This window comes from Shewanella sp. 433 (assembly GCF_059338565.1).
On the sequence record NZ_CM181703.1, the window covers coordinates 922741 to 980411 of the forward strand.

The 57671-nt window shown below is 48.4% G+C and carries 55 protein-coding genes (2 of these 55 only partly in view); 30 read left to right on the plus strand and 25 right to left on the minus strand.

Features of this window, described 5'->3' with window-relative positions:
* The 5 genes from AC5YB1_RS04225 to AC5YB1_RS04245 all read left to right on the plus strand — a co-directional run.
* Positions 1 to 1179, plus strand: partial view of a BCCT family transporter gene (locus tag AC5YB1_RS04225; RefSeq protein WP_494520836.1) — the 3' portion only. The gene continues 441 nt to the left of window position 1, outside the view; only the last 1179 of its 1620 coding nucleotides appear in the window; the start codon falls outside the window, past its left edge; the stop codon is at positions 1177 to 1179.
* Positions 1180 to 1359: 180 nt separating this feature from the next.
* A complete protein-coding gene (locus tag AC5YB1_RS04230) occupies positions 1360 to 1764 on the plus strand; it encodes a hypothetical protein (protein ID WP_494520837.1) in 405 nt (134 codons plus the stop codon).
* A gap of 241 nt (positions 1765 to 2005) precedes the next feature.
* Positions 2006 to 3349 carry an NADP-specific glutamate dehydrogenase gene (gdhA, locus tag AC5YB1_RS04235; RefSeq protein ID WP_494520838.1) on the plus strand — a complete coding sequence of 448 codons (1344 nt, stop codon included), beginning with the start codon at positions 2006 to 2008 and terminating at the stop codon, positions 3347 to 3349.
* Between the two features lie 181 nt (positions 3350 to 3530).
* Positions 3531 to 4619: a linear amide C-N hydrolase gene (locus AC5YB1_RS04240; protein WP_494520839.1), complete on the plus strand. Its 1089-nt coding sequence runs from the start codon at positions 3531 to 3533 to the stop codon at positions 4617 to 4619.
* 294 nt (positions 4620 to 4913) lie between these two features.
* A complete protein-coding gene (locus tag AC5YB1_RS04245) occupies positions 4914 to 6941 on the plus strand; it encodes a S9 family peptidase (RefSeq protein WP_494520840.1) in 2028 nt (675 codons plus the stop codon).
* A 135-nt stretch (positions 6942 to 7076) separates the two neighbouring features.
* Here the strand turns inward: AC5YB1_RS04245 and AC5YB1_RS04250 are convergent, their stop codons facing one another.
* Complete coding sequence (locus AC5YB1_RS04250; protein WP_494520841.1) at positions 7077 to 7328, minus strand: DUF2999 family protein; 252 nt, start codon at positions 7326 to 7328, stop codon at positions 7077 to 7079.
* 171 nt (positions 7329 to 7499) lie between these two features.
* Here AC5YB1_RS04250 and AC5YB1_RS04255 point away from each other — a divergent pair, with 171 nt between their 5' ends.
* Positions 7500 to 7940, plus strand: coding sequence for a hypothetical protein (locus tag AC5YB1_RS04255; protein ID WP_494520842.1), 441 nt, complete (start codon positions 7500 to 7502; stop codon positions 7938 to 7940).
* Between the two features lie 65 nt (positions 7941 to 8005).
* Here AC5YB1_RS04255 and AC5YB1_RS04260 read toward each other — a convergent pair whose 3' ends face one another.
* The 4 genes from AC5YB1_RS04260 to serA form a co-directional block, all read right to left on the minus strand.
* Complete coding sequence (locus tag AC5YB1_RS04260; protein ID WP_494520843.1) at positions 8006 to 8743, minus strand: sulfite exporter TauE/SafE family protein; 738 nt, start codon at positions 8741 to 8743, stop codon at positions 8006 to 8008.
* A gap of 149 nt (positions 8744 to 8892) precedes the next feature.
* Positions 8893 to 9726, minus strand: coding sequence for a substrate-binding periplasmic protein (locus AC5YB1_RS04265; RefSeq protein ID WP_494520844.1), 834 nt, complete (start codon positions 9724 to 9726; stop codon positions 8893 to 8895).
* 254 nt (positions 9727 to 9980) lie between these two features.
* Positions 9981 to 10949 carry a tRNA-modifying protein YgfZ gene (ygfZ, locus tag AC5YB1_RS04270; RefSeq protein WP_494520845.1) on the minus strand — a complete coding sequence of 323 codons (969 nt, stop codon included), beginning with the start codon at positions 10947 to 10949 and terminating at the stop codon, positions 9981 to 9983.
* A gap of 152 nt (positions 10950 to 11101) precedes the next feature.
* On the minus strand, positions 11102 to 12331 hold the full coding sequence (serA, locus tag AC5YB1_RS04275) for a phosphoglycerate dehydrogenase (RefSeq protein WP_475514929.1): 1230 nt from the start codon (positions 12329 to 12331) through the stop codon (positions 11102 to 11104).
* 166 nt (positions 12332 to 12497) lie between these two features.
* Between serA and AC5YB1_RS04280 the strand changes: the two genes are divergently transcribed.
* From AC5YB1_RS04280 to katB, 7 genes are all read left to right on the plus strand, one after another.
* A complete protein-coding gene (locus tag AC5YB1_RS04280; protein ID WP_494520846.1) occupies positions 12498 to 13106 on the plus strand; it encodes a DUF2238 domain-containing protein in 609 nt (202 codons plus the stop codon).
* A 162-nt stretch (positions 13107 to 13268) separates the two neighbouring features.
* Entirely contained in the window at positions 13269 to 13931 is a 663-nt protein-coding gene (locus AC5YB1_RS04285) for a helix-turn-helix transcriptional regulator (protein ID WP_494520847.1), read from the plus strand.
* 395 nt (positions 13932 to 14326) lie between these two features.
* The gene (locus tag AC5YB1_RS04290) at positions 14327 to 15553 is read left to right on the plus strand and encodes a NupC/NupG family nucleoside CNT transporter (protein WP_494520848.1); all 1227 of its coding nucleotides are present in this window, start codon (positions 14327 to 14329) and stop codon (positions 15551 to 15553) included.
* 54 nt (positions 15554 to 15607) lie between these two features.
* Complete coding sequence (deoD, locus tag AC5YB1_RS04295; RefSeq protein ID WP_494520849.1) at positions 15608 to 16318, plus strand: purine-nucleoside phosphorylase; 711 nt, start codon at positions 15608 to 15610, stop codon at positions 16316 to 16318.
* Positions 16319 to 16550: 232 nt separating this feature from the next.
* Positions 16551 to 16988: a PaaI family thioesterase gene (locus AC5YB1_RS04300; RefSeq protein ID WP_494520850.1), complete on the plus strand. Its 438-nt coding sequence runs from the start codon at positions 16551 to 16553 to the stop codon at positions 16986 to 16988.
* A 148-nt stretch (positions 16989 to 17136) separates the two neighbouring features.
* Positions 17137 to 17385 carry a YgjV family protein gene (locus tag AC5YB1_RS04305; protein WP_494520851.1) on the plus strand — a complete coding sequence of 83 codons (249 nt, stop codon included), beginning with the start codon at positions 17137 to 17139 and terminating at the stop codon, positions 17383 to 17385.
* Between the two features lie 510 nt (positions 17386 to 17895).
* Complete coding sequence (katB, locus tag AC5YB1_RS04310) at positions 17896 to 19344, plus strand: catalase KatB (protein ID WP_494521577.1); 1449 nt, start codon at positions 17896 to 17898, stop codon at positions 19342 to 19344.
* A 72-nt stretch (positions 19345 to 19416) separates the two neighbouring features.
* Here katB and AC5YB1_RS04315 read toward each other — a convergent pair whose 3' ends face one another.
* Complete coding sequence (locus AC5YB1_RS04315; RefSeq protein ID WP_494520852.1) at positions 19417 to 19971, minus strand: TMEM165/GDT1 family protein; 555 nt, start codon at positions 19969 to 19971, stop codon at positions 19417 to 19419.
* A gap of 662 nt (positions 19972 to 20633) precedes the next feature.
* Here AC5YB1_RS04315 and AC5YB1_RS04320 point away from each other — a divergent pair.
* Both AC5YB1_RS04320 and AC5YB1_RS04325 read left to right on the plus strand, forming a co-directional pair.
* Positions 20634 to 21836 (plus strand): aromatic amino acid transport family protein, encoded by a 1203-nt coding sequence (locus AC5YB1_RS04320; protein ID WP_475514922.1) that lies wholly within the window; start codon positions 20634 to 20636, stop codon positions 21834 to 21836.
* Positions 21837 to 22085: 249 nt separating this feature from the next.
* The gene (locus tag AC5YB1_RS04325; protein ID WP_494520853.1) at positions 22086 to 24242 is read left to right on the plus strand and encodes a S46 family peptidase; all 2157 of its coding nucleotides are present in this window, start codon (positions 22086 to 22088) and stop codon (positions 24240 to 24242) included.
* A 121-nt stretch (positions 24243 to 24363) separates the two neighbouring features.
* On the opposite strand, the gene AC5YB1_RS04330 is transcribed toward AC5YB1_RS04325, so the two are convergent.
* From AC5YB1_RS04330 to AC5YB1_RS04355, 6 genes are all read right to left on the minus strand, one after another.
* Entirely contained in the window at positions 24364 to 25035 is a 672-nt protein-coding gene (locus AC5YB1_RS04330; RefSeq protein ID WP_494520854.1) for a hypothetical protein, read from the minus strand.
* 9 nt (positions 25036 to 25044) lie between these two features.
* Entirely contained in the window at positions 25045 to 26058 is a 1014-nt protein-coding gene (parM, locus tag AC5YB1_RS04335; RefSeq protein WP_494520855.1) for a plasmid segregation protein ParM domain-containing protein, read from the minus strand.
* Positions 26059 to 26420: 362 nt separating this feature from the next.
* The gene (locus AC5YB1_RS04340) at positions 26421 to 26978 is read right to left on the minus strand and encodes a cyclase family protein (RefSeq protein ID WP_494520856.1); all 558 of its coding nucleotides are present in this window, start codon (positions 26976 to 26978) and stop codon (positions 26421 to 26423) included.
* A gap of 225 nt (positions 26979 to 27203) precedes the next feature.
* On the minus strand, positions 27204 to 27920 hold the full coding sequence (locus tag AC5YB1_RS04345; RefSeq protein ID WP_494520857.1) for a pseudouridine synthase: 717 nt from the start codon (positions 27918 to 27920) through the stop codon (positions 27204 to 27206).
* A 110-nt stretch (positions 27921 to 28030) separates the two neighbouring features.
* Positions 28031 to 28732 (minus strand): DUF998 domain-containing protein, encoded by a 702-nt coding sequence (locus AC5YB1_RS04350; protein WP_494520858.1) that lies wholly within the window; start codon positions 28730 to 28732, stop codon positions 28031 to 28033.
* A gap of 236 nt (positions 28733 to 28968) precedes the next feature.
* Complete coding sequence (locus AC5YB1_RS04355; RefSeq protein WP_494521578.1) at positions 28969 to 30378, minus strand: Na+/H+ antiporter NhaC family protein; 1410 nt, start codon at positions 30376 to 30378, stop codon at positions 28969 to 28971.
* A gap of 299 nt (positions 30379 to 30677) precedes the next feature.
* On the opposite strand from AC5YB1_RS04355, the gene AC5YB1_RS04360 reads away from it, so the two are divergent.
* Positions 30678 to 31202 (plus strand): DUF3087 domain-containing protein, encoded by a 525-nt coding sequence (locus tag AC5YB1_RS04360; RefSeq protein WP_494520859.1) that lies wholly within the window; start codon positions 30678 to 30680, stop codon positions 31200 to 31202.
* Positions 31203 to 31290: 88 nt separating this feature from the next.
* Here the strand turns inward: AC5YB1_RS04360 and AC5YB1_RS04365 are convergent, their stop codons facing one another.
* Positions 31291 to 32004, minus strand: coding sequence for a FadR/GntR family transcriptional regulator (locus AC5YB1_RS04365; RefSeq protein WP_494520860.1), 714 nt, complete (start codon positions 32002 to 32004; stop codon positions 31291 to 31293).
* 637 nt (positions 32005 to 32641) lie between these two features.
* Here AC5YB1_RS04365 and AC5YB1_RS04370 point away from each other — a divergent pair.
* Positions 32642 to 33877 (plus strand): OprD family outer membrane porin, encoded by a 1236-nt coding sequence (locus AC5YB1_RS04370; RefSeq protein WP_494520861.1) that lies wholly within the window; start codon positions 32642 to 32644, stop codon positions 33875 to 33877.
* Positions 33878 to 34015: 138 nt separating this feature from the next.
* Here the strand turns inward: AC5YB1_RS04370 and AC5YB1_RS04375 are convergent, their stop codons facing one another.
* A complete protein-coding gene (locus AC5YB1_RS04375; protein WP_494520862.1) occupies positions 34016 to 34951 on the minus strand; it encodes a LysR family transcriptional regulator in 936 nt (311 codons plus the stop codon).
* A gap of 116 nt (positions 34952 to 35067) precedes the next feature.
* On the opposite strand from AC5YB1_RS04375, the gene AC5YB1_RS04380 reads away from it, so the two are divergent.
* The 4 genes from AC5YB1_RS04380 to AC5YB1_RS04395 all read left to right on the plus strand — a co-directional run bounded on the left by AC5YB1_RS04380 (position 35068) and on the right by AC5YB1_RS04395 (position 40261).
* On the plus strand, positions 35068 to 36525 hold the full coding sequence (locus tag AC5YB1_RS04380; protein ID WP_494520863.1) for an NAD-dependent succinate-semialdehyde dehydrogenase: 1458 nt from the start codon (positions 35068 to 35070) through the stop codon (positions 36523 to 36525).
* Positions 36526 to 36550: 25 nt separating this feature from the next.
* Positions 36551 to 37831, plus strand: a complete 1281-nt coding sequence (gabT, locus tag AC5YB1_RS04385) for a 4-aminobutyrate--2-oxoglutarate transaminase (RefSeq protein WP_494520864.1) — start codon at positions 36551 to 36553, stop codon at positions 37829 to 37831.
* A 320-nt stretch (positions 37832 to 38151) separates the two neighbouring features.
* Positions 38152 to 38937 (plus strand): prolipoprotein diacylglyceryl transferase, encoded by a 786-nt coding sequence (gene lgt, locus AC5YB1_RS04390; RefSeq protein ID WP_494520865.1) that lies wholly within the window; start codon positions 38152 to 38154, stop codon positions 38935 to 38937.
* A gap of 133 nt (positions 38938 to 39070) precedes the next feature.
* The gene (locus AC5YB1_RS04395; protein ID WP_494520866.1) at positions 39071 to 40261 is read left to right on the plus strand and encodes a potassium/proton antiporter; all 1191 of its coding nucleotides are present in this window, start codon (positions 39071 to 39073) and stop codon (positions 40259 to 40261) included.
* A gap of 114 nt (positions 40262 to 40375) precedes the next feature.
* Here AC5YB1_RS04395 and AC5YB1_RS04400 read toward each other — a convergent pair whose 3' ends face one another.
* Positions 40376 to 41095, minus strand: coding sequence for an oxidative stress defense protein (locus AC5YB1_RS04400; RefSeq protein ID WP_494520867.1), 720 nt, complete (start codon positions 41093 to 41095; stop codon positions 40376 to 40378).
* A gap of 231 nt (positions 41096 to 41326) precedes the next feature.
* Positions 41327 to 42220 carry a 23S rRNA pseudouridine(2604) synthase RluF gene (gene rluF, locus AC5YB1_RS04405; protein WP_494520868.1) on the minus strand — a complete coding sequence of 298 codons (894 nt, stop codon included), beginning with the start codon at positions 42218 to 42220 and terminating at the stop codon, positions 41327 to 41329.
* 279 nt (positions 42221 to 42499) lie between these two features.
* Here rluF and AC5YB1_RS04410 point away from each other — a divergent pair, with 279 nt between their 5' ends.
* From AC5YB1_RS04410 to AC5YB1_RS04420, 3 genes are read left to right on the plus strand one after another with little or no spacing between them, the layout of a single operon-like run.
* Positions 42500 to 43234, plus strand: coding sequence for a basic amino acid ABC transporter substrate-binding protein (locus AC5YB1_RS04410; protein ID WP_494520869.1), 735 nt, complete (start codon positions 42500 to 42502; stop codon positions 43232 to 43234).
* A gap of 7 nt (positions 43235 to 43241) precedes the next feature.
* Positions 43242 to 43922, plus strand: a complete 681-nt coding sequence (locus AC5YB1_RS04415) for an amino acid ABC transporter permease (protein WP_494520870.1) — start codon at positions 43242 to 43244, stop codon at positions 43920 to 43922.
* Positions 43915 to 44640, plus strand: coding sequence for an amino acid ABC transporter ATP-binding protein (locus tag AC5YB1_RS04420; protein WP_494520871.1), 726 nt, complete (start codon positions 43915 to 43917; stop codon positions 44638 to 44640). Before AC5YB1_RS04415 ends, AC5YB1_RS04420 begins: the two co-directional genes overlap by 8 nt.
* A gap of 150 nt (positions 44641 to 44790) precedes the next feature.
* Here the strand turns inward: AC5YB1_RS04420 and AC5YB1_RS04425 are convergent, their stop codons facing one another.
* The 6 genes from AC5YB1_RS04425 to AC5YB1_RS04450 form a co-directional block, all read right to left on the minus strand.
* The gene (locus tag AC5YB1_RS04425; protein ID WP_494520872.1) at positions 44791 to 45873 is read right to left on the minus strand and encodes a LysR substrate-binding domain-containing protein; all 1083 of its coding nucleotides are present in this window, start codon (positions 45871 to 45873) and stop codon (positions 44791 to 44793) included.
* A gap of 186 nt (positions 45874 to 46059) precedes the next feature.
* The gene (locus tag AC5YB1_RS04430) at positions 46060 to 47076 is read right to left on the minus strand and encodes a murein transglycosylase domain-containing protein (RefSeq protein ID WP_494520873.1); all 1017 of its coding nucleotides are present in this window, start codon (positions 47074 to 47076) and stop codon (positions 46060 to 46062) included.
* 156 nt (positions 47077 to 47232) lie between these two features.
* Positions 47233 to 48174, minus strand: a complete 942-nt coding sequence (gene nrfD, locus AC5YB1_RS04435) for a cytochrome c nitrite reductase subunit NrfD (protein ID WP_494520874.1) — start codon at positions 48172 to 48174, stop codon at positions 47233 to 47235.
* On the minus strand, positions 48171 to 48860 hold the full coding sequence (locus tag AC5YB1_RS04440) for a 4Fe-4S dicluster domain-containing protein (protein ID WP_494520875.1): 690 nt from the start codon (positions 48858 to 48860) through the stop codon (positions 48171 to 48173). The genes nrfD and AC5YB1_RS04440 overlap by 4 nt, the downstream gene beginning before the upstream one ends.
* 10 nt (positions 48861 to 48870) lie before the next feature.
* Positions 48871 to 49359, minus strand: coding sequence for a cytochrome c3 family protein (locus AC5YB1_RS04445; protein WP_494520876.1), 489 nt, complete (start codon positions 49357 to 49359; stop codon positions 48871 to 48873).
* A 108-nt stretch (positions 49360 to 49467) separates the two neighbouring features.
* On the minus strand, positions 49468 to 49977 hold the full coding sequence (locus tag AC5YB1_RS04450) for a DUF2726 domain-containing protein (RefSeq protein ID WP_494520877.1): 510 nt from the start codon (positions 49975 to 49977) through the stop codon (positions 49468 to 49470).
* Between the two features lie 382 nt (positions 49978 to 50359).
* Here AC5YB1_RS04450 and AC5YB1_RS04455 point away from each other — a divergent pair, with 382 nt between their 5' ends.
* The 6 genes from AC5YB1_RS04455 (at position 50360) to AC5YB1_RS04480 (ending at position 56298) form a co-directional block, all read left to right on the plus strand.
* A complete protein-coding gene (locus AC5YB1_RS04455; protein WP_494520878.1) occupies positions 50360 to 51337 on the plus strand; it encodes a LysR family transcriptional regulator in 978 nt (325 codons plus the stop codon).
* 488 nt (positions 51338 to 51825) lie between these two features.
* Positions 51826 to 53196 carry a UDP-N-acetylmuramate:L-alanyl-gamma-D-glutamyl-meso-diaminopimelate ligase gene (gene mpl / locus AC5YB1_RS04460; protein ID WP_494520879.1) on the plus strand — a complete coding sequence of 457 codons (1371 nt, stop codon included), beginning with the start codon at positions 51826 to 51828 and terminating at the stop codon, positions 53194 to 53196.
* An 85-nt stretch (positions 53197 to 53281) separates the two neighbouring features.
* The gene (locus AC5YB1_RS04465; protein ID WP_110455876.1) at positions 53282 to 53941 is read left to right on the plus strand and encodes a flavin prenyltransferase UbiX; all 660 of its coding nucleotides are present in this window, start codon (positions 53282 to 53284) and stop codon (positions 53939 to 53941) included.
* An 18-nt stretch (positions 53942 to 53959) separates the two neighbouring features.
* Positions 53960 to 54490 carry a hypoxanthine phosphoribosyltransferase gene (hpt, locus tag AC5YB1_RS04470; protein ID WP_475514892.1) on the plus strand — a complete coding sequence of 177 codons (531 nt, stop codon included), beginning with the start codon at positions 53960 to 53962 and terminating at the stop codon, positions 54488 to 54490.
* Between the two features lie 84 nt (positions 54491 to 54574).
* Complete coding sequence (locus AC5YB1_RS04475) at positions 54575 to 55513, plus strand: ABC transporter ATP-binding protein (RefSeq protein ID WP_475514891.1); 939 nt, start codon at positions 54575 to 54577, stop codon at positions 55511 to 55513.
* A 14-nt stretch (positions 55514 to 55527) separates the two neighbouring features.
* The gene (locus AC5YB1_RS04480) at positions 55528 to 56298 is read left to right on the plus strand and encodes an ABC transporter permease (protein WP_475517048.1); all 771 of its coding nucleotides are present in this window, start codon (positions 55528 to 55530) and stop codon (positions 56296 to 56298) included.
* Positions 56299 to 56336: 38 nt separating this feature from the next.
* On the opposite strand, the gene AC5YB1_RS04485 is transcribed toward AC5YB1_RS04480, so the two are convergent.
* The 3 genes from AC5YB1_RS04485 to AC5YB1_RS04495 form a co-directional block, all read right to left on the minus strand.
* The gene (locus AC5YB1_RS04485) at positions 56337 to 56663 is read right to left on the minus strand and encodes a DUF4144 family protein (RefSeq protein WP_494520880.1); all 327 of its coding nucleotides are present in this window, start codon (positions 56661 to 56663) and stop codon (positions 56337 to 56339) included.
* Positions 56664 to 56746: 83 nt separating this feature from the next.
* Positions 56747 to 57292, minus strand: a complete 546-nt coding sequence (locus tag AC5YB1_RS04490; protein ID WP_494520881.1) for a DUF4124 domain-containing protein — start codon at positions 57290 to 57292, stop codon at positions 56747 to 56749.
* A gap of 322 nt (positions 57293 to 57614) precedes the next feature.
* Positions 57615 to 57671, minus strand: the end of a protein-coding gene (locus tag AC5YB1_RS04495; RefSeq protein WP_494520882.1) for an FAD-binding and (Fe-S)-binding domain-containing protein. Its footprint extends 2748 nt past the window's final position; the window shows 57 of its 2805 coding nt (coding positions 2749-2805); the start codon falls outside the window, past its right edge; it ends in the stop codon at positions 57615 to 57617.

Consider the following 57671-nt stretch of genomic DNA (forward strand, 5'->3'; position numbering starts at 1 on the left):
TTTTACGGTGAAGCGCAAGGGCGCAGACTGGCGATCAATGCCTTGTCGCAATCCTTCCTTCATTGGGGGTTCCTGGCTTGGGCGATCCTCGGTAGCTTAGGGGCTATCGTTTTGATGCACCTGCATTATGACAAGGGCTTGCCACTGCAACCGCGTACTTTGCTGTATCCCATTTTTGGCGATAAAGCCCTTAATGGTTGGATTGGCACCTTAACCGACACCTTTTGTATTATTGCGGTAGCGGCAGGCACCATTGGCCCTATTGGTTTTCTTGGCTTGCAAATTAGTTACGCCCTTAATGCGCTGTTTGGTGTGCAAGATACGCTCATCACTCAAAGTTTGGTGGTGCTGTTTGCCATTGCTATGTATACCTTGTCGGCGTTAAGTGGTCTTAGCCGCGGTATTCAACTGGTGAGCCGTTACAATATTTTGCTGGCCGCCGCGCTTATTATTTTTATTCTATTATTTGGCCCTACCAGCTTTATTATTGATGGCTATATGCAGGGCGTGGCCAGAATGGTCAATAACTTTGTTCCTATGTCGCTTTATCGAGGTGATAGCAACTGGCTTAGTTGGTGGACGGTGTTTTTCTGGGGCTGGTTTATTGGTTATGGCCCTATGATGGCGATATTCATTGCGCGTATTTCTCGTGGGCGTACCATTCGCCAAATGATCTTATCCATCTCGATTATTGCCCCGTTGATCACCTGCTTTTGGTTTAGCATTGTCGGGGGCTCGGGGCTGGCGTTTGAACTGGCTGAGCCCGGTATTATCTCTGCGGCATTTGAGGGCGGCAATTTACCCGGGGCCTTGCTGGCGATAACCTCACAACTGCCGATGCCATCAGTCACTGCGATACTGTTTTTGATCCTTACCACCACTTTTATCGTCACTACGGGTGATTCGATGACTTATACCATTAGTGTGGTAGTGACGGGCTCTACCGAGCCGAGTGGGGCCATGCGTGCGTTTTGGGGAATGTTAATGGGGCTGGTTGCTATCGCATTGATCTCAATGGGCTCAGGTGGGATCTCCGCCTTACAATCCTTTATCGTGATCACCGCTGTGCCAGTGTCATTCGTGTTGTTACCTTCACTATGGCAAGCGCCCAAGATGGCTAAAGCGATGGCGGAACAGCAATTTGGTAAAGCAGCTCTTGTTCCTGCAAAGGTAAGTTAAGCGAGTTAATTGAGTTTCTAACCTTTTGTATAAAGCCCCGCAACCACGGTAGCGGGGCTTTATTGTTTTTAAGGGGGCGAGGTTGCCAGGCCTGCACACTTTTAATCTCCACCTCAGGTTGTGTGATTACACTTAATGGCTCAATTATCTATTTGACCGTTTACAGAGGACATGACCAGCATGGATACACAGAATTTACCATCGACCAGCCGTAAGCCTTGGGTTGTCATTGGGGTTATCGCCTCTATCGTGGCACTGCTTTGGCTGTTGTTAACCATTATGCCTAAAGGGTTTAAGACGACCCATGAGCAGATAGGCACAGGCAAGCCAGCATTGGTGTTTGTCTATGATCCCAATCTTGCATCGAGCAATAGCCAGACTGAGCAGATGAATGAAGCGCGTGCTCATCTTGGTGATAACGTATTGTTTCTTTTGGCTAGAACGGGAACCCCAGAGGGCGAGCAACTGATCGCCAAACATCGCGCAGGCCAGGCTGAGTTGTTGCTGTTTGATGCTTCGGGCAACTTGGTCAAAAGACAATTTGGGGTGGTTAGCGCGAACGAATTAATGCAGTGGATGCGATAATAAAGTGCTAATTAAGTAGAGGTGATTAGCGATTTATCATTTTTATCAGGAGTTAATTGAAGAATTATTAGTAAAGCGACAGAGCGTGCGACTTTTTTGAGGAAAGTCGCAGGATAAGTAGTGTGTTGTATTTATTAACCATCAATTCCTGTTATAAATATTAGCCACTACAATCTGTAGGTTTGGGTTGGTATTCCAAGCCGTTGCAATCTTAATTTTTTGTGTACCTTGGAGCACCAAAATGAGCGCTGACATCACTCTTGAACATTTTCTGTCAACCGTTGCCGAGCGTAACCCTAATCAACCTGAGTTTTTGCAGGCGGTAACAGAGGTGTTAACCTCCATCTGGCCTTTTTTGGCGGCGCACCCAGAATATTTAGATGCCGGAATTGTAGAGCGTTTGGTTGAGCCCGAGCGGGTGATCCAGTTTCGGGTTGCGTGGGTCGATGATCAAGGCAAGGTACAGATTAACCGTGCCTATAGGGTGCAGCACAGCTCGGCTATTGGCCCTTTTAAAGGCGGCATGCGTTTTCATCCCTCTGTCACTCCGTCAGTGCTTAAGTTTTTGGCTTTTGAGCAAACCTTCAAAAACGCCCTCACTACATTGCCCATGGGGGGGGGGAAGGGCGGTAGCGACTTTGACCCCAAAGGCAAGAGTGAAGCCGAAGTCATGCGTTTTTGTCAGGCATTAATGCTTGAGTTACATCGTTACTTGGGGGCAGACACAGATGTCCCCGCTGGTGATATTGGCGTCGGTGCACGTGAAGTGGGCTATATGAACGGCATGATGAAAAAGCTGACCAATAGTGCAGAGTGTGTGTTTACTGGCAAAGGGTTGTCTTTTGGTGGCAGCCTTATCCGTCCCGAGGCCACGGGTTACGGCTTACTTTACTTTGTCGAAGCCATGCTTAGAGTCAAAGGGACCACACTCGAAGGCAAAACCGTGTTGGTATCGGGCTCGGGTAACGTGGCGCAGTACGCCATTGAAAAGGCAATGGAGATGGGGGCTAAGGTGATCACTGCGTCTGACTCCGGTGGCGTAGTTGTCGATCCCGATGGTTTTACCCCAGAGAAACTCGCCAAGTTGATGGACGTTAAAAACCAGCGCCGTGGTCGGCTGGCAGATTACGCCCATGAGATGGAGCTAGAATATGTCACTGGCGGCAGCCCATGGAAGTTTGCTGCGGAGATCGCACTGCCTTGTGCAACGCAAAACGAACTCAACGCAGAGCATGCCCAACTGTTAATCGATAACGGTGTGCAACTGGTGGCCGAAGGAGCCAATATGCCGAGCACCGCTGAAGCCATCGCCTTGCTGCACGACGCCAAAGTGTTATTTGCTCCCGGCAAGGCGGCCAATGCGGGAGGGGTTGCCACCTCGGGCTTAGAGATGAGCCAAAACGCGCTGCGATTGAGTTGGACCCGTGAAGAGGTCGAAATGCGTCTGTGTGACATTATGTACGCTATTCACGATACCTGTGAGCGCTACGGTCGTGAAGATGACCATATTAACTATGAACTGGGCGCCAATGTTGCTGGTTTTGTTAAAGTGGCTGATGCCATGAAGGCACAAGGGGTTTATTGACCGAGTTCATTAGTCACCACGTGTAAATTAAAGAGCCTAGTGGCTCTTTTTTTGTCTTGGGCTATGCTAAGGCTGCATGAGCAGCGGCTTTGGCGCTTATTGGCATCGTCATAGGTGGGCTCGCGATGGGGCTTGATTGAGGGAATTTATCTTTGGCTTAACAAATTGACGGGATCACATTATGAACAAATCATTAGTTGCTTTAGTGCTAAGCGCCCTATGGAGTTATCAGGCGGGGGCGTGTACGGGCATCACCTTATCCACCGCAAACAATGAGCACATACAGGCTCGCACCATCGAATGGGGCGAAAGCGATCTCAATAGTAAGCTTATTGTATCGCCGCGCAATCACCTTTATACCTCGACGATGCCTAATCAAACAACGGGCTTAAGTTGGCAGAGCCAATATGGCTTTGCGGGCATATCGGTCAGTGATGACCGCTTTATCGCTGAAGGAGTTAATGAAAAAGGCTTAGCGGCCGGATTATTCTATTTTCCAAATTATGGCTCACTAGCCAAGTTCGATCCCAAGCAGACAGCAAACAACATCACCGACATGGATTTTGTGCGCTGGATGTTGAGTCAATTTGAGACCGTGGCCGAGGTCGAGGCGGCATTGGCTAATATAAAAATAGTGACCGTCTATTTTGATGAGCAAGGCAACCCATCTCCCACCGCGCATTGGCGAGTATCCGATAAGCAGGGCAATAGCATAGTGATTGAAATCATGGATCACGGCAAAATCAATATTCATAAAAACATCGCTAAGGTGCTGACGAACTCGCCCGATTATCCTTGGCAGGTGACTAATCTTAATAATTATATCAACCTTCATCCTGGTAGCAGCCCGGCGCAAAAAATTAATGATGTCACGGCGCAATCTTTTGGGGTGGGCTCCAATTTTGTGGGGTTACCTGGGGATGTCTCTCCACCATCGCGGTTTGTGCGTGCGGCGTTTTACGTTAATAGCGTGCCCAGATTAAACAGCGCCGAGCACGCGGTGTCGCAGGCTTTTCATATTTTGAATAACTTCGATATTCCAATTGGTAGCGAGTTTAACGATCCTGCACATATCCCAGACTTACCCAGTGCCACCCAGTGGACTTCGGTAATCGATCAAAGTAATGGCTTACTGTTTTATAAAACCATGCATGACAGCACGATTAAGCAGGTGGACTTAAACCAGCTGAATTTCTCTGCCAAGCAGGAGTTACAACTGCCACTAGATAACGGTCGTTTTAATTATCAACAGATGAGCGTCGGCCCATAGGGGGAAGGCCGCTTAGGTTATATCAGGGGCGGCGCGTTGTTGATCGCCTAATCGCATAACGCCTTAGCATGTTTGCTAGGGCGTTATTGTTTTTGGCGATTTCCTTGCCCTCGTTCTCGTGGCTGCCATGTTGCCGTTATCCCCTCTCAATGGCGACGTTGGTCGTTTAAGCTTGGCTTAAGCGTTAAGCCCGATCATGCAAGGTGATAAGCATAATGATAAAAGCTTGTGATTTTTGCTATCTTGTTATCGATCGCAAGCAATAAAATTAAAACAAATTGAAGGAGATAATGCGTGAAAAAAATCACCATGTTACTACTGTGCATCTTGATGCCGGTGGTAAGTGCGTTTGCTGAGCCCAGCAAACCCCTGTCGGTCGATGTGTTGTGGCAACTGAGCCGCATCGGTAACCCGACGATTTCACCAAATGGCCAATACATTATTGCGCCAGTGACCCAGTACGATGTGCCCGAAGATAAGGGCTCAACTCAGCTGTGGTTGTTTAATCAAGACGGTAAAAGTCAGCGTGCCATTACGGCTAAAGGGCTGCGCGTGAGTGAGCCGGTATTTTCGCCTGACAGCAGCACGCTCGCCTTCATCAGTCAGCGTGATAAAGATGAAGCAGGCCAAGTCTACTTGCTGCCACTCGATGGCCCAGGTGAAGCCCAGCGCTTGACCGAGGTGCCGACGGGAGTGTATGGCCTTAAATGGGTCGGCGAACACCTTTACTTTATTAGCTCAGTGTTTCCCGGTAAAAACTGGCAAGAGATGGCTGAGCAATTAACCGCAGATAAAGAGAATAAAGTCTCTGCACAGCAATGGAATGCGCTGCCCTATTCCAGCTTCGATCATTGGATTGATGAAGACCGCGAGGCACATGTTTTTCGGATAGCCGTCAAGGGCGGTAGCGTCGAGGCGGTGACTCAACCGTTAAATAAGCAACTACCACGCTCCTCACAAAGCGCGGCGAGTTACGATATTGACGTGAGTGAAGCTTGGATAGCCTTTAACGCCAATGGCTGGGACAACCAAGTTGATCCTAAAACCGATATTTTCCTCGCGAAAATTGGCAGTGGTAAAGCTGACAATATTACCGCTACTAATCAAGCGCCCGACACCAATCCAACCTTCAGCCCAGATGGCAAAACGCTCGCGTTTACTCGCCAGTCTATTAATGGGTTTTATGCCGATACTGCCAAGCTGATCTTGCTGGATCTTAAGCAGCGCAAGGAAAAAGTGTTAGCCGAGAACTGGGATCGCTCGGTGGCGCGCTTTGTCTGGACGCCAAACAGTAAAGGGTTTTATGCTGCCATCGATGATGCGGCGACGCGGCGCATTTTTTACATCAATGCCAGCAATGGCAAGGTTAACGCCATTACCGATGCCACCAATTTTAGCCAGCCTGCGATTGCCAATGACGGCACCTTAGTTGCGGCCAACGACAGCTTCCTGTTTCCGGCGCAGTTGGTCAGCATCAACCCTAAAAATGGTCACCGCACCCGACTGGATCATTTCAATGATGACATCTTAGCCGATGTCGATATGGGCACCTATGAGTCAGTGACTTATAAAGGCTATGATAATCCAGATATTCAGATGTGGGTGCATTACCCACCTGGGTTTGATCGCAGTAAAAAATATCCACTGATGATGTTAATTCATGGTGGGCCTCATAATGCGATTTCTGATGGCTTTCATTACCGCTGGAATGCGCAAACCTTCGCCTCTTGGGGCTATGTTACCGCGTGGCCTAACTTCCACGGCTCTAGCAGCTTTGGGCAAGACTTTGCCGACAGTATTAATCCCGATTGGAAAAACAAATCACTCGAAGATGTGCTCAAGGCAACCGAGTGGTTTAAGCAGCAGCCGTGGATAGATGATGAGCGGTTAGTGGCGGGTGGCGCCAGTTATGGCGGTTATTTAACGTCGATTATTTTGGGGCAAGAGCATCCATTTAAGGCCTTGTTAATCCACGCCGCGGTGTACAACATGTATTCGCAATTGGCGGCAGATTTTGCGGTACATAGTCCTCGTTTTGGCAATTACTGGGATAACCCAGAACTATACAAGGCGATTTCACCTCATTATGGCGCAGCCAACTTTAACACTCCCACCTTGGTTATCCATGGTCAGCTCGATTACCGCGTACCCGTGGGGCAAGGTTTCGAGTTGTTTAGAACGCTGCAGACCCGCGGCGTTGAGTCGCGGATGATCTATTTTCCCGATGAGAATCACTGGATCATGAAACCCAATAACTCCATCTATTGGTACAACCAAGTACAAGACTGGATGACTCGTTTTGCCGAGCCCGGGGCTAAGTAATAGGATAAATAGGCTTGCTTCGCTAGCGCGCTGCAAGTGATGTTACTTTGATTTATACAACAAAGGCTGCCTAACTAGGCAGCCTTTTGGCATCATTGGCGCTTAAGCTGAGTGTTAAGCGCAACCGATAATGACTTATTGTTGTAGCTGGGCTTTGGCCGCTTCAACTTTAGTGAAGTCGAGCCCTAGCTCGTCTACGGCTTCTTTGATCAAGGCGGGATTTTGCATCACCAGCGCCATCAACTGCTGTAGCTTTTCGGGGGCGATACCTAGCTGACCTATGGTGCCCATCGCCATGAGTGGGTTTTCGGTCAAGGTCTGAAACAGCTCATTGATCTTTTCGTCACTAACATTGTGTTCTTTTAAAATGGCAATAATTGGGTTCATGCTGCTGCCTTTGTGTAAGTGTAAAAATAAACAGGCGCTAATTTTATCACATATCGGCAGGCATAGTGGAATAGGGCAAGGAGCCTAAGGCTTAGGTTGCAATGCTGCGGCGTCGATTCTATGCTGGCAGTGGGTGATGTTTTCAATCTGTAGCATGAGTAAGGTGTAACCATGTCTGAGCAATTTATCTGTTGGCGATGCAAGCAGCCGTTAACGGCGGTGATTCTACCTATGTCGCGGCGTGAAGAGTGTTTGGCGTGTCATGCCGATCAGCACGTGTGTAAGATGTGCGTGTTCTTTCGCGATGCCGGCCGAGGCGAGTGCAGTGAGGAGCGCGCCGAGTGGTTGTCGGATCGTGAGCGGGCCAATTTTTGCGATTATTTTAAGCCGATAACGGCCTGCGCCGCTGAGCAAAGTGCAGCCCAGAGTGATAGTGATAACGCCAAGGCGCGGGCGCAGGCACAACTGGATGCGCTGTTAAATGATGAGTTGACCATCCCCACTAAGTCAGAAGATCGTCCTAAAGAGCAACTTAAAGATAAGCCTGAAGATAAGCCAATGAGCGCCGTTGAGCTTGCCGAGCAGCAACTGCGGGATCTATTGGGCGATTAACCTCTGCGTTAATGCGTGGGTTGGGCCGTTAACTTGCCTATGCTGATGTTCACCGTGGGTTAGCCCTACAAGGTGCTCCACAGCAGGCGCACACCGACTAACACCATCAAGGTTAAAATGATCTGTTTAAATAGGTGTTCACTGATCTTGTGTTGCAGGCGTAATCCCAATTTCACCCCTAGCCAAGCAATAGGAGCTAGCAGCATAGACACCCACAAATTCGTTAAGTTGATTTGTCCAAGCAGGCTATAAGGGATTAACTTGACCCCATTGACCACGGCAAAAAACATTACCGCCGTGGCGAGGTATTGGTTTTTCACTAAGCGCTGCGGCAGCAGATAGGCGTTTAACGGTGGCCCGCCAGCGTGGGCGACAAAGCTGGTAAAGCCGGCGATGGTGCCACAGATTCGACCAATAAAGGCAGACGGTTTATGCGCAAAACGGCCGCTGAGCAGCAAGCCATACAGCCCAAACCCCAGCGATATACCGCCTAAAATACGGCGCAGGTATTGCTCGTTTAAATGGTCAAACAGCAGATAGCCAACGACAATGCCGACAATAGCCGCGGGCAGTAAAATGGATAGCTGCCGAGCATTATGTTTACCCCACCACGAACGAACGCTCAAAATATCCATATAGATTAACAGTGGCAGCATCACCGCCGTGGCCGCCACTGGGCTCACTACCAAGGCCATTAACGGCACCGTCAGTCCGCCCGCGCCGCCGGCAAAGCCAGATTTTGAGATGCCGGTCATTAATACGGCGGGTATCGCAACGAGCCAAAATAATGGGTCTGTTAACACGTTCGCTCCTTGATATGCCATCGGCCGTCTATAGTGCCATTGAATGAAGCTTTCACAACGGATTTTTTACTCTGGCGTCAATTGAGTCATTGGCTTGAGAGCGAGCATTGAATGGCGCATCTAATGGGCGATGCGAGGTGCTGATGGGGTTAGCGCGCTGGGGCAGTTATGATATAGCTATCGATGATCCGCTGGTACTGGTCTTCTTGTTTGAGTTGACGCAGCTGCTCAGTAAATTGCAATTGAATCGCCAATGGCACTCTGCCTTTGGCAAAGGCAAGATAGGTTGGTACCACCTCTATTGGCACAGGCAGTATCTTCACCTGCTGCTGTAATCCCAACACATTAAGCTCATGCAATATCGACAGCCGCGGCCCGATGATAATATCGATGCGATGATGGGTGAGTTTTAAGATATTTTGCCGCTGATCGGACACCCGCTCGACCTTGGTAATCACACCGCTGTGTAGGGCTTGTTGCCAGCGTTTGCCATAGTGCGCAGCGCGCAGTACGCCAAAACGGTAGTGAGTGAGGCTGCTGAGGTCGCCATTAAACTCAATGTCGGCATCATGCCTCACAAATAAGCTCGTCACATCGTCGATAAGACTTTCGCCACTAAAGGTCAGCAGGGTTTGTCGTTGCGGTGTACTGACGATAGAAAAAATGGCATCGACTTTTTGCTGCTCGACCATTTTCATGGCGCGTGCAAACGGGTAGAGCTGGGTGTCGGTGGTGATCCCCATGCGGGCAAAGACTGTGTTAACTATGTCGCTAGCGATCCCTTTAACCACACCGTCCTCTTGGTATTCAAGCGGCGGCATACTCAAGGTGGCTAATGATAGCGGCGTATCGGCAGAGACTGATGCTGTCCATAAGCTAAGTGCTGTGGCAACGGCCTTAATATCACTGATACGCATGATGTACAGACTCCACTCACTGAGGTTAAATGAGAGTGAGTCGTCAAGCGCTGTCACTGTCATCATGGCCGCGGATTGTAGTAGAGGCGTATTACTCTCGCCCAACTTTTTGCACCGAATGTGACAGAGCTAACACTAAGGCGGCGCTTTATCATTTGGGCGTTGATATTCACTATGCTGTGTTATGGGCTAATGCCCATGGCTCCACAGTGGCGAGAGTAGGAGCTTTAAGGCCTGCGGCAGTGAGCGCTTGGATTTAACCGATACAAAAAAGGCGCTTAATGCGCCTTTTTGATCTTTATACTGAGTGACATTCGCAATTATTCGGCTTCTTCTAGCGAATAAGGAAGTGCTTGCAAGATCAGTTGTGAGGCTTCATCGCCTGCGATACGTAACTTGGCATCGAGCTGGGTATCGTTAGCCAATACCGCCGTCATTAGCACCTCTTGGCCGCGTTGTACCCACTCAATAATGGTGCCGGCGCGGCGATAAAGCGCATCTTCAAGGGCGATTTCAAGCTGGCTGTCGGCCGTTAATGGGCTAGATACCGTGCCACTGACAATATACAAGGCACGCTTATTACCGCCACGGTATTTCATGCGGGCGATGGTTTCTTGCCCCATGTAACAGCCTTTATTAAAGCTGATGCCGTCGATGGCCTGCAGATTACACATTTGTGGCACAAATTGCCCTTGATGTGCGGCGCCAAGGTTGGGGTAACCCGCGGCGATTTCGAGCGCTTGCCATGCACTGGCATCATACACGGCTTGCGGCAACTGGCTTAGCAATGTGTCGGCTGCGCTCTGCTTTAGCACGACAATATGACGGCCTGCATCATGTAAAATCACGCCATTATCGATTGGGGTCAGTTCGCTATTTAACGCGCCAAATTGCTGGCTTAACCAGTCAGTGGCTTGCTCGCCGCTGACACCAAGCAGTAGCCAGTCTGCACTAGCATCACTCAGATCCGCCTTACTAAAAACCGCATATTTTTGCAGTTGCGGCAGATCCATCGCCAAGGTGTCGCGAGGCATCATCATGATCAAGGCATCAGCCATGGTGAAGGTTCTGAAGCTGGCCAGCATCTTACCTTTTGGATCGCAGTGAGCTCCCCAGCGCCATTGTTCAGCGCCCAGCGAGCTAATATCTGTGGTGACTTGGCCGTGGATAAAGCTGCGGCCTTGCTCACCCGTAACGGCAATTAAGCCTAGGTGATTAAGATGCGAAAAAAACAGCTCTGGGGATTGTCCGTTTAAAGGCCAGGTTGGCTGAGAAGTTGACACTGTCATGAGATAGTCCAAGAAATAAACGAATTAGAGCCACGATTGTACCGTTAATCATCGTTGGCGCAAAGGTGGTTAAGTGAAACTTGCGCTAAACAATAAAGCCCCATGATGTTGATCATAGGGCTTTATTCATTTGAGTGCGTTACTCAAGGCTATCAGTGCAGTAAGCGTGCTCTGATGGTGCCTTCAATTGCCTTCATCTCTTCGAGGGCTTCGTCGGCTTGATCTGAGTTCACTTCCATTACCACGTAACCAATTTCAGCCGTGGTTTGCAGGTATTGGGCGGCGATGTTGATGCCTTTTTCTGCAAAAGCTTGGTTAATCTTGATTAAGATACCAGGACGGTTATGGTGAATGTGCAGCAGACGTGATGCATCTTTGTGCTGAGCCAGCGATACTTCAGGGAAGTTAACTGCGGTCATGGTTGAACCGTTATCAGAGTACTTGGCCAGTTTGCCAGCCACTTCGATGCCGATATTCTCTTGCGCTTCTTGGGTGCTACCGCCAACGTGTGGGGTTAACAACACATTGTCTAAACCGCGCAGTGGGCTGATAAACTCATCATCATTCGATTTAGGTTCAACCGGGAACACGTCGATAGCCGCTCCCGCAAGGCGCTCGCTACGAATTGCTTGAGCTAGGGCATCAATATCGACAACCGTGCCGCGCGAGGCGTTGATCAATATGCTGCCTTGGCGCATACAAGCAAGCTCTGCTTCGGCGATCATATCTTTGGTCTGTGGGGTTTCTGGCACATGCAGGCTCACTACATCGGCCAGCGCTAATAGCTGCTCAAGTGAGTGGATTTGCTGTGCATTACCCAGTGGCAATTTATCTTCGATATCGAAGAATACCACGCGCATACCTAAGGTCTCGGCCAAAATGCCCAGCTGAGTACCAATGTGGCCGTAGCCGATAACGCCTAAGGTTTTACCACGGGCTTCATAGCTGCCCGCGGCGCTTTTAAGCCAGCCGCCACGGTGGGCAATCGCATTACGCTGTGGAATGCCACGTAATAGCATGATGATCTCACCCAGTACCAACTCCGCGACGCTGCGCGTGTTAGAGAAAGGCGCGTTAAAAACCGGGATCCCCAGTTTTTCGGCCGTGGCGAGATCAACTTGATTGGTTCCGATACAGAAGCAACCAATGCTGACTAATTTATCAGCGTGCTTCAGTACGGTTTCGGTCAGTTGGGTACGGGAGCGAATACCGACGAAATGCGCATCTTTAATCGAGGCCAATAACTCCTCTTCTCCTAATGATGCCTTATGGTATTCAATGTTGCTGTAGCCGGCGCGTTTGAACACATCTACCGCAGATTGATGGACGCCTTCCAACAGTAGGATCTTAATTTTATCCTTGTCTAGCGAGTGTTTCGCCATGATTTGAGTACCCTCTTTATCGGTTGTTGCTATATATTTGGTAATTATTTGATTGTTGACAGCTAAAGCTCTCTCAAAATAGCACTATTTTTAATCAGTGTGGAGGGCTAGATGGCTAAAGTCATTATTTCGATATTAAAACAATATCATCTAAGGAGTTCCAATTTTGCATAAAAGTATTATCTGGCTCACGATTTTTTTCGCCGTCTTCATCTGGTCGGCGATTGAGCCCAAAGATACCTTTACCTGGTTTTTAGAAGTGTTGCCAGCACTGATCGCGCTGCCGGTATTGTATTTTACGCGTAAGCGCTTCCCATTAACATCATTGGCTTACGGTTTGATTCTGATCCATGCGGTGATTTTAATGGTGGGCGGCCATTACACTTATGCCGAAGTTCCGCTGTTCGACTGGGTTGCCGAGTTGATGGGAAGTGAACGCAATAATTATGACAAAGTCGGCCATTTTGCCCAAGGGTTTATTCCAGCCTTGTTGGCCAGAGAAGTGTTGCTGCGTAATCAAGTATTAAAGCCCGGGGCTTGGTGTGGCTTCTTAGTCTGCTGTTTTGCGTTGGCCTTATCGGCATTTTATGAGCTTATCGAATGGTGGGTGGCGGTCTTGTCGGGTGAAAACGCCGAAGCCTTCCTTGGAACTCAGGGTTATGTGTGGGATACCCAGTCAGATATGGCGATGGCGCTATTAGGCGCGATAGTCAGTGTGTTACTGTTGTCATCTTGGCATAATCGCCTGCTGCAACAGCTTAAAACCACAGGTTAAGCCGAAGTGAGCCATTAGGTCGGGGCTGCACTAAGGTAGCGAAAACGGTAGCGAAAACGGTAGCGAAAACTGTGGTGGTTAACCGCTGTACTTCATCGATGCATGCAATAGATGATTGTTTGCTCGGTATGAATTGGCGAAATTTAAATCAAGGAGGATTTGATGAGCAACATTGACGAGCTAGTCTTTTGGCATCAGTTATCTAGCCCATGCGAGCTGGCCATTTGGGCACAGTCTCTGGGGTTAAGAGTACGTATTGCACGTCAGGTCGATGAGCTTGAACCGGATCCGCAATGCCAGAGTTTCTATTTTATTGCCCAGCAAGGTGCGGCGGTCGATAAGCAGGGCATCCCTCTTATCGTGCCGCGCTTACTGCCTTATGTGCCGCTGGCATTGTATCGGGTAAATCGTAACAGGATAAATACCGAAGCGGCCTTGTTACTAGGCGTACAAGGGCTACTGTTTAGCGACGATAGCCAAGAAGTGCAACTTAGCGGCCTACATGAATTACTGCAACATCAGTTGTGGTATGACAAGGGGCTACTGGCAAAAGTATTGCGGCGTTTTATTCCTCCTCAACATGGCCAACCATCTTTACAGCAAGAGGCGATTAGCGTTTTGCAACAACTCACTGGGCGTGAACGCACCATCATCGAACTGGTCTCCAGCGGAGCCCGCAATAAAGAGATCGCTACCCACCTATTTATCAGCGAACACACAGTGAAAGCCCATATTTCATCGATTTTTCGTAAGACCCAGTCGCGTAATCGGGTCGAATTATTGCGTTGGTTGCAGGTGAACGCCGCCTATTTTGAGTTGTGTTGATCAGTGATAATTGCTGCCTTGCTTATTACTCTGTTAAGCATGTTAGTCGTGTGTGGTCTAAAAAGCAGCTAAGTAACGTAATAAATTTACCAAAATGGAGTTTTTAGATCGTCATTTGACGCTAATTACTGAGGCGTAGAGCCGCGTTAACGTAGCGTAGATTGCTGCGTAATTGTTTGTTTTTGAGTTTCACCTGATCCTTTTTTGTTTTCTTTGTGTTGGTTTGGTTTTCAGCTTGTTTTAAGTTTGCTGGTGAAAGGTCGCATTTTTCGCGGTCTTTAGTTATCAATGCCGCCTATTTTTGATAATGTTTTTTTCTATGGTGAAGGGTGCTTGTCACACTGAAATAGCTCGATACACTGCTACCACATAATAAAATTATTGGTAAAAAATGTATGGAAGTTTTCATCAGTTTGTTGGGGATGCTCGCCTTAATGGGCTTGGCGGTATTATTTTCAGAACACCGCCGTGCCATTAACCCTCGTACCGTACTGGGTGCGCTAGCGTTCCAAGTCGCTTTTGGCGCGTTTGTGATGTACGCCCCTATTGGTCAAAGCATACTCGATAGCGCCTCAAATGGCGTGATGCACGTGATTAACTATGGTAACGAAGGCTTAACCTTTGTGTTTGGCGATCTGGCCAAATTCGGTGTGGGCTTTATCTTCGTTATTAATGTGCTCTGCATTGTGGTGTTTATCAGCTCACTGATTGCCGTGCTCTACTATCTCGGCATCATGCAGTTGGTGATTGGCCTCATTGGTGGTGGTTTATCTAAGCTGCTGGGCAGCAGTCGCGCCGAGTCGTTGTCGGCTACCGCCAATATCTTCGTCGGCCCCATTGAAGCGCCTTCTATGGTGCGTCCATTTGTGAAGCGTATGACTCGCTCAGAGCTGTTTGCTGTGATGACCGGTGGCCTTGCTTCTGTCGCTGGTGGCACCATGATTGGTTATATCCAAATGGGGGTTGATGTCAAATATGTGCTCACTGCTGCCTTTATGACGGCGCCTGCTGGCCTATTGTTTGCCAAATTGATGTGGCCAGAAACAGAAACGCCCATCAACGACATCAAAAAAGTGATGGATGACCAGGAAGATAAGCCTGCAAACGTGCTTGATGCCGCTGCTGGTGGCGCGGCAATGGGGATGCAACAGGTACTTAACGTTGCAGCCTTATTGATGGCGTTTGTTGGATTAATTGCGCTGCTCAATGGCTTGATTGGCGGTATGGGCGGCTGGTTTGGTTATGATGATCTTACCATGCAAGCTATCTTGGGTTATGTGTTATCGCCTTTAGCCTGGATCATGGGGGTGCCTTGGAGCGAGGCGATCCAAGCAGCATCATTTATCGGCCAAAAAATGGTGATCAATGAGTTTGTTGCTTACATCGACTTCTTGAAAGTAGCCGATGACCTATCAGTTAAAACCCAAATTATTATCAGCTTTGCCCTATGTGGTTTCGCTAACATTGGCTCGCTAGCCATGGTGATTGGTGGCTTGGCAGCCTTATGCCCTGAGCGTCGTCACGATATCAGCGCTATGGGCATGAAGGCGCTTATCGCCGCGGCTCTTGCTAACCTAATGAGCGGCACGATTGCCGGTCTTCTGTATAGTCTAGCGGGTTAATAAAACAGAGTGCTTGCCGCTGCGCGGCAGGCCATTTTTTGATTGGAGAGACAAATGACCCCACATATTAACGCACCAGCAGGTGCTTTTGCGAAAACGGTATTAATGCCTGGCGATCCGCTACGTGCGAAATACATTGCCGATAACTTTCTCGAAAACCCTAAGCTTGTGACCGATGTACGCAACATGTTGGGTTATACCGGCGAGTATCAAGGCAAGCCAATTTCTGTGATGGGCTCAGGCATGGGCATTCCTTCTATCTCTATCTATGCCAAAGAGCTGATCACCGAATATGGTGTCGAAAATATCATTCGTATCGGCTCTTGTGGCGCTATCAGCGACAATATTAAGCTGATGGATGTGGTCATGGCGATGGGGGCGAGCACTGACTCGGCTGTCAATCGTAGCCGTTTTGCCAATACAGATTTTGCCATGATTGCCGATTTCAACTTGTTGAGCCTTGCCGTCGATGCCGCGAAAAAACAAGGCGCTAACTATCATGTTGGCAACTTATATTCGTCTGATCTGTTTTATAGCAGCGATGAGTCACGTTACGACTTGATGGAAAAATATGGCATCTTAGGTGTCGAGATGGAAGCGGCGGGTCTATACGGCGTTGCGACCGAATATGGCGCTAAAGCACTGGCGATGATGACAGTGACCGATCATATTCGCCAAGGGTTGCACCTGACCGCTGAAGAGCGTCAAGAAACCCTTAATGAGATGATTAAGCTGACGCTAGAAGCGGTTAGTCACTTAGACTGAGTTGCGAGTGACGTTTGCTAAGCACTTAAGCTTATCAAACATAAAAAGGCCTTATGACAAGGCCTTTTTTTGTGCCCAGAGATTACTGGCTTGCCGTTGGTGTTCATTATTTAATAGGCCAAAGTATTTGAGATAAGCGCAGTTTTTACATGATAAGCCGCTCGGTTAGCGGTTTAAACTTTAGCAATGACGCAGTAGACTAGCGTTTATTATCATTGAAATGGAATATCAGATGAGCATTTGGTTTAGACCCATTACCCTAGAAGATTGCGCCAAATTAGATGCCGGCATGCATGGCAAAGGCACCTTGATGCAGACTATGGGCATTAGCATTACTGAGATAGGCGATGACTACATGATTGCCACCATGGCTGCGACCCCCGCAATTCATAACCCGCTGGGGATAGTGCACGGCGGGGCCAATGTCGCCTTAGCCGAAACCGTCGCCAGTTACGCAGCCAATTTTGCCGTCGATTTTGAGCAGTATTACTGCGTCGGGCAAGAGATCAATGCCAACCACCTTAAGGCCTCTCGTAATGGGATTCTCACCGCGACCACTAAGCCAGTGCATTTGGGCAAACGCAGTTCGGTGTGGGAAATTCTGATCCATAACAGCGCCGGTGAACTCTGTTGTATTTCACGCATGACGGCGGCGGTGGTTAAACGTTAGCCCGATCTTGTTATGCTTAGGCGTAGTCGTTCCGTTGTGGGTTACACCAGCTTCGCCTAGGTGTTGCTAGGACAAGGGATCATGGCTGTCGCTTTACGCTTATGGTGTCCATAATAAGGATATTGACTGTTACCTCAATGGAGTGCGTATGGATAATGCAACGATATGGGAATGGGTTGGCTACTTAGCCTCTGTGGTGGTCGCCATCTCATTGATGATGGCGAACATTAAAAAGCTACGCTGGTGGAATCTCATTGGCGCCGCCTTATTTGTCGCCTACGGTGTGGCCATTGAGGCTTACCCCGTCGCCTTAGTGAACTTCTTTATTGTGCTGATTGACGCTTATTATCTGGTTAAGCTCTATCGTAAGCCACCGAGCCCTGTGCAGCGCCAGTGATCTCCCATCTTGTTTCTTTATTAGCTGTAACGTAGCGGCCTGTATTAGTCAGATAAATGGCTATCGCTAGCAACTTAACCGCTACGTATTTTACGCTTATTTTTCCTCTGATTTTTTAGTTTTTCCCCTTGGCGATAAACAGGCTGAGTTAGTCTCAATTAAGCCTGTTTAATCTGACTACCTCCTCTAGTTAATCTTAATACGGCCTTGTTAATTCAATAAACAGATTGCAACTATCAATTTTAATCTCTTTATTTGAATTGGTCGTCAACCTATGATGACGACATCGTAATTGCAGTGGCAAATATATAGGAGCATTAGCTATGACAACTATTTTCGATCTTATCGAACAGTGGGTTAATCACACTTCATAGTGATGGTCGCCAGCATGCAAACAATAGTACAGCAGCCACTTGTCGCGCCATAAAGCCGATAGTGATGCAAAAATAATATTAATTTTAATGGAGTAAACAGATGATAAACCAAGCGATGACAGCTCACACACCAGCCATGCTTACTAGCCAAAATGGCGCCCCGGTTACAGACGACCAAAACTCATTATCGGCAGGTGAACGTGGCCCACTGTTACTGCAAGACTGGCACTTAATCGAGAAGTTAGCTCACTTTAATCGTGAACGCATTCCTGAGCGTATCGTGCATGCTAAGGGGACGGGAGTGTATGGCACTTTTACACTGACAAAAGATTTAAGTGATTTCACCATTGCCGACCATTTTAATGGTGTGGGCAAACAAACCGAGACTTTTATGCGTTTCTCCACCGTTGGTGGTGAGATGGGATCGGCGGATGCTGAGCGTGACCCGCGTGGATTTGGGCTGCGCTTTTATACGACGCGCGGTAACCATGACATTGTGGGCAACAATACACCGACCTTCTTCTTGCGTGATGGCATTAAGTTTCCCGATTTCATTCACACGCAAAAGCGCAACCCACAAACCAATTTGAAAGATCCGCAGGCGATGTGGGACTTCTGGTCACTCAACCCTGAGGCGATGCATCAGGTAACGATATTAATGTCTGATCGTGGTATTCCTGCTAACTACCGCCAGATGCACGGTTATGGCTCGCACACCTTCTCGTTTTGGAATGCTAAAGGCGAGCGTTTTTGGGTGAAGTTCCACTTTAAATCGCAACAAGGGGTGGTCAACCTCACAACTGAGCAAGCCGATATATTAAAGGGGATCGATCCCGATTCATCTCAACGCGATATGGTGGCGGCAATCAATGATGGCAACTTCCCCCGCTGGACTGTTAATGTACAAATCATGCCTGAAGCCGATGCTAACACTTATCACATTAACCCGTTTGATTTGACTAAAGTGTGGCCACATAGTGACTACCCACTTATTGAAGTGGGCGTATTAGAGCTTAATCGTTTACCTCAAAATTACTTTGCCGAAGTAGAGCAGGTAGCACTGGCTCCAAGTAACTTAGTGCCAGGTGTGGGCGCATCGCCAGATAAGATGCTGCAAGCACGTTTGTTTGCCTATGCAGATGCACAGCGTTATCGCATTGGCGCCAACTATAACCAGTTGCCGGTTAACTGCCCCCATGCCACGCAAGCCAATCATCACCAACGTGGTGGTGCAATGGCAGGAACTCGATGTCCCTTTAGCGGCAGTCAAACTGGCGGCGATGCGAGTGTTAACTATGGGCCTAATAGCAGGGCCGCAGGCTTAGCTGAGCCTAAGATAGTCGCCGAGCCACCACTGCGACTCGAAGGAGAGGCAGCACGTTATAGTCGTTATGATCAAGACGATTATACTCAGGCCGGTAACTTATATCGCATCTTCTCCGAGGCGGAACAAGCGCGGTTAGTAGCCAATATTGCCGCTACGTTAAGTCAGGCCAGTGATGATGTGCAGCAACGTATGGTGCAGCACTTTACTCAAGCCGACAGTGGTTATGGTCAGCAAGTGCAACAGGCCTTAGGGTTATAAGTTTTAGTGCATGAAAAAGCCAGTGGCGTATACCATACCACTGGCTTTTTCATTATGTTGTTGGCTCACCGCTTAAAATAGCAAAGTGGCTAATCCCAACAGGGCAAAGAGTGCGGCGCAGCCACGGTGGATCCAGACCATAGGCAGCTTGTCGGCGCTAAAGTGGCCGGCAATCACCACTGGCACATTGGCAATCATCATGCCGAGCGTGGTGCCGACAACCACCAAGGCGAGGGCGTCATATTTAGCCGACAGTACGATGGTGGCTATCTGAGTCTTATCGCCCATCTCGGCTAAGAAAAACAGCACAAAGGTGGCAATAAAGGGACCCATCTTATAGAAGCGGCTCTCTTCGGCGTCGACTTTATCGGGCACTAATACCCACAGCGCGATGGCAAAAAAGGAGCCTGCGACAATATAGCGCGCCAGATCTGGACTGATCCAGTTGATGGCCCATTGGCCCAGCCACGCGGCAGCAAAGTGATTGGCAAGAGTCGCGAGTAAGATGCCTAAAATGATGGCGGTTTTATTTCTAAAGCGGGCGGCTAGTATTAATGCTAGCAGTTGAGTTTTATCACCAATTTCGGCAATTGCCACGGTGAAGGTTGACGCAAGTAGAGCTTCCATGAGGGTTCCTTAGGGGGCAAAAAATCCAAGCACAGTCCGCCGCCCCCTAAATTTGAGCGGTAACCGTGCTTAGGTCTTGCCGGGCAATATGCCAGCCGATATCGGCTATGCCTATTACTGTGAGCACCATGGCATAAGGCCAAGTATGTTGATACTCACCCATGACCCATTATCGAGTCACGTTAGCTACTCCCCTAAAGCAGTGGCGGCAGATTATACGGATCCAGGTTGATTAGGCAAGTCAGGCAGGCAGTTTTTTTGCCAAAAGTCGTATTGTTGTAATGGTGCTGCGTTACAGTTGTTTAAAGGATGTTGCCTAGGTGTATAAACTTGCTTTTGTTGCTGAAGTTGGCTTGTGCGCTGGGTTAGGCTCTGATATGGTCGCTAGCAGTCATATTAAAATTGTATAAAGGTAGTGATGAAAAAAGCCTATCGATATTTTTACCGATTTATACCGCCTCAGCGGCTTAGTTAAATAGATACTGGTAAAAATGATCATGTTAGCTAAGTTGTTGGGGCCCAACCATATCGCAGTAAGGTGCAGATGCACTAGACGATGGGGAGGCTTACAGTGGGTGCTACATGTTGCTAAAAATCCTCTTTCAATTGTCGTTCAAATCTGACCTTCCAACTCTTATAAAAATTAAAAACAGGACAATCTTGTGAATTCAAAAATGCTTGGTTCTATAGCCATTGTTGCAGGGACGGCAATCGGTGGGGGAATGTTGGCTTTGCCTCTGGCGACGGCGGCGTTAGGTAGCGTGGCTGCCATGGCTTTATTGGTGGTGATTTGGGGCGTATCGGCTTATACATCGCTGTTGATGTTAGAAATTAATCTTCGCTCTGGGGTGGGTGACAACGTGCATGCCATCACAGGTAAAACCTTAGGTAAAGTGGGTCAACTTGTTCAAGGGGGCTCATTTTTAAGCCTGCTTTATGCGTTGACCATGGTCTATTTGCTCGGTGGCTCCTCCTTATTAGTCTCTAAGCTCGATGGTTTGTTCGGCGTACAGCTCGACTCACACACTGCGATTATGCTGTTTACCCTGTTTTTTGGTGGTCTGATTGCGGTGGGGATCGCCTGGATCGATAAGATCTCGCGGGTACTTTTTTCTGCCATGGTGCTGTTATTAGTGCTGGTGGTGTTGTTTTTGTTGCCCGATGTGTCGTTGTCGAGCATGGCGGCAACAGCCGTTATTGAAGGCGTCGAGCAGGGCAGTTTTTCTGGTTACTTAATGGCGGCGGTGCCTGTGGTGTTTACCTCGTTTGGTTTCCACGTCTGTATTGCCACTTTAGTGGGTTACCTTGATGGCGACAGCGTTAAACTGCGTAAGGTATTGTTGATTGGCTCAACCATTCCACTGGCCTGCTATATATTTTGGCTGACGGTTACCTTAGGTACCGTGGGTGGCGATAGAATTAGTGGGTTTGATGGCTCGTTACCTCAGCTGATCAATGCGCTGCAAGCCTTGGCGCAATCATCGATTGTCAGCCAAAGCATCGCCTTCTTTGCCGACTTGGCGCTGATCACCTCGTTCCTTGGGGTCACCATGAGCCTGTTTGATTTTATTGCCGAGTTAACTCGGGCCAAAAGCAATGCGAGTGGCCGCTTACAGACTTGGTTATTAACTTTTATTCCGCCTTTGTTGTGTGCGATCTTCTACCCCGACGGCTTCGTCAAAGTACTGGGCTTTGCGGCTATCCCATTGGTGATGATGATCATTATTTTACCCATCTTGATGGCCATGCGTCAGCGTAAGCTAGCATTGGGAGGTTACCAAGTGATGGGCGGTACGCCAGCCTTATATGTGGCGGGCGCGCTAGGGGTGATGATCATTGCTTCGCAATTATGGGTGACCTTGTAGCATCACTTTAAGGCGGCATAACTTAACTCATGGTAAATGAGTCTTAGACGCCGCCCAAGTGGGTTATTTTTAAGGGTGTTATACGACCTATTTAGCGACACACCTCGTTACTTTTTTAGTCATTTTCTAAGCTATTTGTATACTAGCCATTTGTGATAAAGTCGGGTAATTGCCCGACTTTTTTATTGTCTGGGTATTGCTCAACAATTGAATCACTCGATATCTATAACGATAAAATGGACTTAAAAAATGAAAAAACTATTAATGACAGTGGCGTTTGCCGCTGCCTTTGGCGCGCAAGCCGATGAGGGCATGTGGCAGCCACATCAGCTGCCCGCGATGGCGGATGAGTTAAAAGCCAAAGGGCTTGAGATTGATGCCAAATCAATCTCTAAACTGACCGAATTTCCGATGAATGCCGTGATAAGTCTTGGTGGTTGTACGGCGTCATTTGTCTCTCCTAAAGGGCTGGTCGTGACTAACCATCACTGTGCCTATGGCTCAATTCAGTACAACTCAACCCCTGAGAACAACCTCCTCGAAGATGGCTTTTTAGCCAAAACCTTTGCCGATGAATTACCGGCCACACCCGGCTCACGCATCTATGTCACTGAAGCGGTGACCGATGTGACTGACAAGGTTAAAGCGGGCTTGGCGGAGAAAGAGGGGAACGCCTTCTATCAAGGGATTGAAGCCAAAGAAAAAGCCTTAGTGGCCGAGTGTGAGGCCGAAGGGGGCTATCGCTGTCAGGTATACAGTTTTCATGGCGGGCTAGAATATTATCTGGTTAAGCAATTGGAGATCCGCGACGTACGCTTAGTCTATAACCCAGCGGCAAGCGTGGGTAAGTATGGCGGCGATATCGACAACTGGATGTGGCCACGCCACACGGGTGATTTCTCTTTTTACCGTGGTTATGTGGCTAAAGATGGCAAGCCTGCCGATTTTAGCCAAGACAACGTGCCTTACGAGCCAAAGAGCTTCTTGAAAGTGTCGGCCAAAGGCGTCAGTGACGGTGATTTTGTGATGGTGGCCGGTTATCCGGGTCGCACCAATCGCTACCGCACTGCCAACGAAGTCCAAAATCAGTTTGAATGGGCATACCCTGAAGGCAAAATGCTGCGTGAGCGCTTTATCGAGATCATCAAAGAGACTGCGCCAGAGGGCAGCGATGAGCGCATCAAGTATGAAAGCTTGATTGCTGGATTGGCCAACTACGCGAAAAACTTCACCTCAATGATCGAGTTTTACGGTAAGTCGACCATGCTGGCCGATCGTCAAGCCGGTGAGGCCGAACTCGGGAAGTGGATTGCGCAAGATAGCGAGCGTAAGGCCAAATACGGTAAGACCCTTGCCGAGCTCGACAGCCTGATCGCCCAAAGCCAAGAGCACCAAGCGCGTAACATCATCTTGGGTTACTTAGGTTACACCACTATGTTACCCACCGCGCGCCAACTTTATCGCCTAGCCAATGAGAAGCAGCTTGACGATATGGCACGTGAGCCAGGTTACCAAGAGCGTGATATGACCCGCTTTAAGTCAGGCATGGAGCGTATCGACAGACGTTACGCTGCCAGTGTCGATAAAGCCGTGGTCTTTGACCTGCTTAAACGTTACGCCGCGCTGCCAGAAAGTGAGCATATTGCCGCACTCGATAAAGCCTTTGGTATCGATAAAAACTTTGATGCCGCCAAGCTCAGCAAGACGTTAGACAAGATGTACGCCAACACGCAACTGGACGACCAAGCCACGCGTTTGGCCTGGATGGACAAATCGGTAAGCGACTTTAAAGCCTCCAACGATCCCTTTATTCAGCTTGCGGTGGCTATGTATGACACCGATATGGCTGAAGAGCAAAAATCGAAGCAGCTGGCTGGTAAGCTGATGAAGGTGCGCCCACAATATATGGACGCCATCATCGCTTATAACAAGCAGTTAGGTAAGCCAGTTTACGCCGATGCCAACTCAAGCTTGCGTGTTACCGTGGGCCATGTGAAGGGCTATTCACCACAAGATGGTTTACAGGCGGTGCCTTTTACTCGTCTCGAAGGCATTTTGGCTAAAGACACTGGCGTGTCACCATTTGATGCCCCTAAGAAGCAGTTAGAGCTAATTAAGCAAAAGCAGTATGGTGATTTCTATATGAAGTCTATCGACTCAGTGCCGGTTAACTTCCTGTCGACCTTAGACACCACTGGCGGCAACTCTGGCTCGCCAACCTTAAATGGTCGCGCCGAGCTTGTGGGTCTGCTGTTTGATGGTGTGTATGAGAGCATCATTGGTGATTGGGGCTACGATCCTGACACCAACCGTTCTATCCAGGTCGATAGCCGTTATATGCTGTGGGTCATGAAATACTTAGATAATGCCGATAACCTGCTAGAAGAGATGGAAATTGTGCATTAATCACCGGCGATTAACCCTGCGTGGTTAATATGTGCCGCCACTAAAAAAGGGGCTTAAGTTATCACTTAAGCCCCTTTTTACGCATAGATAGTTTTACGCATAGGTGGGGTGATAAAACGGCCTACCACAGCCCTTTTGATTTCACTCGGCTGGCACGTTCAAGCTGAGTCGTGAGACTCGGTGCGTCATCGGTGGCAGCGGGTGTCGCTGGCGTTTGCGCTAATTGACTGCGCAGCGCCTTTATCTGTGCCATCAACTGCTCTTGCCCTTGCTTAAGCTGACTGAACTGAGTGGCCAACTCGGCGTGTGGCTGCGCGGTTTCTGCTACCGCGGGTAGTTGACTGAGCTGGTGACTTAACTGTTCTTGCCCCTGTTGTAACTGCTCAAGTTGCTGCTCAATAGCGCTAAAGTCCACGTTGCTTGTTGGCTGTGGCACGTTTGCGCGCTCAACCATTGCGGTTAACTTTTGCCACTGCTGCTCAGATAGCCCCTTATCTTCGCTGGCGTCTAACGCGAGGCCAGCTGAGTGAAGTTGGCAGGCTAAGGTGTGACAGTTCACCTTGTCTTGTAGCAGGGTTTGGCTCAGCATCGATGGCAGTTGTGGCGCCAATTCATGCAGGAATAATCCTGACAGATACAGGTCTCGATGAAACTGGGTGCGGCGCTGCTGCACGATATCTGGTTCATCATTACGCGCTTTTTCCTGCTGTTGCCAACGCCTTAGGGCTTTTATGGCATAGCTGTGGGCGTCGTGGATCTCAGGCTCAAGTCCTACATTGAATCGAATGCGCATAATGGTCCTTTAACCCGCTTCAGCAGGCTCAGCGGCGTGGTAGCAACAGATCTCTCTCGATAATGCTTCTTGAGGATCTTTGACCATCACAATCTTATCGCCCAGCGAAGGGTAGGCATTGCGGATCGCGCTTTCAATCAGCATAGCGCCGCCACCGACTAAATAGATCCGGTTTGGATTACGGGTAAAGGTTTTTGCCTCATAGGCAACCGCGGCGCCGAGCTCGGCAATTTTGTCCTCAATTCGCGCTAATACCCAATCGACTTTGCTGATGTCGTTAATCACCTCTTCCACAAATTCACGGTTATGGCGACGCTTAATCAATTCATTGGCGACCAAGTAGCTGGCATCGCTGTCTGCAGCTGACAGCGCTTTTCTTGCCGCGTTGGTCACCATAGAAACACCAATTTCGGCATTGCCATACACGGCCGACACATCGTCGAACTCGCCGACAATGACGCCCATATCTAAGGTAGTGCCGCCGCAATCAATCACCAAGGATTTGGCAAACTCATTGACGCCTGAGTCCATCAGAGTGGTTAGCACGGCAGGTAGGCTCTCAGGTAGCACTTCAACATCGACGATAGTGAATAACTCGCCTTTATTGAGGCTGATTTCTCGCACCAAGTTAGCTTTCTTGCGGGCGATATTCTCTTCGTTTTTCTGGCAGTCATCGGCCTTGTAGTACTCGGTGATGGGCAGTGTGACCAGAATGCTTACTGGGCCCGGTTTCACGCCAGTTTGCAGCAGCGCATGGTGGACCGATAGCAGGTTTAAGTCGTCATATTGGAAGGCAACGTGAGTGGTCGACAGCGCCTTATCTGATGTGGCGTCATAGGTGTACTTGGTCGAGGCGATTTGATAGTTAAAGACCTTGCGGTCATTCAGCAAAGCGGCACTTTTCCAGTCTTTACGAAAAGAGTTGGGGGAAGTCACGCTGCGCACTACGCCGTTTTCAATCCAGCTGATTTTCACATTAGTCGAGCCATCATCGATAGCAAATTTTGTCATGCTTGAATGCATTACCGTTCCTTAAAATAAACCCATTTTTGCATGTTAATACGACCCAATTGGCGCATAACTGAAATCGTTTGCTGATTTATTTTAAGGTGACGCTGTTGGTTACCCAGTAGCGTTAGCCTTCGAATGAAAGTATCGGCATTTTTTGGCTTGTAGGGTTTAGCTGAATGGGTTTTATTTATTGATGGTAGCGTTAACCCGCTTGGCAACCAATGGTTTGCTGCATGCCTTCGTGCAGGTACTTCTTCGGCACACTGCTTTTTTGTTAAACATGCGATTTCATCCCTGAAATAGAAGGGCTCAGCGGCACAAACACGTAGTCAACGCAAAGCAAAAAAGTGAGGTTTTGAGATGGGGACATATTTTTAGGCGCAAAGTGCTATAACTTCGCATCTTTTACCCGTTGATTGTGATGATTTATCAAACTCGATCTGTAATTTTTTAATTGTACTAACGGTGATTTTAGATAAGTTCACATTCTCTATTACGAAGCAGCCTTTTGACTCACACCTTTTATCAAACCTGATATGCTCATCACCGTGTGTGCCTATTCCGTAGCTGTCAATAACGATAAATGCTGGGGATTTTTCTAGGAGTGCATCAAGCACTTTAGCTGTGACCGAAGTATCCATAGCACCATAGTCGGGTGTTCCATAACTATTTTTTTCGATATTCCCAGTAAACAGCACTAATGCTTTACTTGAAATATCTAGATGCTCAATATCGCTAGTTGAAGGCATTCCATTCGTACAGTCTAGAATCTCTGCTTCAACCTCATATTTGGCTTCTGCTGGTTCTGATTCGTAGCAATCAATATGCGTCCCTATATGACCAAAAGCGCTAACAGAGTCCGATTGTTTTTTAGCCCATTCGTATGCAGGGTGTCCCTCTTCTATCAACAGACTTAGTGGTTCTTTGTGCATATACAACCTCGATAAAAATGGACACACGTTAAATTACTTTGTTGCTCAAAAATGTCAATTGATGCTGCACTCATCGAAGTAAAAGAGTGCTTTCACATAAGCCTGCGGCAGGCAATTAACAACCATGAATGTACGACCCTCAAACCTAATTAATCCATTTCGGCTTGCCAAACGCGACTCACACAAAACTCAAAAATGCCACCCCTTGATTCTAAGGCCAACCGCTTATGCAATACTGGCTTGCAAGGCGGTTAATTCATCATTGGTTAATGGGCGCAATTGCCCGGGCGGCAAGGCGCCAAGAGATAAAGACTCAATGGCCACACGCTCAAGGTCGATGACCCGATAACCGAGCGCCTGACTCATACGACGTATCTGGCGGTTTAACCCTTGGGTAAGCACTATCTCAAACTGAGTGTCATCTAAACGCCGCACTTGGCAGGGCAAGGTGGTGAGGTTTTTATAGCTGACCCCGGCTGCCATTTGGGTGATAAATTGCTCATCGAACGCTTTATTGAGTCGCACTTGATAACGTTTGCGATGGTGAAAGTCGGGGTGCATTAATCGCTGCGTCAATTCACCATCGTTGGTCAGCAGTAATAAGCCGCGCGAATCTTTATCTAGCCGCCCCACAGGATAGAGGCGTGGCTGCTTGGGCAGCAGATGCCATAGGCTAGATGGGTCGTGGGGTAGCAGGCGGCAGTCGGTACCGACCTGTTTGTTGAGCATCCAATATTGCTTGTGCTCCACCGCTGGCAAAGGCTTGCCTTGATAACAAACTTGTTGCTGCGCCGTTTGGCCTTGTGGAGTGTCGATAAGAGTGACGCTGTCGATATGGTTAGCTAAACGGCCATCGATGGTAATTTGGCTATCACGGATAAGCCGGGTTGCACCGCGACGAGAACATAAACCGGTGAGGGCAATATATTGAGCTAAGCGCATGACGGACTCTGATTAATCTAAATCGGGATTGGAGAAGGTATTATAGTCAGATACTTCAATAGATTAACGAACTATATTATTTATCCTGCAATCGACTCAATAGCCAGTGCCTAGTAGGTGATCGCCAATTTGGCCGATATTGACTCGTAATAGCTTTTTTTCGCCAGCGTTTTGATGCTGAGTGCCAGTATGATGCACCAGATGAGTACCAAGTGGATTTGGCACCACAGCAAGTAGGTCAGTAAACAGGGTGCTTGTTCGCCATGGGGGCAAGGAGCAAAACTTAAGTCAGTCCAGTTGAGCATGCCCGCCAGTACGGACGCGCAACAGACCCCAAGCAGACTGACAATAACCAAGGGGGTTGGGCAGATGTTTTTATGATGAATGTGACCCAGTAGGCTAATGCAGTAGAGGCTTAGGGTACTGATTAAAAAAATGGTCGAAAATAACCTGTGTTCAAATAGGTAATTAATCGGATAGATCCCCATAAGTATGATGCTAATACCTACCGCTGACCCAGCCAGTGCGATGGCGTAACTAAATCGATTCAGCGCTAGCTGCTGTAAACCATACATCGCCAGTAACATGCAGATGCCGGTGAGGATCAGCCCCATATTAAAAATATAAGCCAGTGGCGAGCGAATATAGTTGCCGAGATTGCTGGGGAGTTGGCTAAAAATTAAATTGCCAATTTGTTGATACTGAGCGAGTAAGGTGATCGAGATACCTAGAATAGCGATAACAGTGCCAGCCAAAATAGTAAACACCACCAGGCGGTGAAAATCGTAATTAATTGGGTTGTATGTCGTCATAACATCGCCAGTTAGGAGTGCGATAAATAAAAAAGGAGCGCAGTGTAGCTGCACTCCTTTGATTCATTCGGCGCATGCCTAAGCATGTTTGATATCGTCAATATTAGTGGTTACTCAACGATATAGCTTGCATGTGCCTTATATTCCTATGGCGACAGTCTAAACCATAATTAACTATTAATACACGACTCTAATCAAGTTTGTAACACCTGATTCAGCTTGTATCAAGCTTATGCTTAGTGGCGTTTTCGTAAAATCACAATCGCGATAGCAACCACGGCCAGCACCATGCAGTACCATGCGTGACTCACAGCCTCAATGGGGCTGATGGTAAAGATAGAGGCGATCAATAATGCCTGTGCACCATAAGGGATCAGTCCCTGCACTATGCAGGAAAAGATATCTAAGATACTGGCCGCACGTTTAGGCGTAACTTGATGTTTCTCGGCTAAGTCTTTGGCGATATTACCCGTTACCACAATCGAAACCGTGTTATTGGCCACACAGGTGTTGGTCAGAGCAACCATGCCCGCAATACCCAGCTCAGAGGCGCGGGTCGATGCTTCACCTTTATGCTTGGAAAAACGGGCGATCAATTTTTCAATCTGTTTATTAACAAACGCTAAGCCGCCTTGTTGCTGCATTAAGGCCGCAAGCCCACCCACTAACATCGACAGAATAAAGATCTCCTGCATGTTGGTGAAACCGGCATAGATATCTTTACCAAAGATGATGAAGTCATAGTCGCTAGTGACTAAGCCCACCGCGCCTGCCAGCAGTATGCCCACGGTTAACACCATAAACACGTTAAGCCCTGAGACTGCCAAGACTAAAATGGTTAAGTAAGGGATCACATTAATAACATCAATTTCTTGTGGGGCAACATCCGCTTGGCCTTGGCCAGCTAGGGTAAATAAGATCATGGTAATGATGGCCGCCGGAATGGCAAAAATCAGGTTTTCTCTGAATTTGTCTTTCATGTGACAGCCTTGGGTGCGGGTCGAGGCGATAGTGGTGTCAGAAATAATCGACAAGTTATCACCAAATAACGCGCCGGAGATCACCGCCCCCGCCATTATCGCTAGCTCGATTTGAGCTTCATTTGCTACGCCGAGCGCAATCGGAGCCACTGCAGCGATGGTGCCCATTGAGGTGCCCATGGCGGTAGCAATAAAGGCGGCAATCACAAAAAACCCTGGTAGTAATAGGTTAGAGGGCACTAACGATAGCCCTAAAGCAACGGTGGCATCGACGCCGCCAGTGGCCTTGGCAACTGAGGCAAATGCGCCCGCCAGTAAATAGATTAAACACATGGCAATAATATTGGAGTGACCAATACCGGCGATAAAGGTCTCTATCCCTTGGTTGAGCTTCTGCTTAGAGATCAGCAGCGCCAGTATGATGGCGGGTAAAATCGCAATGACGCTGGGAACTTGATAAAAGGCAAAGTCTACCCCTTGGTTTTGAAAGTAGACGCCAGCGCCAATAAATAGCGCCAAAAATACCAGCAGGGGCAGTAGGGCAATAAAGGATGCCTGTGGCTCATTAGAGGCGGTGGCATGTTGCTCATGTGTTGGTCTAGTCAATGTGCTTCTCTCACTTCTTACGTCTCGCTCGCGAGTACGTGTCGTTAAAACAGGATGCAGACCCAAGTTCCCATGCCCTCCTTGCTGGAACCTACCGCAGTTATGCGACAGGGGTCATCTCAATTAGCAAGAGGATATGAGATTGAAAGACGTCTGTCAATTTAGACGTCTAGATGTTTTTACTGCTATTTGTTTTGTTTCTGTTAAATCTGTTAGCGCCGCTATTGCACTCGGGTGTTACTGGGTAAGTGAGTGGGCTGCATCAATGGCCTTTAAATATAGCGTCATGGTGCGATTTTGCGCCCGTGCCGTGGTAATCTTGCACTCTCATAACCTAGGGGCATTTACAGAGAAATCAGATGAAGCTAATCGAGATAGATAAGATCACCTACCGTGAACATTTAAACCGCGTGATCATAGTGTTTATTGCTTGTCTTGCGATCTTGTCGTTACTCATTGGTCAGGTGTTGATCAGTTTGTGGGGCCAAGTCGAAGTGGCGACAGGCGAATCGACGGGTAATTTCCACCTTAATTTTTTAGGCGTACTGTTTGGGTTTGCTGTGTGCGCTGGGGTCTTGTATCGACAGCGGCACCATGCCTATTTTAAAGAGATCTATTATGTGTCGCGTTTAAAGGCGCTACATAATCGCATCTATCGAAAACTCAAAGCCATTAAACTCGCGGCAGAGAAGGATGATGTCAATGCACTGATTATTTTAAGTTTTTATTACACCAGCTTAAAACTTGTCTATCTGTTAGATGATAATACCTTGACCTTAGGCGAGGTGGAGACTGAGCTAAACCGCATTAATCAACAGATTGAGCGTTTAGGGCTAACGGTTGGGGCGCAAGATTTTAGCGCCGAGTTATTAGCGCACTTTTAGGGGACGACTGAGCTTAACCGCTTTTGCCCCTGCTGGCGGGACTCAATAGAAGCGCAGCCGCGCGTTGAACCGACGCTATTAAGCAGGGTTATTCACTCGATCTATCCCTGTCTGATTGAGGAGCGGGTTGCCGACAGCTGAGATGAGCCTGTAGATGGGCGCGCATTGCTTGTTCGGCGCTTGACGGATCACAGCTTAGCACCGCATCGACTAAAGTGTGTATCTCATCTGCCACCCCCATGTCAGGATGGCTTGTCGAATTATTTATCGAGGTTGGATTATCGACATCGGCGATCAGCTGGATAAGCGCTTGATCAATAGCGGTTAAAAATCGGTTATTACACATCATGGCCAGTTGATGGTACACCTGGCTGACTCGGTCGCTGGGCTCGCAATGTTGGGACAATTGCTGCAGTTGCTGGCGCGCCTCATCCGTGCCATGTTGCGCTGCTAATCCTGCCACTATGGGGGCAATGGCTAAGCGGGCTTGGCAGATCTCGGCATAAGACATCTGTCCTAATAAAAACAAGTCTTTGCAGTCATTACTCAGGCGTTCATAGGTCTGCTTTTTGACAAATGCACCGCCGGTAGCGCCCTGCTTTATATCGACCAACCCGCGCGCTTCTAACCCTTTTAATGCCTCTCGTACCACGGTTCGGCTAACTTGAAAGGTTTCAATTAATTCTCGCTCCGAGGGGAGTTTGGCGCCCGCCAGATATTGGCCATCAAAAATAGCATCTCTGAGTTGCTGAAAAACTTCGTTAGACACCTTAATCTGTTTGATTGGTTTGAAAGTGTTCAAGATAAATTCCGTGTGCAGACGAGTCCAAAAATCATACCATAGCAACTCTTTAGTATCTTAGCCAACTCATTAATTTTCGGTGTGAATCTCCCTAATTTACCTTGCAGTGTGAGGCAATAGTCTATCGGCAAAAATGCGGGTTTATTGTGTAAAAGCGTGAGCCTGTCTGCAGGAAAAACAATTGTGTGACCTTTTATACAAATGTGATTAACGCAAATGTACAGCAAAAATCATATGTCATACATTTAACGTATACTTGTTGTTGTGAGGGGGAAGCCCCAATCGATAGCATGGTTAAGTGATTTCATGTGAGTTGAGCCTTTTAGCGCCATGTGGTTATGGCGCTTTTTTCTCAAATCGCATTTTCCTCAAATCTAACTGAGGCGATCCACTTAACCATCTTGCTAGTGATCTCGCATATGGGGATGGCAACAACAAGTTCGAAAAGGTCGGCTATTTCAGCCTTGATGACCGTAAAGTTGCGGCCAGTATGAAATAGCGCCACTTCGATGTTGTTACATCGTCAGTTTTGAGCAATTTAGCCTGAGGTCAATATGAAAAGAGCAACTCTCACCCTAACAGCCGTGGTGCTCACAGCTACCACGCTTACTCGCCACGGATCATGGGAAGTATAATAATGAAAAAATCCTACCTATCACTCTTAGTTCTTACTGCCATGTCGATTCCGGCGATGGCCGATAGCAGCGTCGAGCAGATGTTTAGTCAAGGTCAAATGAAAGCCGAGTTACGCTTGTTTGATTTTACGCGTGATTTTGATGACGCCACCACCACTAAGCACGATACCTCTATCGGTGGATTATTTTACTACCAAACCGCTGCCGTTAATGGCATTAGCTTTGGCACCAGTTTTGCCTCGGCGAATCCGATTTGGATCAACGATAACAATAATGTGTATGGCTTAGTGGCCCGCGATGCCAATGGCGATCATGCTGATGTTAACCGTCTACAGGAATACTTTGTGCAGGGCCAGTGGTGGAATACCCGCTTTAAACTAGGCGCGCAAGAGATGGATACCCCTTGGTTGAATCGTCATGATATTCGCGCTATCCCGCGCACTTACCGCGGTTTTTCAGCCATTAATAACAGTATCGATAATCTGACTTTGTCGGCTTTTTATGTGACCGATTCGATGAACTGGTCTGATAATGGATTTGTCTCACTCGATGATGTGCTGCAGGCTAAGCGCGCTGGTGAGGGGATCACCTCTGATGTGGCCGATAATCCTATGTACATCATAGGCGCTAAATATCAGCTACCGTTTGAACAAGTTAATGCCGTGGCCGATGTGTGGCATTACAACATGGAGGATGTGTTTAATCAGACTTACGCAAGGTTGTACCTGTCTACGCCTGTTGGCGAGGGAAAGTTGTACCTTAAACCTACCTATTTAACCCAAGCGTCATCGGGCGATGAAACCGCTGGTGCACTAGATACCTATCAATATGGTTTGCACGCTGGGGCAAAATATGCCGGGCTTGATGTCACCCTGATGTACGCCAAAACCGGTGATGATGCCTTACTCGCCCCTTGGGGTGATGAAAAGGCGGTGATCCAGCAGGTGTATCAGGCGGGTCGAGCCAATGAAGAGGTATATGCCCTTAAGGTGGGTTACGATTTTTCTAAGATGGTGACTGGCTTATCTGCCTATGTCCATTATGGTGAATATGATGTACCAGAAGGCGCTGGTAGTGACTTTAACCAGACCGATTTTTCGGTGAGCTATGGTTTAGATAAGTGGCTACCGGGTTTAAGTTGCCGTGCGCGCTATGCCTTAGTCGATATGGATAACGGCGAAGATCTCAATGATTTACGCCTCTATCTTAAGTACAGCTTTGTACTGGGCAATAGTTAATCTGCACCTATACTCCCCATCTCATTAAAGAGCCTGTTTAATGTGATGGGGATGCATCATACCGATTAAGAGACCGATTAAGCGCAACCCAGTGGCGATCGCCTCACGCTCGTCACTGGGTTTGCCACTTGATAGGCTCTAACTGGGCATATCTAGGCCAAACACTTCATTAAACGCCGCCATCAACAGCTCGACCTTGGCCGTTTCTCGCGCCGAGTGCTTATACACCATCGACAAATTAAACGGATAACTGGCGGCATCGCCGTGAATTATCTTCATCTGCCCCGTCTCTAGCTCTTGCTGGATATAGCTTAGCGGCAGGTATCCAATATAGCAGCCCGATAGAATTAAGGTTTTACGAGTATCAAACTGATACGCTTTTGCCGACAAGTTTAAGCGCTTTAATTGTTCGCGCCCATCGGGGTCAATATCGACGCCAGGGTGGATAGAGGCGGTCTTTGACAGCATTTCGGCGCTGATCTCGCTATCGCTGAGTTCAAAGTAGGGGTGCTGAGCGCTGCAGCACAGATAGATGGGCTCGCTAAACAGTGTGCGGTAGTGTAATCCTTCAATCTGCTGATAGCTGGGCAGTAAGCCCACATGGGCCTTATCTTGCAGTAACGACTTCTCGATATGATGCAGCGCTTCGCCGTCTAAAATCAGGTGTAGCTGGGGTTGGCGCGCATGGATGTAAGCCACCACCTGCGCCAGTTTCTGTTGCATGGTGTGATCTAACTGATCGGCACATAAGATCACCAGTTCGCCGATCAACTCCTCGCCTAGATTATTGACAAACATAGAGAAATCATTGAGTGAGTCAAACAGTTCGATGCAGGCGTGATACACGGCTTGTCCCGCCTCGGTCAGGGCAAATCCGCCACGCCCTCGGCTGCACAATTTCAGTTTCATGCGGCTTTCAAGGTTGGCCATATGCACGCTAATGGTCGAGCGGGTGACACCCAGTTCGGCTTCGGCTGCGGCAAAGCCGCCATTCTCCACTACGGTGCGAAAAATGCGCAGCAAGCGTAGGTCATATTCGGTGACAGCCTTAGGGATGATCGATTGCTTGCTCATAAGTTTTGCCGCCATAAAACATTGTGTTGATTATTTTGTATTTAACCTGAGTTGCTTTTGCTATTCAATAGACAAATTAGTGACTAAAAGCTCAGCCCTTTTGATTTGGAGTATTTATGCAGGGAATTAAAGATAGCCAGTTAATCAAGCTCGCCTCATATATCGACGGTAACTGGGTCGATAGCGCCGACCGTTTTGCGGTGGTCAATCCCGCCAATCAACAGGTGGTGGCCGAGGTGGCTAATGCTGGCTGTGATGAAACCCAAGCGGCGATAGTGGCCGCTAAAAAAGCCCTGCCAGCGTGGTCAAAAAAGAGCGCCAATGAGCGCGCCGCACTGATGCGTAAATGGTTTAACTTGATGATGCAACATCAAGACGATTTGGGGCGCATATTAACCCTAGAGCAGGGTAAGCCGTTGGCAGAAGCCAAGGGTGAAATTGCCTATGGCGCCGCCTTTATCGATTGGTTTGCCGAAGAGGGCAAGCGTGTCTACGGCGACACCATTCCGGCGCCAGCCAGTGACAAGCGTATTATTGTGATCAAGCAGCCAGTTGGTGTGGTGGCCTCGATCACTCCCTGGAACTTCCCCAACGCGATGATCGCCCGTAAGGCTGCAGCGGCCTTAGCGGCAGGCTGTACTTTTGTGGCGCGCCCTTCGCCGTCTACTCCCTTGTCGGCACTCGCCATGGCTGAGCTGGCCGAGCGCGCCGGGATCCCAGCCGGGGTGTTTAATATTGTGGTGGGTGAAGACGCTGCGGGTATGGGCAAGGTGCTTACCCAGCATCCAGACGTGGCTAAGTTTACCTTTACCGGCTCCACTGCGGTGGGCAAAATTTTACTGGCCCAGTGCGCCACCAGTGTGAAAAAAGTGTCGATGGAGCTGGGTGGCAATGCGCCCTTTATTGTATTCGATGATGCCGATATCGACGCCGCCGTGCAGGGCGCTTTAGTGTCGAAATACCGCAACGCGGGTCAAACCTGTGTATGTACCAACCGCATCTTAGTGCAAAGCAAGGTGGCCGCCGAGTTTACCGAAAAATTCAGCGCCGCCGTGGCGGGTTTGCAGGTCGGAGATGGCTTGAGCGACGGGGTCACCGTTGGTCCGATGATCTCTAAAACCGCGGTCGATGATGTGCTAAAGCTGGTGGACGACACTGTGGCCAGTGGCGCGACAGTGATTGCTGGCGGTGGGCGCAGCGAGTTAGGCGAAAGCTTTCTCGCGCCTATGATAGTCACCGGCGTCACCAATGAGATGGCGCTGGCGCGTAACGAAATTTTTGGCCCTGTCACACCTATCATTAGTTTCGACGATGAAGCTCAAGCCTTGGCGCTGGCTAACGATACCGAATATGGTTTAGCGGCTTATTTCTATGCCCGCGATATTGGCCGTATTTTCCGCGTCGCCGAGGGACTTGAGTATGGCATGGTTGGCGTCAACGAAGGCATTATCTCTAATGCGGCTGCGCCTTTTGGCGGCGTAAAACAATCGGGTAATGGCCGTGAAGGGTCAAAATATGGACTCGATGATTATTTAGAAATTAAGTACCTGTGCCTTGGCGGACTGGATAAGTAACTCAATAAGATTAAAGGATTTCAAAATGAGCAACGCAGATTTACAAGCACGTAAAGTGAACGCCATCGCCCGTGGTCAGGGCAACGCTTATGCCGCCTATGTTGAACGTGCCAGCAATGCTGAGCTGTGGGATGTGGAAGGCAAACGTTATATCGATTTTGGCACAGGCATCGCCGTGTGTAATACCGGCCACAGCCATCCAAAAATAGTCGAAGCCGTTAAGGCGCAGCTGGATAAATTTAGCCACACCTGCGTGATGGTTAATCCTTATGAATCGGCGGTTGAACTGGCCGAAAAGCTGACCGCTATCGCCCCGGGGCCGAGTGATAAGAAAGCGATTTTTGTGACCACTGGCGCCGAAGCCGTGGAAAACTGCGTCAAAATCGCCCGTGCGCACACGGGGCGTCGCGGCGTTATCGCCTTTAATGGTGGTTTTCATGGCCGCACCAATTTAACCATGGCGTTAACGGGTAAAATCAGCCCGTATAAGCATCAGTTTGGTCCCTTTGCCGGCGATATCTTCCACGCGCCTTATCCAATGGCGCTGCATGATGTGAGCGTGAAAGATTCACTTAAGGCGATTGAAAACCTGTTTAAGGTCGATATCGCCCCTTGCGATGTGGCAGCGATTATTGTTGAGCCAGTGCAGGGCGAGGGCGGGTTTTATATTGCGCCACCTGAATTTTTACAGGCACTGCGCGCGCTGTGTGATAAACATGGCATTGTATTAATTGCCGATGAAATTCAAAGTGGTTTTGGCCGCACCGGCAAGATGTTTAGCTTCGAGCATGCCCAGGTGGAGCCGGATCTTATCACCATGGCGAAAGGCATTGCCGGCGGCTTCCCTCTGGCGGCCGTGGTGGGTAAGAGTGACATTATGGATGCGCCACTTCCCGGTGGTCTTGGTGGCACTTATGGTGGCTCGCCCGTGGGCTGCGTGGCGGCGCTGGCTGTGCTAGAGGTGATCGCCGAAGAACACTTAGTTGAACGTGCGGCGCACATTGGCGCGACATTTAACGAGCATTTGAGTGCGTTGCAACAGCGTTATCCGCAGTTGATTGGCGAGGTGCGCAATCAAGGCGCGATGATCGCCATGGAGCTGTTTGTCGATGGTGATAAAGAGCAACCCAATACGGCTCTGACTCAAGCCATTATCGCCAATGCCGCCGAGCATGGCTTAGTGCTACTGGCCTGTGGTTTTTACGGTAACGTGATCCGTTTCTTGCCCGCATTAACCATTAGCGATGAGATTATGCTTGAAGGACTGGAGAAATTTAATCAGTTGTTTGCTGCTGTGGCAAAATAATACCAGTCAAATGACCATGATTAAAATGGGCTTGTTTGAGGCATAAGTGGAGCTGGCGTGACCATAACTAGCCGGTATCTTACCCTTCAAGCGTGAGCCGATAACGAATGCGATTGCAAGCACAGCAACGCATGGTATCAAGGGTTTAGTCGCACTCGTGACTAAGCCCTTTTTTATGCTGGTAAGACTCAGGTTATCTAGCTAATTTATCGTGATTAATCCATAGTATGAGCTTGAATAAGCGCGCCAAGCGCGTGAAAATGCCTACTGGCAGATTATTTAAGCGGGTCACTTGGCCTGCACCTTATGGAGTAAAGCGTTTGGAGCACATAGTTTGGAATATCGATCCTGTGATGATCTCGTTCATGGGACTCAAAATACATTGGTATGGCGTGCTGTTTGCCGTGGCGATCGCCAGTGGTTTTCAGGTGATGAAACGCATTTATGTGCGTGAAGGTTTAGATGTAGAGTCGTTAGATAATCTGCTGATTTACTGTGTTGTAGGCATCATTGTTGGTGCTCGCCTCGCCCATGTATTGTTTTACGACCCGGGCTATTATTTTGCCCATCCGCAGAAAATTTTAGCGATTTGGGAAGGCGGCCTCGCCAGTCACGGCGGCGGCTTAGGCGCCATCTTAGCCCTGTATTATTACCATACTAAGACTAAAATGCCGTTTCTGTTTTTACTCGATCGCTTAGCGATCGCCACCGCCATCTTTGGCTTCTTTGTGCGCATGGCTAATTTTGCTAACTCAGAGATCTTAGGAGTGGTCACCGATAAGCCTTGGGGCATTATTTTCGAGCGTATCGATCGCCTGCCACGCCATCCGGCGCAGCTATATGAAGCATTGGCTTATTTAACCATCTTTATCACCTTGTGGTTCATCTATCGCACCACCCAGATGAAGCAAAAGCAGGGGGCGATTTTTGGGCTATTTTTAGTGCTGGTGTTTAGCGCGCGGTTTATCATCGAAGAGATCAAGGTAAAGCAGGCGGCCTATGCCCAAGACTGGGCCATTAGTGCAGGCCAGATGTTGAGCGTGCCCTTTCTGATTGTGGGTGTGGTCTTATTAGCGCGGGCTTATTTATCACGGCGTCAGGCTTAATCGCCAATAAACCTCCACTTGGCTGATACTCATGAGCTGTATCAGCCAGGTGACCTCATTCCCCCTATACAAAGCTATTATTGGTCTCTCGGCCGACTAACGTTACCCTGCTAACCATTAAAAAAGGATGTCGATGTCTTACGAAATTATCCTACTGGGCATTGCGGCGCTAATAGCCATCGGCATTTTATTACACCACCCGTCTAAAACCTTAGGCTTACCTAGCCTGTTAATTTTTATGGTGGTGGGCTTAGCCTTGGGCAATGGCGAATTTAATTTTGTGTATGATAATTTGGCCGTGACCTCGACGGTTGGCGCGATCGCACTTAATGTGATCGTGTTTGTTGGCGGCATTAATACTTCCACCGATAGCATTAAGCTGGCCTACAAAGAGGGCGGTGTATTAGCAACCTGCGGTGTGGTGTTGACGACCTTATTGTTGGCATTAATGCTCTATCCGCTCACCAGTTGGAGCCCTGTTATCTGCCTGTTGTTTGCAGCTATGGTGTCATCTACCGATGCGGCGGCGGTGTTTTCTATCCTTGAGGCGAAAAAACTTAAATTAAAGCAGCAGACCGATCGTATTTTGGAGTTCGAATCGGCCACCAACGATCCTGTCGCACTGGTGATGGTGATGATTTTAACCGGTATTGCCCTCGCGCCTAATGAGGCGATATCGGCATGGGAGATAGGCCAAACGTTAGTGCTGCAAATTCTGTTGGGGATCTTAATCGCCTTTGTGGTGGCTAAGTTGGGGGTGTGGGCGCTTAACCATATTCAGCTGCAAGAGTATGGCCTGATCCCAGTATTTGTCTTGGCTTGCTTTGTGATTGCTGCCTATGGCAGTGATTTGGCGGGCGGCAATATTTTGATCGCGTCCTACGTCGCAGGGGTGGTGATGGGCAACGGCATCAAACGCGGCGGCGAAGTGACGCGTCACTTCTTTAACAGCATGTCGTGGTTAGCCCAGTCACTGATGTTTATCATCCTAGGCTTGCAGATGTTCCCGCAAACCTTAGTGTCGGTATTTACTTTGTCACTGCTGCCGGCGGCATTGTTGATGTTTGTGGCACGGCCACTGGCGGTGCAGTTGTGTTACTTGCCCTTTAGGCAGGCCAGTTGGCAAAAACGATTGTTTATCTCATCGATTGGGCTCAAAGGGGCAACTCCTATCGTGTTTGCATTAATTCCGGCGGCCGCTGGCGTGGATGGCGCGATAGAGTTGGTGCATATGGTGTTCTTTATGGTGCTGTTTTCTATTGTACTGCAGGGGGCTGCCATTGAGCCGCTAGCAAAAAAGCTCAAGCTTAATCGAGACGATTAATCGATTTGTAGAGTGATATTTTTTGGGTTCGAGTTGATAAAGTAAAGTCGTTGGCCGCGTCATCTGAGGTGGTTTAACGGTGTTTGATGAGGCGGCCAATTTAGTCAATCGTGCTTACTTTAAGCGATAGATCACTTCGACTCTGTCGCTCACAGTGGTTTGCGCCTGCTGGTAACTCTCGGCTATGCTGGCTTTTGGCGCAGCGTCCATGCGATACATCACCGGCTGCACTGGGCGTTGCTCAATATAGCGGATCTGCCACACTCTATCTAACTCTGCACCGAATCCGGCGGCTAAGGCTTTGGCCTTTTGCTCGGCATCGGCTATCGCTTGCTGGCGTGCTTGTGCGATAAGTTCGGCGGTTTTACTCGACGTAAAAGCAATGTGATTAATCCGATTGATGCCCTGCTCAAGTGCGGTATCTAAAAGGTTATTTAGCTTTGCGAGCTCAACTACGGTCACGGTCACTTGGCGACTGGCGCGATAACCCACCTCGGTGGTGGTGCGGGTGTCACTGTCATATTGCTGTTTAGCTTGCAGCGAAAGGTTGGCGCTGTGGATATGCTGGCGCTCGACGCCTGCTTCGGCCAGGCGGGCAAGAAAATCGGCGACCGCCTTATCTGAATTCGCCTTAGCCTCTGCCGGAGTCTTAGCTTCGCTGACCACTTCTACTACCAGTTCGGCCATATCGGCCTTGATCATCACTTGGCTGGTGCCGACGGTTTCGATATGGGGAAAGTCGATGCCGCTCGCCATGGCAGTGGCGCTGGCAAAACCAAGGGCTGTGGCCAATATACTGCTGGTAATGAGCCTTGCTAAAGGTAATTTTGTCATACTTAACTCCAAGTGAAGATACGCTTAATACACTATGATGGACTGTTATTGAGTCCGGTTGCTGGTATACACGGAGCAAAATTGAAAAGGGGTTAATTTAATTTATATTTTATGCCATTAGCAGATCGTTAGCGTCATGAGTTTGATAACAATGGCAGTAAAAAGCCCTGCTGGAGGGTAACAGGGCTGGTGGGATTTCAGCGTAAAAGACACTAAGACTGGCAGATGATATTATCGCTTAGGGCGTCTAGAGTGCGATGGCTTACCTTTACTGGCGCCAGCTGGTTTTTTCTTTTTACCATGATTTTGCATAAAGTGCTCAGGGCCTTCAATCTTGTCCCGTAGCGATTTATTGGGTTTCTTGGCAGGCTTTTTGACCGCTTTTTTAGGTGCTTTTTTGTCTTCAGAAGAGGAGTGTTCGATAAGCTTAAACAGGGTTGACAGCTCCTCCTCATCTAAGTCACGCCACTCGCCTAAAGGTAAGCCTTTGAGCGTAACGTTCATTATGCTTTGGCGTTCAAGCTTGGTTACTTCAAAGTTGAAATGTTCACACATTCTGCGGATTTGGCGGTTAAGGCCTTGTACCAATACGATTTTAAATACAAAAGTAGAGATCTGCTCTACCTTGCACTTCTTGGTTATCACCCCAAGCATGGGCACGCCAGCGCGCATACCTGTTAAAAACGCCTCAGTGATCGGTTTGTTCACTGTCACCACATATTCTTTGTCGTGATTGTTGCCGGCACGCAAAATCTTATTGACCAGATCGCCATTGTTGGTTAGGAATATCAGCCCTTGAGAGTCTTTATCTAAGCGGCCAATGGGAAATACCCGCTCGCTATGGTTAACGAAGTCGACGATGTTATCGCGCTCGGTGCTTTCGGTGGTGCTGACGATGCCGACAGGTTTATTTAAGGCGATAAACACCAAGTCGTCGGCGTCTCTTGGTTCAATATCACGGCCATTAACCTTCACTTTATCGCCAAATGAGACTTGATCGCCTATTTGAGCACGTTTGCCATTAATAAAAACATTACCTTGCTCGATAAAACGATCGGCTTCTCGGCGAGAACAAATACCACTTTCACTGATGTACTTGTTAAGACGGATCCCAGCTTCGCTCACAATGGCTTCCTTTGAAAAGAGGAGCGCTTTTCGCGTTCCGAGTTATGGGCGCCAATTGCAGGGCGCAGTAAGCGTAAATGCTATCACATTCACCTGCACTTGGGATCGCTAAAAATCGTGCCGATAGGGCTAGTTGGTGCTGTAGGGATTGAGTAAAGCATCGCGCCAATAGTATCGAAGTGAATTTATAATCAAATAAACGGCATAATTATTGACACTTAAAGGGGGGGTGCTTATAGTCTGTGCCAGTGCAGTTTTTATCGAAAAAGAGAGTTTAAAATGAGCAAATCCGTGTTATTAGGCAGTTTTAGCTTGGTTGTAGCCTTGTTGTTAACTGGATGTGGTAAAAGTGATGATGTATTAGTGGTTGGTACCAATGCAGCCTTCCCCCCTTTTGAATATGTGGGTGGTACTAGTGGCGATGAAATCAAGGGGTTTGATATTGATTTAGCACGTCAGATAGCTAAAGACGCCGGTAAGACCTTAAAGGTCGAAAACATGAAGTTTGATTCGCTAATTGTGGCCTTAAACTCAGGTAAAATTGATTTTATCGCCTCGGGGATGACCATCACCCCTGAGCGGCAACAAAGCGTTAATTTTTCTCAGCCCTACTACGAAGCAACCCAAGTGGTATTAGTGAATAAAAATCAAATGGGCATCAATAGTATCGCTGACTTACAAGATAAACATTTTGCGGTGCAATTGGGTTCAACTGCCGACATTATGGCAAAGCAATATACCCAACAAGTGACCGCCTTTAATACCGGTTTTGAAGCCATTATGGAGCTTAAAAACGGTAAGGTGGATCTGGTGCTATTTGACAGTGAGCCAGCGGCCAATTACCTCGCCAAAAACCCAGACCTAAAACAGATCACACTCGACTTCGAGCCTGAGTTCTATGGGTTTGCCGTGGCCAAGGGGCAACCTGAACTCCTTAACAGCATTAACACCACCTTGGCCAATATGAAAGCCAATGGCCAGTATGATGCTCTGATCGCCCAGCATATGAAGTGAGCACCCTATGATTGATGCAATTAACGCTTCATTGTTTACGCCCATTGGCGACGATGGTTTAATCGGTATCTTGCTGATTTTAAATGGTCTAAAAGTTACCCTCATTGTCACCTTTTTCGCCATGATCTTAGGGGCAATATTGGGTATCACCACCACCATGATGAAGATGTCATCAAAGTGGTACCTGCGTTGGCCTGCCGATCTATATGTGGGCGTTATTCGAGGTACACCGGTAGTTGTGCAGTTAGTGATCCTTTACTTCATCGTATTGTCCTCTTTAGATGTCGACAAGGTCACCGCCGCCATTATCGCCTTTGGCCTTAACAGTGGCGCCTATATTTCTGAGATTATCCGCGCCGGTATCGAAGCGGTGGATAAAGGCCAAACTGAGGCGGCGCGCTCCTTAGGCTTATCTCAAGGGATGACCATGAAAGAGGTGATTATGCCGCAGGCGGTGAAGAAGATTTTACCCGCCCTTGGCAATGAGTTTATCGTGCTATTGAAGGAGACGGCGGTCATAGGGTTTATTGGCGGGGTTGATTTGATGCGCGCCGGAGAGATCATTCGTAGCCGTACCTTTGAAGACAGCGTGCCGCTATTTACCTGTGCATTAATCTATCTGCTACTGACGTACAGCTTCACCTTTATGCTGTCGAAATTTGAAAAGAGGCTAAAGCAAAGTGATTAAAATAAGCAATTTACATAAAAGCTTCGGTGATAATCAGGTGCTTAAAGGGATTAATCAGCATGTCGCTCGTGGCGAAGTGGTGAGCGTCATTGGCCCAAGCGGCAGTGGTAAGAGTACTTTTTTACGCTGTATCAACTTGCTGGAGCAGCCGACCGAAGGTGATATCGCTATCGATGGTCAGTCGATCACGGCTAAAGGCGCCTGCATCGATAAGCTACGTCAAAAAGTGGGGATGGTGTTTCAAAATTTTAATCTGTTTCCCCATAAAACCGTGATGCAAAACATTACCCTAGCCCCGGTAAAACTCGGCTTGATGAAACAAGCCGAGGCCGACCGTCAGGCGCTTGAGTTGCTGGCACAAGTGGGCTTGCAAGATAAGGCCAATGCCTATCCAGCGAGCTTATCGGGTGGCCAAAAGCAACGGGTGGCCATTGCTCGCGCCTTGGCGATGAAGCCAGAATTAATGCTATTTGATGAGCCCACCTCGGCGCTCGACCCTGAAATGGTCGGCGATGTGCTCGATGTGATGAAGTCCTTGGCATTAGCGGGGATGACCATGGTGATTGTTACCCATGAGATGGGTTTTGCACGAGATGTATCCGACAGGGTTATTTTTATGGACGGTGGCTATGTGGTGGAAGACAGTTCACCGCAGGCGCTGTTTAGTGCCCCTAAAGAGGCGCGTACACAGGCCTTTTTAAGCAAGGTGTTGCGCTAATGGGAGGATTATCAATATCTTGATGTAAGTGCTGATAATACGGCTTTTAGTGGACGTGTAATAAAAAGGCAAGCTTTCTAGCTTGCCTTTTTGTTGGTTGCATTTTATGCACCTGACACCGCCTTAGGCTCATCGGGGCTTTACGCCTGCTCACATAGACTCATCGGGTGTAAATGCAGCTGTTTTAAATGAAGGTAGCACGCCGGTCGCATCACTGGAGCCACTACTACAACCACAGCCATCGCTGCACACTGGTGTCAAGTTGGTGTAATTGAGCTGTGAATGACTGTGATGGTAGCGCGCCTGCATATCGTGTAGTTTATTGATAAGCATAGTCTTTAAACAGTTAGCTAACGGCTCGATGATCCTCTGATGACAATGGAGATAATAACTGTCGCAAGGTAGGCCGCTGGTGGACATCCACAGCTGGGAGACATCGATAAATCCCACGTCGCTGCGATGCTCAAAGTAGGGCAGTGACATCACTGATGACAGCAAGCAGATATCATCACTTCTGCTGGTATGGTCGACTAACATACGTAAGCTTGGGCTTCGCAGCACAATATTAACATCGATATTGTGCGCCTGAGCATATTGCTCTATCGCATGCAGCTGTTGCTCATGTAGGTTGGCGTTGACTAGGGTGATGTTGTAGTCGAATAGATCGATCAGAGGTTGCGTCGAGCTCAAGATCGGGTGGTCGCTTCTGGCCACCATAAAGAAATGATCGATATCGCCAAGCTTTATATTATTCACCATGGGATGGTGGATAGGTTCGGTGGAGATGGTGCAATCAATTTTACCCTGACACAAGCGCTGGCTGATGTTTTCGGACCAAGGCACTACATTAATATTGACCCCACCTTCAATGCAGTGACAGGTGTGCTTTAGGTTGTTCATCACCATTAATGACCACTGCTCATAGGTGGCTATCGTCAACTGAAATGGCTCTAAGGTTTTGCCTATGGTGGTCGCAATAATTTTGTCGTATTGCTCAAGAATCGTCTGCACCATAGGGTAGAGGCGCAGCGCAATATGGTTGGGCTCGAAGCCATACTGCTGACGGATAAAGAGCTCGTTTTCTAACACCTCACGCATGCACATCAATGAACGACTGACTTTAGATTGAGTCGTCAGCAGTTTTTCGGCAACCGCAATGCCATTCTTAAGCTCAACCAAGCCGATAAAGACCTGTAAGGTAAAATAATCTAAGCGGCTGATCCGTTTGTTCATAGCTTGGCTCCTTGTGTTGTCGGTGCCTGAGGATAGCTTTAGGTCACCGAAAGGTTCACGGTTCGCTAATCGATGCGCTTAAACCCCTCCATAATGCACTGGTTATACCACTGGCGAGCAAATAAAACTGCGCCAGTGGTCACAATTGCATCAACTATGTAAACCAAACCGCTCGAACCTAAGCACTTATAAGCGATATTTATGGCGTTTGCTGGTGACTTTTTTTAGGTAGTTACGGCTTTCTTGTCGAATATGGCGCTGGGTTAAAAACCAATAAAACTCGCTGCGAGTCATGTTATTGATGCGGGCTAAGGCTTGGCGCCGATCGCCGCGAGGATTAAGGCTCTTCCATAAATTACCTGTGCCACCGTTATAGCTTGATATCACCGCGTATTCGCGCTTCTGTGGATCGTCAATGCCTTTAAGGTAACGGCTAGAGAGCAGGTGTAAATAGCCCGTCGCCACCTCAATATTTTTTTGTGGTTGGTATAAATAGGCCGCGGACGGCGTATGGGCGTAGCCTTTGATTAAGTTGAAATAATCCCGCCCAGCGGTAGCCGCCTTTATCTGCATTAACCCCAGTGCGTTGGAGCGTGATTTGGCTAATGGATTAAAGGCGCTTTCGGTCTCCATGATCGCCATGATCAGATCGGGCTTAACCCCGTAGGTGCGCGCCGACTGACGCACAAACTCAATATACTTACCGCCAGCAATTTGGGTGTGATTGTTAACCATGCGAATGGTCACCCGCAAGCGAGTGCCTTGCTGATTAAGATTCTGGTTTATAAGATAGTCGGCAAAGCGCGCCGCACGCCAATGAAAGGCTATGGGTTGACCGTCGTGATCGTGGACCTGCCCCCAGAAAAAGGGCTTCTGTTTACTATTGATGAGGCCAAAATCGTTTGCGGTTTTGGCGTCGATCACCTCGGGATCGATCTGAGTCAGCAGCACCTGAATCACCGCCTGTTTAAGTGAGGCCTTATTCACGCTTTCTACCACAATCAGCCCACGTTCAAAGTCGATGTAGGTGTGCTCTTGCTCGGCCTGATTAAGCACCAATATCGATGGCGCTAAGTGGGGAGTGTTGTGTTGATACTCGCGCAGTAACGCGGCAACATCGGTCTCATATTGGCTCAGATCTAGGCTCAATGCATTGCAGCAATACAGCAAAAAAAAGCCAGCAATAGTATGATATTTGTTCATTTATCAACGCATTAAGCATAGGTGTTATTCGTTAGCAGTATACGTGCTCGGCGCACTGGGGTTCAATGCTTGTTTGGTAAAGATGAGCGCCAGTACGCATCTGCTCATGGTGCGTACTGGCGAGATAAGGATTATGCCAAGTGCTGATGGTATCACCTAGGCGATGGTCATCTGCCCGGTATAGAGAATAAAGTTACGCAGTAAAAATACGCCTATTAAACTAAAGCTGGCCGTGACTGCCACATAAGTAAATTTACGGTCGGCCGATACCTTCATCCACAAATTAAAGGCCAGTGGCAAGGTTAAACCGATACCGATAACCCCGCCCCAAAATACCCAACCCCAGAAGCCATAACCGATAGCGTTCAGCGCCGCCACTTGGCTTTGACCGCCCGACAAAATCAGCCCGACAAAGAAGGTGAATAGTAGGCCAATTTCCACCAAGATCATCGGGATCTCAATACCATGAATAAAGCGCACCTCAACCCCATTGGGATTACCGCGCAGCAATACGCCGCCCAGTAAGGTGGCCGCTGCACCCGAGGAGAGTCCCGAGATTAAAAACAGTAAGGGTAATACCGGATTATTCAGTAGCGGGAACCCTATTAGCGCCGACAACAAGAAGCCGGTATAGGCGCCCAAGGATATCGACAAGATCACTAAGATACCTGTAATGGCCGCCTCTTTGTCTACTAGCCAGCGAAGTCCGCGCTGCAGCCACATCAACCTAGCCCCCAATAATTGCAAGATTGCTTTGTTAAAGATGCAGCCTATCCAAGCAAACAGCACGACCTGATAGGCCATGAGTACCAGCACCCCCATCGACATCACAGAGGTGATATTGTAAAACACCAAAATCTTCCAAAAATCCAGTGGCTTGGTTAAATCGATAACCAAGATCCCCAAGCCGCCAAACACGGCCAAGGGAGCGATGATCGCCGCTGCTTGCACAAAGGGTGAATGGTAGGCTTCGCCCGCTAACTTAAAATGTTTGAGCATGATGGCAAAAAACACAGCGCCAGCAGATAAGCCAGCTAAAAACAGATAGATGGCAATAGGCCAATGCCATACTAGGCCTTCGAAATGAAAAGCACTCATAGCATTATCTCCCCATCGATGGTTTGAATATGGAACAACTTAGGCCGGGTGCCCAAGTCCACTTTGGCGCGGTAGGTGGGTTTACTTTTAAGCAGCTGAACTAAGGCCGAATCGGCTTCCTTAAGGTTGCCAAAGGTCAATGCCTTGGTGGGACACGCCATTACGCAAGCGGGTTGCAACCCTTGCTTTAACTGGGTTTGCTGGCAAAAATCACACTTATCGGCGGTGCGTGTCTCAGGGTTAATAAAGCGTACCTGATAAGGGCAAGCGGCAATGCAGTACTGGCAACCGACGCAGCGCTCTTCATGTACTGCCACAATGCCGGTGTGCTGGTCGATATAAGCTGCACCTGTGGGGCATACTCTGACGCAAGGCGCGGCTTCGCAGTGCTGGCAAGAGACTCGGCTAAAGCGGTAACTCTGGTTGGGATATTCACCAAAAGGACCACGGCGCTCAATTTTGACTCGGGTAACCCCCTCCGGCACCTGATTGACCTCACGGCAGGCTTCAACGCAAGCGTTGCAGCCGATACAGGCATTTTCATCGTGCACCATGGCGTATTTAATATCGGCCTCAGGGGAATCGCCGCTATGCTCGGCTAACGGAGATTGAGTGATGCCATAAACAGAGGCGCCGGCCAGCAGTGCCCCACATCCTTTAAGAAACTGGCGTTTTGAACGTTGCATAACATGCCTCCTATGGATTGACCTTATGGCAGGTGACACATAACTGGCTATGTTGCTGACGGTTTAACGACAACATAGGATCTGATTCTGGGTGAAGCTGGTGGCATTGAGCGCAACTGACCCGCACAGCATGGACGTTGTGAGTCCAGTCGGCAGCCGCCAAGGTTTCATTATCATGACAGGTAAGACACATCGTCGCTTGTTGCTGGGCTGATTGTGGGCTGTCGATGCCAAATTGGTTGATGATAGAGCCTTTTTTAGGATGACTGCCTTTTTCACCGTGGCAGTCTTGGCACTGGATGGCTAGGCCAGAATTGCCATGCAGGCCGAGCATTTGGCCATTACGTTTATGGCATTTGAGGCAGGTATCGCTGTTGGTTGTGGTCGTGTTGGCCTGGGCGGTATCGGCACTAACGCTGGTAATGGGCAGGACACAGCAAATTAATGCGGCGGCGCTAAATGTAAGCAGTATCGAGATGTAACGGCTGATGTGGCACATACCGTATCCTTACACCTTAGGGTGAGCATGACCTCGGGCGGAGGAGAGAGCGCCAAAGTATCGGGTTGACGCTCGGTTGGGCAATAATAGCTAAGATAACGTTAACCATTAGGCGGCAAGCGCATTGCGCAGCAGTATTTCATCACACTGCTTATGTTTATCTAACTTGATAAATTGCACACCAATGTAATCTAAACATTTTTCGATAAACTTAATCTGTTCTGGTGAGCTGCTATTAGGATCGCTCATCACCAGTTTAACCGCCGAAGACTCGTTGTCGACGACCACATAATCTAGGTGGCAATGTTCCATAAAGTCTTGCACCTCTTCGTGGTTTCTGACTGAATCATCAATATCAACCACGTTAACCAGAGACGCCCCGTACAGCACATCGTAGCGATTGCTCGCGATCGATTTTAAGCTTTTGAGAAACTGCATAGACTCTTGGTCAAGCAGATGAGGTTTAATGCTAACGGCCGCATCAACCATCTGTACATCACTTGATCTAAAGAATTTAATGCACGTCATTACGAAGGTCACGATAACGAGAGGCACAATAATAAATAAAACAAAGTACATAAATGCATAACTTAAAATAACGGTAGCGGTGGCGTTCATGATAAACCTCCAAGGGTGCTTAGCTTTTTAACTTTCCATTTAATTATTACCCTATGAGCAATATTTACAATAATTATTGAAATCAAATTATTAAAAGTTAGCGCATGATCTGATAGTTAATTTCTATTATTTCAACTTATAGATTATCGTGAGGTGGATATGCCAATCTCAATTAGTGCATATCTATTGTTTAGCGGTGACGTTGATTTTTAGTCTTTTAAAATTAGCGTCTTATGTTTTCATTGTAAATGCATGAAATATAAAAATATGATCTATGTCTGATTTAATTAATGTATGAATTACCCATAATGTTATTGTCGAATGTAGGTTATTAACTATACTTTGATTTGGTGTATTTTAAATCGGTAGAGGTATTTTTAAAATGAAAAATATAACTCTAGATAGTTTAGATATGCTCAGCGCCAATATATTAGTTAATTTGTATGAAAAGCATTCTGCCTCGTCAGTAGCCATCGATATGAATATACCTGCCCCTAAGGTCAGTCGTTGTTTGCAGCATGCACGGATGATGTTTAATGATCCGCTTTTTATTAGAAAAAAACATGGTCTCGAGCCCAACGAATTTACCCGCCAGTTATATCCTATTGTGAAAGAGTTGGTGCAATGCTCTGAGCATCTTTATCAATTGAATCAGATTAATGCGGCTGAATCACAGGTGGCCATGGTGATCTATGTTAGCGATCTCTTAATTGCCCATTTTCCTCAGCAGCTGAGCGCGGCCATTAATGAAGAGCACCTGCCGATAAGTTTTGAACTGCGCAGTGGCTCAGAATCGGTATTAGATGACACCGCCAACGGCCTTATCGATATGGCGATTGTGAGTGAGTCTAATGCCAGTGCGCTACAACAAGATCAACGACTTAGTGTTATGCCGCTGAAACCATTATCCCACCTGTATCTTTTATGCGGCCTAGATCACCCCATATTACAGCAGGAGATCAGCCTGGCCAATATTGCAAGTTACCCTTATTTAAGCGCATTTAATCAGATAGATAAGGCTGAGCTTGATCCTTTTGAGGCCTATTGCCGTCAGCATAAACGCGCGTGTCATCTTGCACCACGTGACAATATGCAAACCAGCCTAGGGTTTCATGATCTCTACCGTTATTTAGCCGATAACAAAACCCTCAGCATAGTGCCTTACAACAGGGTGTATGAGCAAAGCCACCTACTACCGGGATTGCATGTGTGCTGTTTGTCGGCCGTTGACACCGAGCAACTGTATGTTGCTCAGTCTCGGCCAAGATTATACCTGCTCACTGCCAAACATCACCCTAGTACCCATATGGATTGGCTTAAGCGGACAGTGGTTGCCCTGATTAATCAGGAAGTACATTAATTTGCGGTCTTACGACCGAGGTAAGTCGTGGGTTTCCTACCCACACCCGGGCAAGAGGGGGGATCAACTGCAATCCCCCTCTTGCATCTCCCCATGCCGCCCCAGACGAAGTTGTTCTTCCTACGCGGCTATTTGAAAATAACTGACGCTTCCGATGGCACATCCATTCTTTTTAAGGGAAAGCCGAAAGCTAGCCGGGTATCCAAGCCCAGACTTACGCCATTTATTCCAACGCCTTTCGGCAACTTCGATGGGGAATTTTGTAGCCACAACACGAGTTTGGTGATATCAAAATTTAATATGGATTTATTGTTGATGTGGTTATGCGGCCGTAAGGCCGCACTCTCGGCGCTAGCCATTCAAACGCAGTTTGAAACAACTCTCCTGGTCGCAAGACCACACGCCCTAAATTTAAACCATTGTTAACTGACAATGGCATCCCAAATCGTTAGAATACCAGCTGATTATTCCTCATCAGAGCCAACCCCATGCATGTACACATCTTAGGCATTTGCGGCACCTTTATGGGTGGCCTCGCACTCCTTGCCAGAGCCAATGGCCATAAGGTTACTGGCAGCGATGCCAACGTTTATCCGCCTATGAGCACTCAGCTCGAACAGCAGGGCATTGAACTTATCCAAGGTTTTGATCCTAGTCAGCTTGGGCACAGTGAAGATGATGCACCCGATATCGTGGTGATTGGCAATGCCATGAGCCGGGGCAATCCGTGTGTGGAGGCGGTGCTTAATCGCGGTTTGAAATACACCTCGGGGCCGCAGTTTTTAGCCGAACATATTTTGCCGGGGCGTTGGGTATTGGCGGTATCGGGCACCCATGGTAAAACCTCGACCGCTAGTATGATGGCGTGGATCTTACAAGAGTGTGGCTACGAGCCGGGCTTCTTAATTGGCGGCGTGCCGCAAAACTTTGGTGTATCGGCGCGTTTGGGTGGCTCGCCTTTTTTTGTGGTCGAAGCCGATGAATATGACAGCGCCTTTTTCGATAAGCGCTCTAAGTTTGTCCACTACCAACCGCGCACCTTAGTGATCAATAATCTTGAATTTGATCACGCCGATATTTTTGATGACTTAAAAGCGATCCAGCGTCAGTTTAATCACGTAATACGTACCGTGCCGGGCCAAGGCAAAATCATCTGGCCAAGCGACAGCGCCGCGGTGCGTGAGGTGATCGATATGGGCTGCTGGAGTGAGCAGGAAACCTACAGTGTTAATTCGGTCGATACTGGTTGGCATACCGAGCTGCAACGCGATGATGGTCACCGATTCGAGCTGTTTTTCGAGGGAGAATCCCAAGGCATCTTAGATTGGCAGTTGATTGGGCAGCATAATGTTGAAAACGCCACCATGGCGATTGCGGCGGCGCGCCATGTGGGCGTAAAACCGCAAGCGGCTATCGAGGCGCTTGAAAAGTTCGCTCCGCCTAAGCGCCGTATGGAGCTGATTGGCAGGGTGAATGACATAGACATCTTTGATGATTTTGCCCATCATCCCACGGCGATCGCCACCACCTTGCAAGGTTGCCGGGCGAAAGTGGGCGAGGGACGTATCCTAGTGGTGTTAGAGCCCCGTTCGAACACCATGAAACGTGGCGTACATAAAGACACCTTAGCGACGTCGATGGCGCTGGCCGATGCGGCGTTTTTATATCAGGCCGATAATATCGATTGGGATGTTGAGGCGGCGATGGCTAAGGCGGCATTGCCTGTGGCGGTACTGTATCAAATAGAGGATGTGGTCGAGGCGGTGGCGAGTGAAGCCAAACCCGGTGACACCATTATAGTGATGAGCAACGGCGGCTTCGGCGGCCTGCATGGCAAGTTACTTGAAGAGTTAAGTTAAGCGATACGTAACGCTAGTGGCGTTTGAGTGCTGAATTCGATCACCGCCGACGACTATTCGAGTTACCGCTGTTAAAGAGAGTGTTATGAATTATCCAAGAAAGGCCAAGGCGATCAGTTTAGCGTGGACGGGTGCCTCGGGTGCGCCCTATGGGCTTAAGTTACTCGAATGTTTGCTGGTGGCCGACTACCAAGTGTTTTTGATGATCTCCAGTGCGGCGCGGGTGGTGCTGGCGACCGAACATGGCTTGCAGCTCAGTGCCAATGGCGATAAAGCCAAGGCGCAGTTGCTGGCGTTGTTTGCGGAAAATGGCGTTGATATTCATGGTGAACTGCATGTGCTGGGCAAAGAGGAGTGGTTTTCGCCCCCGGCATCTGGCTCGGCTGCGCCTAAGCAGATGGTGATCTGCCCTTGCAGTACGGGCACTTTAGCGGCCGTGGCAACGGGGATGAGCAACAGTTTGCTCGAGCGTGCCGCCGATGTGGTAATAAAAGAGCGTGGTCAGTTGATCTTAGTGCCAAGGGAAACTCCTTTTAGCAGCATACACTTAGAGCATATGTTATCGCTGTCTAAGCTGGGGGCGACCATCATGCCTGCGGCGCCGGGCTTTTATCATGATCCCAAATCGGTACAAGATCTGGTAGACTTCATGGTCGCCCGGATCTTAGACCATCTGGGCGTAGACCACGCGTTAACTAAGCGTTGGGGCTATGATAAGCACAGTGCCAGCAATAGCGACAATTAAGACAATTTTGAGAGTAGTATGAAACACACCACCGAAGTGATGATCTCGGCTGATGAGATTGAGCAACAACTGGATATCCTTGCAGACCAAATTAATGCCCATTACGCCGACAGTGAGCGTCTATTAATGGTGGGTTTGCTAAAAGGGTCTGTGGTCTTTATGGCGGATCTGTGTCGCCGTATTAAGGGTCATGTGGAGATCGATTTTATGTCGGTATCTAGCTATGGCAATGCCATGACCAGTTCACGGGATGTGAAGATCCTTAAAGATGTACAGTCAGATATTGAAGGTCGCGATGTATTGATCGTCGAAGATCTTATCGACTCTGGTAATACCTTAAATAAGGTCCGCGAATTGTTACTGCTGCGCGCACCTAAGAGCCTAGCACTTTGTACCCTACTGGATAAGCCAGAGCGCCGCGAAGTGGAAGTGCCGGTCGACTTTATCGGCTTTACCATTCCTGATGAGTTTATTGTCGGTTATGGTATCGATTACGCTGAGCAATATCGTAATCTGCCTTATATTGCTAAAGTGGTGCCGCTCGATTAATCGCACGAACGGATACGATTGCAAACTCCTGCCCTGTGCGGGAGTTTTTGTTTGGTGTTTAATGCAACATTACGGAAGTTACTCATGAGCAATGAGCCATATGCGTTAGTTATCGACTCGCTGAGAAAAACCTACAAGGGCGGCGTCGAAGCAGTAAAAGGGATAAGCCTTAAGGTAAAGGCGGGGGACTTTTTTGCGCTACTGGGCCCCAACGGGGCGGGTAAGTCGACCACCATCGGCATTATCTGTTCTTTAGTGCAAAAAAGCTCGGGTAAGGTAAAGGTGTTTGAGCATGATATCGATACTCAGCTTGAATTAGCCAAGATGTCGATAGGCTTAGTGCCTCAGGAGTTTAACTTTAACCAGTTTGAAACCGTGCAGCAGATTGTGATCAATCAGGCCGGTTATTTTGGCGTGTCACGTGAAGTGGCGCTTGAGCGTGCCAAGAAGTACCTTAGTCAGTTGGATCTGTGGGAAAAGCGCAATAGCCCAGCCCGCGCCTTGTCGGGTGGCATGAAGCGCCGCTTGATGATTGCGCGCGCCCTAATGCATGAGCCTAAATTGTTGATCCTCGATGAGCCGACCGCTGGGGTTGATATTGAGCTACGTCGCTCGATGTGGACTTTTTTGACTGAGCTTAATCAGCAAGGCGTGACCATTATTTTAACCACGCATTACCTTGAAGAGGCGGAAATGCTGTGCCGCAATATCGGCATTATCGACAAAGGGGTGTTGGTGGAGTGCACCAGCATGAAGTCCTTGCTGAGCCGCTTAAACATGGAAACCTTTGTGTTTGATCTGCGCGACAACCTCGACACCTTGCCGCAGCTTGACGGCATCAATTGTCGCTTAGTCGACCCGCATACCCTAGAGGTGGACGTGGAGAAGGCGCACAGTATCAATAGTGTATTTGCGCAATTAAGCGCGCAGCAGATCCAAGTGTTGTCGATGCGTAATAAGGCCAATCGCTTAGAGGAGTTATTTGTGGAGTTGGTTGAACAAGGTAAAGGAGCGGCAAAATGAGTGCAGGATTAAGCATGAAACAGGTCTACTTTACCGCCTTTAAGAGTATCTTGATTAAAGAGATCACCCGTTTTACTCGCATCTGGGTACAAACCTTAGTGCCGCCGGCGATCTCTATGACTCTGTACTTCCTTATTTTTGGTAACTTAGTCGGTAAGCGCATCGGTGAGATGGGCGGTGTCTCTTATATGGAGTTTATCGCGCCAGGGTTGATCATGATGTCGGTCATTACCGCATCTTATTCTAATGTGGCCTCATCGTTTTTTAGCGCTAAATTTCAGCGTAACCTCGAAGAGTTGATAGTGGCGCCCGTACCCCATTATGTGATGATTGCCGGTTACGTGGGCGGTGGCGTGGCACGCGGTTTATGTGTGGGCACGATTGTCACCTTAGTGGCGATGTTCTTTGTCGACATTAGCCTGCACCATGCTGGGCTGGTAGCGGTGACAGTGTTGCTAACGGCCATCTTGTTCGCGCTAGGTGGGCTGATAAACGCGGTCTTTGCTAAGACCTACGACGACATTAGCATAGTGCCCACATTTGTGCTGACTCCGCTGACCTATCTGGGCGGCGTGTTCTACTCTTTGACCTTGCTTCCTGACTTTTGGCAGGGGGTGTCGCAGCTCAACCCTGTGGTCTATATGATCAACGTCTTCCGCTATGGTTTCTTGGGTTATGCCGATATCAGCATTCCCCTGTCGATTGCGATTATGGTGGGGTTCTGTAGTGCCCTATGGGCCGTTGCTTACTACCTGATCAGCCGTGGTATTGGCTTAAGAAGCTAATGCATCAAATAGCAGTGCGTTGGTGAGTTGCCGAGGCACTAGCGCTCTTCTAAATACTTCAGTATCTCAAACACACGGCTAATATTATTTGCCCCCAGCTTGGCGGTGCAGCAGTGACCATTTTGGCTGGCATGCAAGCGCACCCAGTCGACAATGCTCGCTAAGCTGTGGGGCGTACTCAAATGAAATTCCCCCGCAGCCGTTAAGGGCTGGGCTTGCCAGCGATAACTCTGGCCTTGGCTGTCGATAATCACCACCGACGTCGCATCGAGCAAGGGCAGCTCATCGTGCCATTGCTCTATATCTTCAATTAGTTGAATTTGATTATCGTCTGGGTGTTTAACCAATATGGGCCAATGGAGCATGGTTTACCTTTTTGGGCTGAGGTGAGTGGAGAGGGCGCTCTCAATGGCGTCACTTGCTGTGAGCCGATGCATAATGTTGTCACTTAAGGGTTGGCGTTCAGGGGATGAGTGACCGTTTGCGTCGCCTTATTCTCTGTCGATTGGGCTTCGATTTTGGTTTGGTGCTGGGTCAGTAACTTGATTGAGGCTAAATTCATGTCGATCAACCCATCAAAATGGGCGTTCATCTCTTGTAGCTGGGCTAAAAATTCAGGGTCGTCTTTGGCCTGTTTTTGCCAGTAGCGTTTACGATCGATTTTTTGTCGTTCACTGGCGCGCAAGATATCGTAGTAGCTGTTTTCCTGTTTAAGGCGATAGAGTTCGCTATCGATAAGTTGTAATAGCTTATCTTTAGAAATGGTGTTTTGTTTGAGTAACGCCTGTAGCGGATCGAGGGTTTTATGCCTGGTGTCTGAGCTGGTTTCTGTAATGACACCTAGCTGATAGGTCAGCTTATGTTGATTAAAGTCTTTTGGGCAGGAGATTTGACTAAAGACGATCTTATCGTCTTTTATACATTTATAAATACTGGTGGCGTGTGCAGGCTGGGCAAGAACCAGTAATGCTGCCACAAATAACAATTTTCCCATTTGGCGATATATCCTCTATCTGCCACCGATCAAATGTAGCTTGCCATGCCTCTCATGCATGATCTAAGCGCTGCCACATCTCAATTCAAGCATTTAACCCTCACACTATGGCGTAAGTTAGCGTCGAAAACCAGTGTTTCATCTGTTAATAAGTTATGAAGTTGATATTGTGGCGATGTTCGCGCGACTTATTATGAATGATGGTGATAGGGCAATGTGCCCCTTGTTTGGCAGACATAAAAAACCGCGATGTAAAGACTTACATCGCGGAGTTTGCTTGGGTGTGGTTATCTAAAACCTAAACCGTCTTGAGTCGTTATGATTAACGGCTACACTCTTCTAGCAGATAGGCCAAGTGACGATAAGAGATCCCGCTGTG

Bases quoted from the DNA above. Each gene is read 5' to 3' on its own strand.
- AC5YB1_RS04230 (WP_494520837.1), top strand. From the start codon at position 1,360: ATGGATACACAGAATTTACCATCGACCAGCCGTAAGCCTTGGGTTGTC.
- gdhA (WP_494520838.1), top strand. From the start codon at position 2,006: ATGAGCGCTGACATCACTCTTGAACATTTTCTGTCAACCGTTGCCGAG.
- AC5YB1_RS04240 (WP_494520839.1), top strand. From the start codon at position 3,531: ATGAACAAATCATTAGTTGCTTTAGTGCTAAGCGCCCTATGGAGTTAT.
- AC5YB1_RS04250 (WP_494520841.1), bottom strand. From the start codon at position 7,328: ATGAACCCAATTATTGCCATTTTAAAAGAACACAATGTTAGTGACGAA.
- AC5YB1_RS04255 (WP_494520842.1), top strand. From the start codon at position 7,500: ATGTCTGAGCAATTTATCTGTTGGCGATGCAAGCAGCCGTTAACGGCG.
- AC5YB1_RS04265 (WP_494520844.1), bottom strand. From the start codon at position 9,726: ATGATGACAGTGACAGCGCTTGACGACTCACTCTCATTTAACCTCAGT.
- ygfZ (WP_494520845.1), bottom strand. From the start codon at position 10,949: ATGACAGTGTCAACTTCTCAGCCAACCTGGCCTTTAAACGGACAATCC.
- serA (WP_475514929.1), bottom strand. From the start codon at position 12,331: ATGGCGAAACACTCGCTAGACAAGGATAAAATTAAGATCCTACTGTTG.
- AC5YB1_RS04285 (WP_494520847.1), top strand. From the start codon at position 13,269: ATGAGCAACATTGACGAGCTAGTCTTTTGGCATCAGTTATCTAGCCCA.
- AC5YB1_RS04290 (WP_494520848.1), top strand. From the start codon at position 14,327: ATGGAAGTTTTCATCAGTTTGTTGGGGATGCTCGCCTTAATGGGCTTG.
- deoD (WP_494520849.1), top strand. From the start codon at position 15,608: ATGACCCCACATATTAACGCACCAGCAGGTGCTTTTGCGAAAACGGTA.
- AC5YB1_RS04300 (WP_494520850.1), top strand. From the start codon at position 16,551: ATGAGCATTTGGTTTAGACCCATTACCCTAGAAGATTGCGCCAAATTA.
- AC5YB1_RS04305 (WP_494520851.1), top strand. From the start codon at position 17,137: ATGGATAATGCAACGATATGGGAATGGGTTGGCTACTTAGCCTCTGTG.
- katB (WP_494521577.1), top strand. From the start codon at position 17,896: ATGCTTACTAGCCAAAATGGCGCCCCGGTTACAGACGACCAAAACTCA.
- AC5YB1_RS04315 (WP_494520852.1), bottom strand. From the start codon at position 19,971: ATGGAAGCTCTACTTGCGTCAACCTTCACCGTGGCAATTGCCGAAATT.
- AC5YB1_RS04325 (WP_494520853.1), top strand. From the start codon at position 22,086: ATGAAAAAACTATTAATGACAGTGGCGTTTGCCGCTGCCTTTGGCGCG.
- AC5YB1_RS04330 (WP_494520854.1), bottom strand. From the start codon at position 25,035: ATGCGCATTCGATTCAATGTAGGACTTGAGCCTGAGATCCACGACGCC.
- parM (WP_494520855.1), bottom strand. From the start codon at position 26,058: ATGCATTCAAGCATGACAAAATTTGCTATCGATGATGGCTCGACTAAT.
- AC5YB1_RS04340 (WP_494520856.1), bottom strand. From the start codon at position 26,978: ATGCACAAAGAACCACTAAGTCTGTTGATAGAAGAGGGACACCCTGCA.
- AC5YB1_RS04345 (WP_494520857.1), bottom strand. From the start codon at position 27,920: ATGCGCTTAGCTCAATATATTGCCCTCACCGGTTTATGTTCTCGTCGC.
- AC5YB1_RS04350 (WP_494520858.1), bottom strand. From the start codon at position 28,732: ATGACGACATACAACCCAATTAATTACGATTTTCACCGCCTGGTGGTG.
- AC5YB1_RS04360 (WP_494520859.1), top strand. From the start codon at position 30,678: ATGAAGCTAATCGAGATAGATAAGATCACCTACCGTGAACATTTAAAC.
- AC5YB1_RS04370 (WP_494520861.1), top strand. From the start codon at position 32,642: ATGAAAAAATCCTACCTATCACTCTTAGTTCTTACTGCCATGTCGATT.
- AC5YB1_RS04375 (WP_494520862.1), bottom strand. From the start codon at position 34,951: ATGAGCAAGCAATCGATCATCCCTAAGGCTGTCACCGAATATGACCTA.
- AC5YB1_RS04380 (WP_494520863.1), top strand. From the start codon at position 35,068: ATGCAGGGAATTAAAGATAGCCAGTTAATCAAGCTCGCCTCATATATC.
- gabT (WP_494520864.1), top strand. From the start codon at position 36,551: ATGAGCAACGCAGATTTACAAGCACGTAAAGTGAACGCCATCGCCCGT.
- AC5YB1_RS04395 (WP_494520866.1), top strand. From the start codon at position 39,071: ATGTCTTACGAAATTATCCTACTGGGCATTGCGGCGCTAATAGCCATC.
- AC5YB1_RS04400 (WP_494520867.1), bottom strand. From the start codon at position 41,095: ATGACAAAATTACCTTTAGCAAGGCTCATTACCAGCAGTATATTGGCC.
- AC5YB1_RS04410 (WP_494520869.1), top strand. From the start codon at position 42,500: ATGAGCAAATCCGTGTTATTAGGCAGTTTTAGCTTGGTTGTAGCCTTG.
- AC5YB1_RS04415 (WP_494520870.1), top strand. From the start codon at position 43,242: ATGATTGATGCAATTAACGCTTCATTGTTTACGCCCATTGGCGACGAT.
- AC5YB1_RS04425 (WP_494520872.1), bottom strand. From the start codon at position 45,873: ATGAACAAACGGATCAGCCGCTTAGATTATTTTACCTTACAGGTCTTT.
- AC5YB1_RS04430 (WP_494520873.1), bottom strand. From the start codon at position 47,076: ATGAACAAATATCATACTATTGCTGGCTTTTTTTTGCTGTATTGCTGC.
- nrfD (WP_494520874.1), bottom strand. From the start codon at position 48,174: ATGAGTGCTTTTCATTTCGAAGGCCTAGTATGGCATTGGCCTATTGCC.
- AC5YB1_RS04440 (WP_494520875.1), bottom strand. From the start codon at position 48,860: ATGCAACGTTCAAAACGCCAGTTTCTTAAAGGATGTGGGGCACTGCTG.
- AC5YB1_RS04445 (WP_494520876.1), bottom strand. From the start codon at position 49,359: ATGTGCCACATCAGCCGTTACATCTCGATACTGCTTACATTTAGCGCC.
- AC5YB1_RS04450 (WP_494520877.1), bottom strand. From the start codon at position 49,977: ATGAACGCCACCGCTACCGTTATTTTAAGTTATGCATTTATGTACTTT.
- AC5YB1_RS04455 (WP_494520878.1), top strand. From the start codon at position 50,360: ATGAAAAATATAACTCTAGATAGTTTAGATATGCTCAGCGCCAATATA.
- mpl (WP_494520879.1), top strand. From the start codon at position 51,826: ATGCATGTACACATCTTAGGCATTTGCGGCACCTTTATGGGTGGCCTC.
- AC5YB1_RS04465 (WP_110455876.1), top strand. From the start codon at position 53,282: ATGAATTATCCAAGAAAGGCCAAGGCGATCAGTTTAGCGTGGACGGGT.
- hpt (WP_475514892.1), top strand. From the start codon at position 53,960: ATGAAACACACCACCGAAGTGATGATCTCGGCTGATGAGATTGAGCAA.
- AC5YB1_RS04475 (WP_475514891.1), top strand. From the start codon at position 54,575: ATGAGCAATGAGCCATATGCGTTAGTTATCGACTCGCTGAGAAAAACC.
- AC5YB1_RS04480 (WP_475517048.1), top strand. From the start codon at position 55,528: ATGAAACAGGTCTACTTTACCGCCTTTAAGAGTATCTTGATTAAAGAG.
- AC5YB1_RS04485 (WP_494520880.1), bottom strand. From the start codon at position 56,663: ATGCTCCATTGGCCCATATTGGTTAAACACCCAGACGATAATCAAATT.
- AC5YB1_RS04490 (WP_494520881.1), bottom strand. From the start codon at position 57,292: ATGGGAAAATTGTTATTTGTGGCAGCATTACTGGTTCTTGCCCAGCCT.